This window comes from Oxalobacteraceae bacterium OTU3CINTB1, assembly GCA_024123955.1.
Lineage (GTDB): Bacteria > Pseudomonadota > Gammaproteobacteria > Burkholderiales > Burkholderiaceae_D > Rugamonas.
Genome location: CP099652.1, coordinates 1 through 57,671 on the forward strand (window position 1 = coordinate 1; position 57,671 = coordinate 57,671).

Here is a 57,671-nt window from a genome sequence, read left to right on the forward strand (position 1 = left end):
ATGGAAAATTTCTGGCAGACCTGCTCCGCACAGTTGGAGTTGGAACTGACGCCGCAACAATTTAGCGCGTGGATAAAACCGCTCATCCCACTCGATTACGAGGCGGGCAAGTTGCGTGTGGCCGCACCGAACCGCTTCAAGCTGGACTGGGTCAAGTCGCAGTTCGCCAGCCGCATCACGGCGCTGGCCAGCCAGTACTGGGAAGCGCCGACCGAAGTGCAGTTCGTGCTCGACCCGCGCCTGTCGATGCCGCGCAAGCCGGCCACCGTGGTGCCGGCGCCGGACTACAACGACGGCAACCCGAACAACCACCCGCGCAATTCCGATCCGGTGCCGTCGGTGCCCGAGCTGCCGGCGTCGGCCGCGCCGCGCCGCGAGCAAAGCCGCATCAACACCGATCTGACGTTCGACAGCTTCGTCACCGGTAAGGCCAACCAGCTGGCGCGCGCCGCCGCCATCCAGGTCGCCAACAACCCGGGCGTGTCGTACAACCCGCTGTTCTTCTACGGCGGCGTCGGCCTGGGTAAGACCCACTTGATCCACGCCATCGGCAACCAGGTGATGGCCGACCAGCCGGGCGCCAAGATCCGCTACATCCACGCCGAGCAGTACGTGCGCGACGTGGTGACCGCCTATCAGCGCAAGGGCTTCGACGACTTCAAGCATTACTATCACTCGCTCGACATGCTGCTGATCGATGATATTCAGTTCTTCGGGGGCAAAAGCCGCACGCAGGAAGAATTCTTCTACGCGTTTGAAGCGCTGATCGCCGCCAAGAAACAGATCATCATCACCTCGGACACGTATCCGAAGGAAATCACCGGCATGGACGACCGCCTGATCTCGCGCTTCGACTCGGGCCTCACGGTTGCGATCGAACCGCCGGAGCTGGAAATGCGGGTCGCCATTCTGTTGAAGAAGGCCAAGCAGGAAGGCGTCACGTTCTCGGACGACGTCGCCTTCTTCGTCGCCAAGCACCTGCGCTCGAACGTGCGCGAGCTCGAAGGCGCGCTGCGCAAGATCCTGGCGTACTCGCGCTTCCACGGCAAGGACATCACGATCGACATCGTCAAGGAAGCGCTGAAGGACTTGCTGTCGGTGCAGAACCGCCAGATTTCCGTGGAAAACATCCAGAAGACCGTGGCCGACTTCTTCAACATCAAGGTCGCCGACATGTACTCCAAGCGCCGTCCGGCCAACATCGCCCGGCCGCGCCAGATCGCCATGTACCTGGCCAAGGAACTGACGCAAAAGAGCTTGCCGGAGATCGGCGAACTGTTCGGCGGGCGCGATCACACGACCGTTTTGCATGCCGTCCGCAAGATCGCTTTGGACCGCACCAAGAACCCGGAATGCAACCACGAACTGCACGTGCTGGAACAAACGCTGAAGGGCTAGCGGGACGCTAGTTTTGCCATTATGATTGGTCGAACTGCAGAGCTGCACACAAGTTAATATTGAAATATCGTTAATCTTTACTACTGAGGATAATCTATGCAATTGGTCAAAACCACCCGAGATACCCTTCTCCGGCCACTGCAGATCGTGAGTGGTATTGTCGAGCGTCGGCACACTATGCCGATTCTGGCCAATATCCTCATCCGCAAAGACGGCGAAAACGTATCCTTCCTGTCGACCGACACCGAAGTGCAGATCACCACGAACGCCCAGATCGGCTCCGGCGCCGAAGTGGCTGGCACCACCGTCGCCGCCCGCAAGCTGCTCGACATCCTGCGCGCGCTGCCGGAATCGGGCGACGTCACGATGACCCTGCTGAACAAGCGCCTGACCGTGCAAACGGGCAAATCGCGCTTCGCGCTGCAAACCCTGGCCGCCGAGGAATTCCCGACCGTCCAGCAAGCCGACAGCTACAGCGCCAGCGTGACCCTGCCGCAAAAGACGTTGAAGCACCTGTTCAACATGGTGCACTTCTCGATGGCGCAGCAGGACATCCGCTACTACCTGAACGGCCTGCTGCTGGTCCTGGACGGCAACAACGTCATCGCCGTGGCCACCGACGGCCACCGCCTGGCGTTCTGCCAGGTGGAGACCGAGCAAACGTTCGAGCGCCAGGAAGTGATCATCCCGCGCAAGACCATCATCGAACTGCAGCGCCTGCTGGAAGAAAACGACGAGACCGTTCAACTGGACATCGCCGCCAACCAGGTCAAGCTCACCTTCGCCGACATCGAGCTGATCTCGAAATTGGTCGAGGGCAAGTTCCCCGACTACACGCGCGTGATACCGAAGGGCTACAAGAACGAATTCACGATCGGCCGCGATGAGCTGCTGCGTTCGCTGCAACGCGCCGCCATCATGACCAGCGACAAGTTCAAAGGCGTGCGCTGCATCATCACGCCGGGCAGCATGAAGATCAGCTCGACCAACGCCGACCAGGAAGAAGCGGTCGAGGAACTGGAGATCGACTACGGCGGCGACAGCGTCGACATCGGCTTCAACGTCACCTATTTGCTCGACGTGCTCAACAACCTCAAGTGCGACCAGATCAACGTCGCCCTGGGCGATTCGAACTCGTCGGCGCTGATCTCGATCCCGGATAACACCGACTTCAAGTACGTCGTTATGCCGATGCGGATCTAAGAGGTGGCGGATTACGCCTGACGGCTAATCCGCCCTACGTGTTTCCGGATCACGCCGCCGTACCAAGCCGCCAGATGTCGCAAGGCATGCGGGGAATACTCCGGCCGAGCGACCTGGGATCCACGTAGGGCGGATTAGCGCAAAGCGCGTAATCCGCCAAACCAGCAGGCCCCAATCAACACCAGCAACAGATAAACAGAGAAAGCAGTCCATGTCCGCCATCCCAGCAGAGAATCCAGCCCCAGTGGTACCGACCGAAGAATACGGCGCAGCATCGATCCAGATCCTCGAAGGTCTGGAAGCAGTACGCAAACGTCCCGGCATGTACATCGGCGACACCTCGGACGGCACGGGCCTGCACCACCTGGTGTTCGAAGTGCTGGACAACTCGATCGACGAATCGCTGGCCGGGCACTGCACGGAAATCCACGTCACCATCCACTCGGACAACTCGATCTCGATCACCGACAACGGCCGCGGCGTGCCGACCGGCCTGAAGATGGACGACAAGCACGAGCCGAAGCGCTCGGCCGCCGAAATCGTCATGACCGAACTGCACGCCGGCGGCAAGTTCGACCAGAACTCGTACAAGGTCTCCGGCGGTTTGCACGGCGTGGGCGTCTCGTGCGTCAACGCGCTGTCGAAGCTGCTCAAGCTGACCATCCGCCGCAACGGCAAAGTGCACTACATGGAATTCGTCCGCGGCGTGCCGCAAAACCGCGAACTGGAAATGGTGGACGGCGTGGCCGTCTCGCCGATCAAGGTCATCGGCGACACCGACAAGCGCGGCACCGACGTCCACTTCTGGGCCGACGAAACCATCTTCAACCACGTTGAGTTCCACTACGAAATCCTGGCCAAGCGCATCCGCGAGCTGTCGTTCCTGAATAACGGCGTCAACATCAAGCTCACCGACCAGCGCAACGGCAAGGAAGAAATCTTCGCCTTCGAAGGTGGCACGCGCGGCTTCGTCGAATACATCAACAAAGCCAAGACGGTGCTGCACCCGACCGTGTTCCAGGCCACCGGCGAACGCATGTCGGACCAGAACACCAACATCTCGGTCGACGTCTCGATGCAATGGAACGACGCCTACAACGAGCAGGTGCTGTGCTTCACCAACAACATCCCGCAGCGCGACGGCGGCACCCACCTGACCGGCCTGCGCGCGGCGATGACCCGCGTCATCAACAAATACATCGACGAGCAGGAATTCGCCAAGAAAGCCAAGGTTGAAATCACCGGCGACGACATGCGCGAAGGCCTGACCTGCGTGCTGTCGGTCAAGGTGCCCGAGCCGAAATTCTCGTCGCAGACCAAGGACAAGCTGGTGTCGTCGGAAGTGCGCGGCCCGGTCGAAGAGATCGTCGCCAAAACGCTGGCCGACTACCTGCAGGAAAAACCGAACGACGCCAAAATCATCTGCGGCAAGATCGTCGAAGCGGCGCGCGCGCGCGAAGCGGCCCGCAAGGCCCGCGACCTGACCCGCCGCAAAGGCATCATGGACGGCCTGGGCCTGTCGGCCAAGCTGGCCGACTGCCAAGAAAAAGACCCGGCCCTGTGCGAACTGTACATCGTCGAGGGTGACTCCGCAGGCGGCTCCGCCAAGCAGGGCCGCGACCGTAAGTTCCAAGCGATTCTGCCGCTGCGCGGTAAGGTCTTGAACGTGGAAAAGGCGCGCTTTGAAAAGATGCTGTCGTCGGAGCAGATCACCACGCTGATCGCCACGCTCGGCACCTCGATCGGCCCGGACGAATTCAACGTCGAAAAGCTGCGCTACCACCGCATCATCATCATGACCGATGCGGACGTCGACGGCGCCCACATCCGCACGCTGCTGCTGACCCTGTTCTACCGCCAGATGCCGCAACTGGTCGAACGCGGCCACATCTACATCGCGCAACCGCCGCTGTACAAGGTCAAGGCCGGCCGCGACGAGCGTTATCTGAAGGATGACGCCGAGGAAGCGACCTACATGATGAACGTCGCGCTCAACACCGCCGTGCTGACGCCGCGCGAGGGTGCGGACCCGATCGTCGGCGAACCGCTGGCCGAGCTGGTGCGCCAGTTCAACCTGGCCAACGTCATCATGATGCGCCTGACGCGCGTGATCGACCGCGCCGCGCTGACCGCCATCATGACCGGCGTGACCCTGGATCTGAGCACGCAGGAGCTGGCCGAAGTGTCGGCGGCCGCGCTGTCGAAGGAGATCAACGATATCGCCGTCAAGGTCACGGTGATTTCGGATGAGCTGTCGGAGAAGCACGCTCTGCGCATCGAGCGTATGCATCACGGTAACGTGAAGGTCAGCTCGATCGACGCCGACTTCGTGCAGGGCGCGGACTACAACGTGCTGGCCAGCGCGGCGGCCACGTTCAAGGGCTTGATCGGCGAAGGCGCGATCGTCAGCCGTGGCGAAGGCGAGCGGACCAAGGAATCGGCCGTGGTCGACTTCCATCACGCGATGCAGTGGCTGCGCGACGAGGCGGAACGGGTGGTGTCGAAGCAGCGCTACAAAGGTCTGGGTGAGATGAATCCGGACCAGCTGTGGGAGACCACCATGGACCCGACCGTGCGGCGCTTGCTGAAGGTGCAGATCGAGGACGCGATCGCTGCGGATCAGATCTTCACTACGCTGATGGGGGATGATGTTGAGCCGCGCCGGGCATTTATTGAGAATAATGCGCTGCGGGCGGGGAATATTGACGTTTAACTGCTGTAGCTGAACGCCCTCTCAAAGCCAGCCTTTCTAGGCTGGCTTTTTTATTGCGCCATTCTCACCCGCATCTAGTCGCCTTTGCCATAGCAGCGATGGTGCTATAAATCACTCACGGCGATGCCGCTGATCACATTCTGTGCCCCTTTGGCCGCTGGACACTACGGACTACTTCTTACGTCAGTCCAAAGTCTGCGTGCTTCCCGCGCAATATCACAGACTGGCGTTGGCAACCTGGGCCTAAATCGATGCAGGATCATCATCCGCCTCCGCCACATCTCCGTAGAGAGTCAGGCCCGGAACCGTTCCGACAAGGGCTTCCGCGGTAGCATAAAAAACGTTTCCTAATGATCGTAAGCAGGGGGGTATTTCGACGATCGGACCCGTCCTATATGCCCCAGCTGATGCGCAATTGGCTCGCCCGACCAGTGCGCCCATCTCGGTCTGATGTTCGTGCAAATACAATTCAGTCATCGAACCGCCCTCTTGCACGTAAACATACGATGGCGCTGATTTTCCGTCCAACAATGCGGTACCGTTTTGATCAATCGTGATTCGCAATTGCCCACCTGGCAAGCGCTCGTATTGGATGCCCGCTTTCGACGTTATGAGATGGAGAGCAACTGCAACCACATCTTCGTGACTTAAAAACAACTTCGAGATATAGGTTTGGGGCATCGATTGCTCCGTATGTGACTGGGCGAGCAAGGTATATGTCGGGCAGCCACAGGGGCAACTTTCGCTAAGGTGCTCACTAGCGCCGACGCAGTCGAGAGACATTAGTGCTTTTTTACCTTGCAGAGCAAAATGAGTTAGACCGCCGTTCGACTAGAAATATCTTGTGCATCCCAAAAAAAAGACTTACTAAGCTGCCGAAATACCGCCGCTTCACTCGGGCGAGAGACCGGAAGACCTGGTGATTGTTGCCGTGCGGCCGATAAACACCTGGGTGGGCGCCGATGTGAACACAGCCAGCTAGCCCTCAGCGGTCTAAGAATCCAACCTTATCCAATGACGCCTCTTCTATTGTCGGGCTCGCTTAAATCTTAAGCAGGCTCAACAATAGATGTTAGAGTGATGCCTAGAATCAATTGACAACTAGGCATCGCACTCGGGAGTTATATGGAGTTTTATTGGGTAAATATCGGCACCACACACAAGACCGTAATCGATCAACATTTTTTGTGGGCTCCTAAAAGCTCACGAAACAAGGCAGGGAGCGAGGTAACCCGGCTCTACTGGGACAACGTCGGAAAGGTTCAGCAAGGAGACATAATTTTCTGTTGCTACAACCAAAGAATCAGCTTCTTAGCAATCGCAGACGGAAATTCATATACCGAGGCCCGCCCTATTAGCCGTTCATTCGGTGAGTGGGACGCTGTCGGGAACCGCGTAGACGTCCAGATTGTTGAAATAGACCGCAAGGTCCATCGCGATGAAATTTCATCCGAATTCATTGCGAGGTTTAATAACCGAAGCGCTCCATCTTTATTCAGTAATCAAGCTACCCTCAACCAAATTTACATGGCGCATCTGCCTGCAGATGCCGGGATGTACCTTTTTGAGGCTGTCAACCAGACAGCGAGGTCAGAGGAAGCTTTCATTAACGCCGGGACTAGCGAGCCTGCGAAAATATCCGCGACAACGCGAGAGGCACTCGTGATGGCTCGCGTTGGGCAAGGTAAATTTAGAGCTGATCTTATAAAACGATGGGGTGGACGATGCGCACTCACTGGTCTGCAAAACGTCAATCTGATGGTGGCGTCGCACATCAATTCGTGGGCGCTGTCCGACAATATCGAAAGGTTAGACGTCGAAAACGGTTTGCTACTAGCCCCGCATGTTGACCGGCTGTTCGACCAAGGCCTCATCTCATTTTCAAATAATGGTCTAGTGCAGATCTCACCATTATTGAGCAGCGAAGACCGAGTTATCTTCGGACTAGATCGATTTACAAAAATAGAGACGCTCAGCGGAAGAAATCAGTCCTATCTGGATCGTCACCGCAAGCGCTTCAATTTCCTTTAACCACGCAAGCATCAGCTTGCCAGTCCTGGTTCATAGGCGGCAGCACGGCGTCTTCCTGGACGAGTGCGACATGTTTCCGCAAGCGGTGCACGCCGTGCGCGAGAGCAGTCCGCGCGCGTTCATCTTCGAACAACAAGCCGGGCGCCGTAAGCGAGTCCCGGATCACGTTCAAGCTGGTGAACGCGGACAACTAGGGCGTGCGTCGAGAAGAAGATCCGGACGCTCATCGACGCCGACTACGGCACCAACCTGCTTGCGTAGAAAACCGTGCGCGACACCATTAGCGACCTGCCCGATCCGGAGCGTCACCGGCAACGCCGTGCCGGTACGGCTGGCGTCGGTGATCGCCGAGAGCGTGTGCGCGCTGCTCAGGAAGTAGGCTCACCGGCCAGCGCCGCGCCAGCCACCTTGAGTTCGACGCCCAAACGCCCACCGGCGTGGAGGAGCGCTCCAGGTTCAGTTGGTGCATGTCTTCAATGAAGCGCTTGAAGATCTGGTGGGTGTCGGCGTAAGACCGATGCGTCGCCAGGTGGGCGCCTATCTGTTCGATGTTCGTCCCCAATAGCTTTGATGAGTCACCGTCGCCCCGCCCCACTCGAGGCAGAGATCGGTATCCAATCAAGATCATACTTGCATAGAAAAGCAAACTACTATCTCAAATATATTTTTATATTATGCTCTGCTTCAAAATTGCCTACCAAATATATCCACAAAAAAATAGCCTGCGGAGATTTTCCCCGCAATATAAATTGCCAAAGGTATGGTTAAGATTGCTATCACGCCAAAAAAACCGACATTGCCGCCGTAGGCAACTATTAATCTCTGGAGAGGGTAGCCTAAAAATATAATGGGTGAAATCATTCTCAAAATCTCTCCCCGGCTAAACCTCGCGTCTCTGTGACCACAACCAAGCATCTCAGCGCAATACGGGTAAAAAAAACCAATCGACATTTTTATTCTTATGTTTTTTCTTAGGTAATCGTTTTTATTTTCAATATCAATTATTTTTCTCGCCTGAAATACGCAGCATAGGCACGTCAATAATACATACGTGAGCCAAATAATTACTTTCACATCAAGCTCAACATCGGCGGCCTCCATCATAAGAAATATGGGAACCGTAAAAAATATAAATCCTGGCAATGCAACGAAAAATCCCAAAATAAGAATTACAATCCTCAATCTTTCGACCCTAAAAAAAGCGCCTAAAAAATAAAGAAGAACAGAAATTCCAACAACAGTCAGCCACGTCGGACCGGTGAAATTTTGTGGCTTTCCAACCACATCAAAAACCATCCAAGTAAAAAAGATCGTCAAGGAGTTAAATATGAAAAAGATCACAGCGCATCTAGTCCATGGATTGATTGGTGGATTGCTTTGGAAAATCATTATTCTGTGCTCCATAGTTTTGCATCTTAGACTCATTGGACATCGAAAGCATTCATGCCCGACCGCAACGGCAGACTGCACTGGACGTCGATCATTTCATGGGTTTGCGATGGACTTATTGAGTTGCAGCAATGTGCCAGTCTTATCACTGGATTCGCAACGTCCGGCATTCATCGTTCCCCTCTACTTGTTCCAGTTTGCGAAGTCTTAAGGTCTGCACAGCCCTCGTAAGCGCGACGACCCGGCCAGAGGTGCTAGAGGCGATCGGGGCTAGGCTCATTTTTTACCGGTGCGGGGGGCTTCGTCGGCATCGGAGGTGCCACATGCGGTGAGCACGTGGAGTTCCGGAGTGGGTCTGTGTATGTAGCTGTTCTTTTGTTCGGCGCCGTCTGGAGACCTGCGCTTCGTCATCTGGCTCGACGGAGTCCAGAGGTCGGTCAGCGGGGAATTGCTGACCTCTCTCGGGATATGACTACTTGTTGCTTGAGCGACAAGTTGTGTTCAGAATCAGGCTTTCGGCTATATGGATGAGATCAGCGTTGCGCCGCACGCGGTTTTGTCTCCGTGATACGCAACTGCCTTCCCATGGTGCTTGCGATCGCTCGACGGCACTTGAATGGCAAAAGTCCCCTTGCATTGCGGGCAAGTGGCTTTATCACCGTGAAGGGCAATAGCTTTTCCAAGCGCTTTAAAATCCGCCGCCGCCGATATGACTTTTCCTCCGTGCGATGTCGAGTCCCCCAATCGAACTACGCCAAGCCCCTTGCTGTTTTTCATATTGATCCTTCTTACAAAACTGGACAACGTCGATGTAACGTGGCTTGCGAAGCTTTACAATCTAATTTCGCTCATCAGCCGCCATCCAGCTCTGAGCGTTCACGATCGGGTCAGCCTCGCCCGTCCAATCCCCGCTATTGCAACGTGGGGCTAAGGGATAGCGGCCCGCGACCCGTGCTCGTGCAGTTTCGGCCCACCCTACAGGTGTACTGCCATGTGGCTGGACGTGGGCGTCTGCCTTCCGGACGCTACTGACATCCGAAACTCCGGCGGGCCAAATTGGATCGCGGCAAGTCCACATTGACACTACGCGGTGACTGGTTAAGAACGCGGCAAAAGGGCTGAATATGGCGCGAATGGCAGGGCCGAGATTGAAGCCAAGTTCATACAGACAATATAAGAAGCTCTCGCCGATATCTTCGTGTTCAGCCAGATAAAGCAGCGGCGGCGGCAAACCTTCCGGCCCTTTGTTCATGTAAGCGCACCAGTAATTCCATTGCGCCAGGAGGTCACGCATGCCGTCAATTCCCTGCCACTCCCGTCCAATTGCAAACGCACGAATGACGTTGTCTTTCTCATCGAGCTGGTAGCAGCGAATGTGGAACTGCTCACCCAAATCAAGTTTCGCTGGTCCTCTATGAACGCAAAATACAGAGCGCTCACCCCACGGGATTTCCCAGCAAATATCGCCGTCAGCGGCTGCATTTCGATAGCGTCGATGACGAATAGCATAAATTTTTTGCGTCTCACGATTGAACCGAATAGGACGACGTGTTAGCCAGAAAAATTCATCTCGACCGAAACGTATGGCTACCCCAAAAAGGAACAACGGGCTTAGCACGAATACTGTTATTGCAAAGATCGCTCCTGCGTCCATGTATCTGGGTGGGTGCGTGAACAAGACAGCTACGGTTCCCCACGAAAAAAGTAGGCCCATAAAGCACGCTGCCAACGTTCCTCCCGCGTACCACTGTCTCATCATATGGGGTTGATCGCTAACATCCATATAAGTGGAGTTGACTCTGAAGACAGTGCCGCTATCGGCTACTTCGGGGCCTACTGCTCCGGTAAGCGGGAGCCTATGTTCAGCCTCCCATGGAGGGATCGGGCATCCGACTTTGGGGCGGAAAACTCGTTCATCCATTGCGATCTCCTATCAGCTCTCTAAGAAGGTTTCGAGCGACGAGATAAGCGTCGCGCCACAAGATGTTTTGTCGCCGTCATAGGCGACGGCTTTCCCATTGATCGAGTGTGTTGCACTACCGCTTGCGACAGTGCAGTTTTGATGGCCGTTGATAGGGCACATGCATTTGTCGCCCACGACGACAACGGGCTTACCGCTGACAACGAAGTGAGCAACGCTACTGTCGAGAACCTTTCCTCCATGAGAGGTTTCATCACCTATGCGTATCACGTTAGGCATTCGGAAAATCCCTCCGATCTAAATTTGCTTTACTTCACGGGCCGCACACGAATCGAACTGGTCAACCGGTCCCAGATCGCGACAGCTTCTTCATCGGTTACGCTCGGCTTGATCCCACCGATTTCATTACCTTTGATCCCAGTGTGAAATTCAAGGTCCAGCAAAGGCAGGATGGGATTTTTCGGCTCGCCTTGGCTAACGAACAAAAATTCGTGGGACTCACCCTCATGCTCTTGAGCGGGCTTACGCGCGAGCATCTCGAAGCCTCGCCACTTACCGATGACACGAGGTCCACGACGAAAGACCTTAATGCGGCTGAACCAGCCTTCGCTGCCCGCGCGCCTCGCGATATCCTCAGCCTGTCTCAAGCGAGGCTCGAGCGCATCCGACTCAACGAATCTGCTTTTTTTGGTGACAGAAATCGAGAGTTGAACATCTGGGAATTCTGCCAATCGAATTCCCAAGCTGTGTGATTCGAAGCTGTCAATTTTGGGGCCAGCTATGAATCCGGCCTCTATGCATGCACCAGGCTCATCAGGTATTTCGAGAGCGCCACGTGATCTCAGTGACGAAGCGATGGTGTTCATGCCCGCTACCGCTGCGTCCCGCTCCTCAGCGGTTGGGTCAGCTTGTTGGATAAATAAGTCGTCATTTTTGCGGACAAAGGAGTCGATTCTATAAATGCGACTACTAACTTTACTGACGCCGAAGACCATTTTTTGTCCAGGTACAACCCCAGCAAGAACGCTCCCCACCAAGGAATCTTTATCAAGCAAGCGACCACTAGCCGATATTTTCTCTTCCTCTACTTCAGCTAATCGCTCAGCAATGATAGCGTCCAGTTGGTCACCTTTGCCCGGATGAGAGCTGACAGGCCATGGTAGGTCGGTGGGGCCGAATATGACATCTGCTTGCGCTGGGACATCAATCAGGAATCGTCCAAAACAAATTGTTTTGGTCTCAACAAAAAGTCCATCAATCCGAGGCGAGGGCATATCTGCTCCATGTGAGGGCCACGCGTAATAGGCAACAAGGCCAAACAATCCCAATACGATAGCGACAGTTGAGACTGACAGTCTGAATACACTCCGGAATTTATACATCGCGGTTTCTACCTCAAGCTGCCAATGATCCGGCTTAAGCTGTACAAGGTCGAATCACTAGCGTGTTTATCCCCGTAGCTGGCCTGATGTTCATAGCCAACTTGTCGAAAAACACCCTTAAATTTTCCACTTAAAAACTGATGTTCAGCGGAACGCAAAGGAACGGTTTGATCGCCCAAGCCGAAACTCTTACCTAACGAGACAACGACGACACCGGGCGTATACAAGGGAGACGACTCTATGCCATCAATCGAGTACCCAACGTTCGAGTCATCCACTTCACCGGATTTGGATAGTTCCAGCCGGCCGTGCCCACTATCTGCCGCGATCTTCAACGCCTGCCAATTTCCCGCTTTCTGTCGCTGATCCAATTCCCATACAACACCTTCCCATGACGGCCGGGACGGATCAGCGCCGTAGTGTGCATACGAGAGCTGGTGGTACGTGTTTTCGATTGTTGAGTGAAACTGGTCCGCACCGTTTAGCAGCTCACAGGTCCTCTGGAAAGTACAGTCAATCAGGTCGGCAGGATTTATCCAGGCTTCCCTAAGAAGGCCAAACCATTTATCACGCAATTTGTAAATTTCGTTGTACGGATCCGCACTTTTAGGAAGGCTATGAAGAAGTATTCCTTTTTGTCGGATCTCTAGCCAGCCATTCCCATAGGCTCGACTCGGCAACAGCTCTAGTCCTCCCTGAGCGTTTGCGAGAACTGCGGTGACTTCCGAGCCAAAATTGCCCAGTACCTTAGGAGCCGGGTCGAGGCCACCGTACGCCTCCTCGAAGCCGCAACGCATGCGCTTGTAAGCTGCTGGCGCGCCGGTTGCAGGCATTGCCCCATGAACGATGCCTAGAACTTCAGAGACTAGTCCACCATATTTTGGATGGATCAGCGCGCGAGCGACCAACCCTCCCATCGAGTGGGTCATTAAAATCACTTGGTCGCATTCATAACCTTGATCTTTGTATTTTTTTATCAGCGCGCGAATCCGCACACTCATCTTCTTTGCCGAATCGGCGTTGGATTCCAGCCAGTTGTAGCCCATCGCGTGGACCGGAAACCAGTAGCCACTTACAGCAGCAATATGCTCCTTCTCCAATAGGGCCTTCAAACCTAACTCAGTTGGGGAGCCCCATTCGGTAGGCTTGGTCTTAAACACCCTTCCCCACTGCGCCAGCAGCCAACCGTGATTAAACGCTAGCTCACATCTTTCTAGAATCGCACGATAGCTACCGAAATAAACCTCCCCCCAGCCGCGCTCCCGAGCTTTCATCTCCTTGGTTTTAGGGTTTTGTACTCCGACCGGATCGTCGGTTAGAAGCGGACTATCAATGCCAGGATTTAACAGTACCCTGATAGTTCCAATGTCATGCCGAGCGGCTGCGGTCTCCGATTTATCCCCCGTCGGATTGCTATCAGGCTGATAGATATCTACTTCGGTTGTCCTCGGGTCCAACTGGAGCTGCCGTCTTGCCGCAGAAGCATTTACCAATGCTAATGCCTCGCCTGTTCGGTCAGGCCGCCATGCGATGTTGTTCTTCTTTTTCAACTGTGCTTGGCGTGGTGCGCTTAGACGCAGGTTCGATCCCATGATGCCTGGTATAAACACGATAGGAAGCACTTTTTTTGGCGGAACACTCACCTTCTGAGGTTGCTTATCTTCCTTCGGTGTGCAGCAACCATCAGCTTTAACGACGTCATGAGTGGCACGGACAGGTATTTGATTTGCCATGTTGAGTCCTAATCCAAAAGTTCGATCACATATTTTGCAAAGGATGTTTTGGAGGTAAATTTCTCCGTCAGGCCTTGTTCATTTGTCTTACCTTCAAAAACCTGGCCGTCTTCTAGCGTAATGCGATAACGTTTCGCCGCCAGCGGCTCATCGGTTATGAGATCGGTGACAAGAACATGCTGATCGTGTTCGACATCCATCTTGGGCAGACTCAGGTTCACCGGAGAGCCGCTTCCACCACTTTCATGGCTAAATTTCGATGACTTGATCGTGTGGGCGCCGCTGCTCTGCTGGGTGATTGAACCGCCACCGAAGTCAACTTGACAGCCTTGCGCCACAAACTTTACTGCCGGTGATTGCAATTCAATCCCTTCGTTGGCAATCAGTTTGATGCGCTTTAACGAAGTGATCTCGATGTCGCCATCCTGGGCTTGGATGCGAATGTTTCCACTTGCCGCAATCAACTTGATGCCGAGCTTAAAGGCAAACACGCTCACGCCTTGAGTCGCGCGAAGCATCAGATTGGCGCCAGTTGAAAGTCTCGCATTTTCGGCGCTTGTTATATCTACAGACGACTTTCCCGACAGCCCTAGCGCTTTTTCGCTTCCGATGAAAGTTCCATCAGTCGAACATATGGCAACGAGGGGTTTGCCTCCTTGTGCCATAGCTTGGTTCCCTTTAGAAGGGTGGCCGCTATCCCAACCGCCGATGTTATCCACTAGCGCTGTAAACTCTGAACCCCCAGCAGAATCTTCGGCGAGCTTTTCAGCAAGGCTTGCAAGTTGCCCGGACACTTGCCGCGCCATCTCCGCATTGCTGATGAGTTCTTCCCTGCTTAACAGCCGCCCCCCTGCGTCTGTCCGCTGACTCGCATTGATCAGAACTCCTTTGACTGCGCGAATCGAGATAGCTTTCTCGCTGCGCAACTCTGCTCCCTCTCCCCGTGGCTCACCGACACTATTTGCTCTAGGTTGGGTGAGGTAACCTAGGTTCAGTTGTGTATTGCCGTGTTCGCTGGCCAGTTGCGCGCTGATTTGCCCGCTCGTATCATCGAAAAGCAACTGGTTAGAACGCGCGCCTTGCACTTCGCGGCTCTTGATTCCAGAAAGGTAGCGATTGCCAGGCAGATCTCCAATATTGCTCAACGCAGGCGGCTGCGCCTGCTGGTTGTAGAGCTGCCCCACGATCACCGGCTTGTCAGGATCGCCGCCAAGAAAATTAACCAGCACCTCCGTCCCCACACGCGGCAGGCCAATAGTTCCGCACTGCGCCACGCTGCCCGGCCCATTCCCCGCCCAATTCGACGCCACGCGCACCCAGGCCGAGTCGCTGTCGTCATTCGATACCCCCGAACCATCTGCATGCACATGATCCGCCGCCCGCGTACCCGGGAACCGAATCTTCACCCTCCCCATCTGATCGCAATACACCTCCTCGCCCTTCGGGCCGACGACGATCGCGCTTTGCATCAGCGCCTGCGGCAGGTCGGTGCGCGCGTCGTACGCCGGCACGATCTTCACGCCGCGCCGCACCGCCGTGAACTGGACATGCATGCGCAGCGCGCCGGACGCCATCCTGTCCGCTATCTCCTTCTGCGTCTGCGGCTCCTGCGCGCTCTGCGTCCAGCGGCTGCGCGAGAACAGGCGCTCCACGCGTTCGGCCAGCGCCTTGGGCAGGTTGTTCTGCGCGTTTACCTGCAAGGCCGTGACGACGAAGTCGCGTTCCTCGCGCGGGTGCTGGTCCACCTCCGGATGCCCGCTCAGGGTGAAGTACTCGCCTGCGCACAGATCCCGCACGCTGCCTTCGCCGTGGAAGCACTTCGATTCGAGATCGTGGCGCGTCATGTGCAGCCTGCCAAGGCGGCACAAGTCGTCGACGTCGTCGCCGGCGTGCGGCATCATCACCTGGTAGTCATCCAGGCTGGCGGCCAGCTCATTGCCGCTGACGCCCTGATCGACGCCGCTGCTGGTCTGGGCCATCATGTAATCCGATCCTTGCGGGTGGCGGTAGTCCCAGCTGTGCCGCGTCACCACGCCCGGTTGCAGGGTGCGCACCGCGCCCCACGAGGTGATCGTGTCGCGCTGCTCGGTGCCGGCGTCGCGGTGGTAGCGGATGGTGCCGGCGACGTTCTGGCGAAGGCTGTCGGCGCTGTTGAACAGCACCAGCGTGTGCGTCGGCACCTGGCCATTGGCCTCGGCGCGCACGTACCAGCCGATGCCGCTGCGCTTGAGCAGGCGGCGGATGAAGGCGGCGTCCGATTCGTTGTGCTGCATGGTGAATTCGCGCTTGGGGTATTGCTGCAGATGGAAAGCCTCGTCCACTTCGTCCATGAAGCAGACACCGAGCGTGGAGCTTTTTTGCCGCCATTCCTGGAGAATCTGCCGCACGATCTCCACTTCATCCATCTGGCGGAACACGCGCGTGTTGATGCGCTTTTCCAGGATCGCCAAGGCGTCGCGCAGCACCAGCTGGTAGCTGGCCAGGCCGCCGTCGCTGTCGCCGGAACTGGCTTCGGTGACGATGCCGCAGACGCTGCGCAAATCTCCCTGGTCGGTGACGAATTGCAGTGCGGCCGGCACGGCGATCAGCTGCTTCAATGGCAGCGTGGCGTTGGACGATACGCACAGCACGCGGTAGTCGATGCCGCCACACAGCGTCTCGGTGCCGAACACGCGCTGCGGCAGCAGCATGTCGTCGTTGACGCCGCCCGGCAGATCGAGCTTGAGCCGGATCGGCCGGTTGAAGGTGACCAGTTCCTTGGGCATGCTCATGAAGCTGAAAAAGTCTTTATCGCGTTCCACGGTTGCTCCTCTGGTTTGCGGCGGATGTGGCGGAAGGTCAGGCCAGCGGCAAGGCGCCGCTGCGCGGTGCGCATCGCAGCACTTCCTTGCCGCTGGCTTGGGAGACGATCACCAGCTGGGTGTAGCTGTTCAAGTGGACGGTCAGGCTAAACAGGTGGTCCAGCACCTGGGCGAAGACGTGGACGCCGGTGTCGGCGTACGCCGCTTCGTCCAGGGTGGCCGTCACTTCGATCCCGCGCAGGTAGGCGCTGTCGCTGGCCGTCCGCATCCAGGCCGAGGACGGACGGTGCGACAGGCCGGCGATGCCTTCGATCTGACGCTGGGCGATGGCGTTGTCGCGCTGCGCGTACAGCCGCAGCGTCGCGGCCAGCGCGGGCAGGCCTTCCTGCGTGAGCGTGCGGTGGTTCGGCGCCAAATGGGCGATCAGCCCCCATAGCCTGTTGTCGTGCGATGCCTGCGGATGCGACATGGTCGGGCGGAGCAGCATGCGGATCGGGAAGTTACCGGTGGATTTGACGGCGCGCAGGTCGCCGTCGGTCCGTCCGCACTGGAGGTTTTGCGGCAGGTTGCGGTTGGTGCAGGTGACTTGTACCGATGCCGTGCCGTCTTCCATCCGCAGTGGCGCCAGTTCCTGGTCGACCAGCGTCAGCGAGACACCGTGGTCGGTACCGCCGCCAAGATCGTCACGCTGCTCGAGCCAGTAGTGGCCTTTCCCGCTGGACGCCCCCTGGCGCAGTGAGTAGTACGGCGAGAAGTCCTGGATGCTGCTGCCCTGCTGCAGTTTCCTCACCAGCTGCACCGCGTCGACGCTGTAAATCTCGCAGTCGCCGGGCGGTACCGCGTCCAGCACCACCGGGTAGCTGCGGCGCGCGGCGACAGCGCGGATTAACATGGGCCTGGCCGCCTTGTCGAACAGGTTGACGATCGGTGTGCAGCCGAGCACCAGATTCGCTTCGGTCAGTGTGCGCAGCACGCGCGCGGCTTGTGTGGCGGGACCGACGCCGGCCAGCGCCAGGCGCAGTGTCAGCCGGGTGCAGTCGATGGGGATGGCGGTGGTCAGGGCGCCAAGGTCGATGTCGAAGAAGTCGAATTTTTCGGGGAAGGCGAAGTACTCGCTAAGCAGCCGATACGCGCCGTGTTCGGACGGTGCGGCCGGCAGCAACGCTTCGTCGTCGGCAAAGCCCACCGGTGCGATGGGCGGCTTGGCCAGCATGCGCCATTGGCTGGCGGCCTCCACGCAGGCGCAGGCGGTACGCATGAACAGCGCGTCGCGCAAGGCGGCGCGCAGCGTGGCATCGGCGTCGATGAAGACGCGCATGGTGCTCAGGCCCTCCAGCGCCAGGCCGCGCGCGACGCCCGTGCTGTCGATCGTGATGCAGATGGCGGCGCCGGCGTCGGGCGGCAGCGCCATCGTCGACGGTACCTGGATGTGCGGTTCGAACCATGCCGCGCCGATGGCGACCGGGGCGACCGTGGCGTCGTAAACGGTGCGAAAGCCGCAGCTGACGGCGCTGGGCGCCAGCGATTTCATGGCGGCGCCGCGCGGCAGCACGGCGACGCTGCTGACCGAGTTTTTCGGCGCGCCGCTGTAGTCGATGCGGGCGATCGAGCACGATGGCATCGGCCGAAGGTGGTGCGGGTACAGCATGCCGAGCAGTGCTTCGGTGAAGCCGGAGTGGCCGTCGTCCAGCCGCTTGGCGACGCTGGCGTTGAGGAAGGCGGAGGACTGGATCAGGCGTTCCACCTGGGGATCGGCACAGGTCTCGCCGCGTATCTGCAGGCTGCCGGCCAGCTGGGGATACCGGCCGGCGAACTCGGCGCCGGCGCGGCGCAGCTGGCTCAGTTCCCGTTCGAAGTACGGCAGTAGTTTTTCCATCGCGGCATCCATCGCAAAGTGGGTAGCTTCAATGCCTGAAGGCAACGAGCGGACTGCACAGGATGTCGATCATGTCATGGCGCCGAGGGGGAGTTTTTGAGGTGCCGCAATGTGCCGGAGTCAACGACGGAAACGCAACACGCCAGTGTCGAGGCACAGCTGAGCACGATTCAAATCACTCTTGTAAATATGCAAATTCTAGGGTGTAATCTTGTTTGGATTGCATCACGTCAGTCGCTTTTCCCCAGCGCCATGCATCGGAGTGTGAGTCACATGTCAGAACCGATTCCATCACAGTCAGGCGAGTCCGACCCGCTCGCTTTGCTCGCCGGTTTTTCGCAGGGCACGCGGCTGCTCAAGCTCACCACGCCGCTCGGCGGCGACGTGCTGCTGGCCGAATGCGTGCGCGGCGAGGAAGGCATCGGCACGGGCTTCAGCTTCAAGATCGCCGCGCTGTCGACCGACGCCGCCATTTCGCTCAAGTCGCTGATCGGCCAGCCGGTGCTGCTGGAGTTGATGACCGCCGCCAGCCGCGACCAGCTGCGGCCGTTCCACGGCCATGTCACCGCCATCGACATGGCCGGCGCCAACGGCGGCTTCGCCCGCTACAACCTCACCGTCGAACCCTGGACCGCCTTCCTCGCGCGCGGACGCGACAGCCGCATCTTCCAGGACATGACGGTGTTCGACATCCTCGATACCGTCTTTAACGCCTACCAGGGCCAGGGCAAGCTGGTGCCGGCCTGGCGCTTCGACATCCTCGACAGCGCCGTCTATCCCAAGCGCAGCATCACCACCCAGTACCAGGAAAGCGACCTCGCCTTCGCCCGGCGGCTTATGCACGAGGAAGGCCTGTTCCATTACTTCGAGCACAGCGGCGACGCCGCCAGTCCCGGCCTGGGCAGCCACACGATGGTCATTGCCGACCACAATGGCAGCTTCAAGCCCAACGCGCAGGCCAGCATCGCGTTCAGCCAGCCCGGCGCGACCATGAAACAGGACACGCTGGACCGTTGGCGCACCGAGCTGCGCCTGCAAACCAACGCCGTCGAACTGAGCAGCTGGGACTACCGCTCGCTCGACACGCGCGCCGTCAGCGCAGCCAGCGCGGACGGCGGCGACGGCGCGCCGCTGGTCAGCCGCGACGCGCCCGGGGCCTACGCCTACCAGTCGCGCGAACAAGGCCAGCGCATCGCCGACAATCAGTTGCAGGCCTTCGAGGCCAGCAAGGAGATCCATGTCGGCGCCGGCACTGTGCGCACGCTCGCGCCCGGCACCACGTTCGCCCTCACCGGCCAGGCCCAGTTCGATCTGGCCGGCAGCGACGACGAGCGCAGCTTCCTGGTGGTGCGCACCGTGCACCTGATGCACAACAATCTCAGCGCGGAGCTGAAGTCGACCCTGATGCAGCGGCTTGGCGAAGGCGCACTCGACGCGCTGATTGGCAAGGAGGAGAAGACCAGTCTGCACGCGGTCGGCAAAGCGATGGGCGAGCGCCCGTTGTACCGGGTCCGCATCGATGCGATCCGCAGCAATATTCCATACCGCTCCAGCGGCACGGACGCGCACGGCCAGCTGCTCCATCCGCGCCCGACCATTCACGGCCAGCAGACCGCCATCGTGGTTGGCCCGCCCGGCGCGCCGATTCACACCGACCGCGACCACCGCGTGAAAGTGCAGTTCCACTGGCAGCGCGGCGCGCAAAGCCACAGCCGCTTGGCGCATCCGATGCCCGACGGTCACACCGGCGCGCCCGGTGACGACCAGGCCGGCACGTGGGTGCGCGTGGCCACGCCGATGGCGCCGGTGGCCGGCGCCAACTGGGGCAGCAGCGCCCTGCCCCGCATCGGCCAGGAAGTGCTGATCGATTTCCTGGAGGGGAACATCGACCGGCCGGTGGTGCTCGGCACCGTCTACAACGGACGCGGCCAGGCGGATGCGCAGCACAATCAGGTGGCCGGCGGCGCCGGCGTGGCGACCGGCAACGCGCCCGCCTGGTTCCCCGGCGAGGCCGGCGGACACGCACACCCGGCGGCACTGTCGGGCATGAAGACGCAGGCGATCCAGTCCAGTCAGGGCGGCAGCGGCGCCTATAACCAGTTGGTGTTCGACGACAGCCCGGGGCAGTCACGTCTTGGTCTACAGAGACATGCGACAGCGCACCAGGGCACGGCTGAGTTGAATCTCGGCCACCTCCTGCATCAAAGCGACAACCAGCGGCTGAACGCGGCCGGCTTCGGCGCCGAGCTTAAGACCGAGCACAGCATTGCCGTGCGGGCCGGCAAAGGTGTTCTGCTATCGACCGACGCGCGCGGAAGCGCCACCGGCAGCCAGATGGATTCGAAAGAGGCCATCACGCAGCTGGAGGAAAGCGTGCAGCTGCAAACCGATCTCGACGAGATGGCGCAGAAGCACAGCACGTTGACGGTCGGCGGCAAGGCCCCCGCAACCGGGCAGGCAACGCCGCTGCCCGCCATCGCCCAGCTCAAACGCAGCATGGACGTGCTGGGCGCGGTGGAATCGGACGTGCCGGCCTACAGCGAGCCGCATCTGCAATTGAGTTCGCCGGCGGGTCTCGCAGCCAACACGCCGGCCAACGCGGTGCTAGGCGCAGCAGGCAGCAGTTTGACCGCCGGCTACGATATCAATTTGGCGTCCCAGCGCAACAACTACGCGAGCGTGAAGGAAGGCATCAAGTTCTTCACCTACGGCAAGGCGACCAATGCGCAGAAGCCCAACCAGGAGGTGGGCATCCGCGTGCACGCGGCCAGCGGCAAGGTCAGCAGCCAGAGCCAGGCCGACGAGACCAGGCTGACGGCCGACAAGGCGCTCACCGTCGCCAGCACGGCCAAGGGCATCACCGTGGCCGGCAAAGAGCATGTGCGGCTGACCGCGCAAGGCGCGCATCTCAAGCTTGAGGGCGGCAACATCGAGCTGCACGGGCCGGGCAAGATCGAGTTCAAGGCCAGCATGAAGGAGTTGGCGGGGCCGATGAGCGCGACACCGTCGCTGCCGGCCTTGCCGCAGGCGGCCGATCTCGATAACTCGATCGAGATCCTGTTCCATTACGACGATCTGGCGCCCATCCCCGGCGCCGCCTACAAGGTCACGTTCGAGAATGGCACCGTGCGCGAAGGCAAGCTCGATGACAAAGGGCACGCCTTGCTGACCGGTACGCCGCCGGGCGAGTATGTGGTGGAGTATGGCGACGATCCGCGTCCGTGGAAGCCGCCTGAGGAAGAAACGCCGGAGTATAAAAAGCCGGACTTCAAGGCCGCGATGGACGCGGAGATGGAACGCGAGCGCAAATTGCGCGAGCAAAGTCAGGGGTGGGTATGAGTCTCGTCGACGATTGCATGAAATTCCTCGAAGACCTGATCATGGGCGACTTCAACGAGGACCAGATGGTATCGGCCCAGATCATCGGCGGCCTGATCTCGTTGATCCCCGTGGTCGACCAGGTGATGGACGTGCGCGATGTTTCAGGCAGCCTGTACCGGATCAACAAGCAAGGCGGCTTTGCCAAGGCGACCATCGATCAAAAGATTTATCTGGGCTTCGCCGCCTTTGGCGTGGTGCCGGAGGTGGGCAGCGCGTTCAAGACCGTGTTCAAGCCGCTGTACAAGGAACGCAAGGCGCTCAAGGGCGCGGTCAACAGCGGCGTGGCGATGATCGAACGCATGCTGTCGAAGAAAAAAGGCGGCGCGCTGGCGTGGGTCAAGGCGCTCGACTGGGCCGGCAACACCCAGGCGGCGATCGTGCAGGCGAACATGGCGCTGGAGAGCTGCATCGCGCTGCTCGACTACATTGGCCAGGGGCATTGGTGGTGCCCGGACCACCTGGAGCAATTGGCGCGCGACGTTTCGCCGGGTATCAAGAAAATGCGCGGGCAGTTGGCTGCGCCGATACGGGAGGCATCGGGGTACATCAAGGCGTTCATCACCGATCTGTTGGGGGAGCATGCGGCGGCGGTGGTGATGACGGTGGCGAGCAATGCAGGGAGCATTCCGCGTGGTGGGCATCATGGGGCGGGGGCGAGGGGGGCAAGCGCCAATAGTCATTTGCGGGTGGCCGATAAGCCGCGACTGAACGGGCGTACCACTACCGGTAAAATCGCCAACGTGGTGCAGCGCACGGCTTTTCAGGCTTACAAGGGATTGGAGAACGCTGCTAAGGGCTTGCTGGGCGAGCACATCGTCGACCACCATGTTATCGAGCACAAAGGCTGGGGACTTAGCTGGAACCGGCATGACATGATTGGCGGCCCTGGCAAAAAGACCGCCGGTTGGCAAAGCGAGTTTAAAAAGCTTAACGACGACGAGATTCCACTTTACCTTTGCACGCCGAGCGTACATGTACTGACTCACGGCATAGACTCTCTATGGCTGACAAATCGCCCGCCCCCCCACCAATTTGCCGTTGTTGAGGCAAAGGCCAGCATGAGCCCAGCCGCGAAATTATTGCCTATGCTGGGTGAAGCAAAGGCTGCCGGTGGTGCCCCCACAGGCGCGACAGGTCGACGGCAAAAAAAAGGTTCAGGACCGCGGACGACAGGCCAAGGCGGTGCTTCTAAGCCGGGTCTGGTCATGCAGATGAGTCGGATATGGATTCATGATCGTATCCAGAAAGACTTTTCGAAATATCGCGTACGCATGCTAAAAAATGGTACCAACTACTCGAGGCATGTGTTTTTGGTTTCGCCCCTTCAAGCCAGCGAACACATTATCGCTATGGAAAAGATTATCAGTGAGGGATTAATTAGCAAACCGGTGGCAGCGCAGAAGTATGCCGCCGATCATAGTCGTCACGACGTTCAGCGCGAATTCGGCGAAAGCGATCTGGATGGGGCCGAAGCGGAGTATAAAATCAGTGGCAAGCCGCCTCGTTCAGGACCAGGAAAAAAACGTAAAAAATAGGTACCGAAATATCATGGAAAAATCCAATTTCATTAGTAGAAGGCGTCAAAGTTATCTTGACGAAGAAAGCTACATCAATACAGTCAAGCAAATTGAGACCGAGAATGCGATTCCAACCGTCCCAGGCCTCTCGCAAGAAGATTTATGCACCAATTTTTCTTTAAATGCACAAGACCACTGGATAATTTTCCAGCTAAAATTTACTGCCGGCGAAAGCCTCACAGAGCTGGCGAGCTCTCTGGATGAAATTGTTCTCGCATATGAACAGTACGTCGAAGCCATTGATGAACTACCAGATGACAAATATCATCCGCCCTTCATGATGAACGACATGATTGACACCTATGTCGATTATTTAAATCTTCTTTGTGCCGCAATTTTATTGCGTCGTGAGGACTTGATAGCAAGAATATGCGCGCTTAACGAAGGAACCGACTTCGATCAATCCGATGCGGTGTTGGAGGAATTATTCAAATTTTTCCTTGCGGACCGCCCGAACTTGGATTATTGGCTATGGGACAAACCATATCGAAAGCTGCTTGATGCTATCGACAGCGATACGGTGCCCGAGATGGAGCAGGCGATGAAGATCTACGTTAAGAGGTGGTACGCCGACATGAAAGGGCTCGCCCATTTCTGGAATAAGCATGAAAAGATCAAACCTGATTTCACACCGTACTATGGCTATTGGGCAATGTGCGCGGCTGCCTTTACCTATCTCTACAATCTTGACGACTCGTCATACCGTAACGAAACCGTGTATCCCAAAGACCTCGTTGATTACGCACGTAGCATCCCACGCTACGATGAAAACCAACAGACCATTGCGAAGCCGTTACGGGTAGCGGGTGGGGAGCCGTGTCCAAAGTCCGGCCTTTGGTTTACGCCGGCAAAAACGGACAGCGAAGGACGTTTTTCCGCCGGCGTCACAATGCCAGACTTCCCGGATGCGCAGTACGGTCTTACTATTTGGCAGTGGCTGTCCAATTAAAGGCGGGCACTAAACTTTTTGAGGAAGGCACGTCCTGCCCCGAAACAAGGCTCCGCCAATGAAAAATTCAGAATTCAGAAATAGGCGGCGCCAAGGCTTTCTAGATCAAGATAGCTGCGGCAGCACGATTGCCCAGCTCGAGGTTGAAACCGGTCGGCCCTTAGGTCCCAGCCTATCCCAAGAGGATCTATGTAGAAATCTGCGAGCAAGGGCATTTGACAGTTGGGTCATCTTCAAGCTGAAATATACCGCCGGCGAAAGCCTCACGGAATTGGCAAACTCGCTTGACCATGTCGTCGCTTCCTACGAACTCTACGTCGAAGCGTTGGACGAGCTGCCGGACAGCCAATACCATCCGCCGTTCATCATGAACGATCTGATAGACACATATGTTCGGTACTTGAACATCGTTTCTGTCGCCATCCTATTGCGGCGTGAGGACTTGATAGAAAGAATCTGTGCGCTAAATGAAGGAACAGATTTTGACGGAGTCGATGCAGTGCTAGAGGAACTATTCAAGTTTTTCCTGCCAGATCGTCCTGAATTGGATCACTGGCTATGGGATAAGCCCTACCGCAAACTGCTCGACGCTATCGACAGCGATACGCCAGAAGAGATGCGAACCGAAATGAAGCGCTACGTGAAAAACTGGTATGCCGATATGAAGGGGCAGGCCCACTTCTGGGGGCAGCATGAGAAAATCAAGCCAGAGTTCACTCCCTACGACGGCTACTGGGCGATGTGCGCGGCGGCATTCACCTACCTCTACGACATCGACGACTCGGCCTACCGTAACGGGACAGTGTATCCCAAAGACCTGCTCGATTACGCACGCAGCATCCCACGCTACGATGCTCAAGAGACGATGACCAAGCCGTTGCGCGTAGCAGGTGGGGAACTCTGTCCGAAGTCCGGCCTATGGTTCACGCCGGCAAAAACGGACAGCCAAGCGCACTTCGCCGCAGGAACGGTCATGCCAGACTTACCGGATGCACAATACGGCCTGACGATTTGGCAGTGGCTGCGAGGCCAATAAATTTTTGGGGACTTGCAAATGCCGACACCAATCGAGTTCGACAATCGTCGACGCCAAATTTACCTCGACGAAGAAAGCTATCGAAATACTGTTGCCCAGCTAGAGGCCGAGAATGCTATCGAGTCCCCACAAAATCTACCTCTGGTCGACAGGTGTAGGGATCTGCAAATGGCGGCCTTGGATAGCTGGATAATTTTTCAGCTGCGCTATACGGCTGGCGAAAGCCTAGCGGATCTAGCGAATTCCCTGGACAGCATCGTCATCGCTTATGAGCGCTGGATTGCGTGCCTGGATGAGGTTCCAGACGACGACTACTACCCTCCATTCATCATGAACGACATGATCGACACGTATGTCGGCTATCTGAACATGGTAGCCGTCGCAATCCTGTTGCGCCGGGAAGATTTGGTGCCAAGAATTTGCGCTTTTAACGAAGGTACGGATTTTGATCGCGTTGACGCCGTGCTAGAAGAACTTTTTAAGCTTTTCCTCCCGGACCGCCCATGGCTTGATTATCTCCTCTGGAAAAAACAGTATAAGAAGCTGCTGGACGTCGTGGATAGCGATACCCCGGAAGAGATGGCCGCAGAAATGCGCCAACACGTAAAAAAATGGTACACCAATATGAAGGGGAAAGCTCACTTTTGGGGGAAGCACGAAAAGATCAAGCCGGAGTTCACTCCGTATTTCGGATACTGGGCCATGTGTTCGGGCGCCTTCACCTACCTCTACGACATCGATGACTCCAGCTACCGTGACGAGTTGGTATATCCCAAAGACCTGGTCGATTACGCACGCAGCATCCCGCGCAAAACAGACGTCCTGTAACGAAATCAACTATGAAGAATTTGCCATTTCATGAACGTCGCCGTCAGCAGTTTCTTAACGAAGATCTTTATGAGAAAACACGTGCGAATCAGATATTGCTGATTGAAGGCCAACTTAAAAACAAGCAATTTCCAGAAACGGCCGAGGACCAGTCCATCGCTCATCGCTTTCTCTACTTGGAAGCTTTCTGGATCTGGATGATCGACTACACAGCAGGCGTTCCGGTTGCGGAATTAGCGCCACGGATAGCTTGCATAGTCGACGCGTTTGAGGAATGGAACGATATCGAACAAGCGTTCCAAAAAGAGGCCACGCTGGAGTTCCCGGAATACGGACCGTACAAATACCGCGCCGCACCGGACTTTTCAATCCTGTTTGATTATGAGGACACCCTTCAGCTAGTGAGCATCGCCATATTGCTGCGTGATCTCCACTCGGTCAAACGCATCATTCACATACTGCGAAGCCACCGAGGCGAAGATGGGCTCTTTGAACAATTAATTGGCGGATACATCGAAGATGGCATGGCGCTGTCGTCGTGCGTGCTTGAGGACCCGTACAATATCCTGCTGCAAGTCTTCTATGAAGAGGACGAACAGAAAACGCTCGACCTTGTTCAGCAGTATCTCAAGGAATGGTATCCCTCCATGAAGGATCATCCGCGCTGGTATGACGAGCACCTGAATGTCAGCAAGGAGGGCTACGCCGGCTATTACGGCTACTGGGCATTCGAGGCGGCTGCGGCGGTCTACCTCCTGGACTTGGACGACAGCCAGATCAACCACTTGGTCTATCCAAAAGACCTGCTGGACTATGGCCGTAAATTGCGGAGAGAGGAACTCTACACCAGCCAGGATGCTGCATCTTAGTCCGCCCCTATCGCGGGACGTGCAAACGAGGGAGCTATAATGGGCTATCAACCTTCCGATATCACCTGAACAATCGTCTCGCCGAACGCAGCCGTGACTTTTTCTCCGCGTTCGCGCGTCTCGAGGAAACGCTGGCTCAACCTGAAGATTCGTTTCTGCGCGACGCGTCCATCCAACAGTTTGAATTCACGTATGAGCTTGCGTGGAAGGCGATTAATCTTTGGCTGGAAACCCAAGACATCGTCGTGCTCAGTGCCAAAGAAACGTTACAGGCGGCGCTCGAACCGGGGCTGCTGGTGGACGGAAACGGTTGGAGCCAGTTATATCGCATGCGCAATCTGACCAGCCATACCTATGACGAAGCCCAGGCGCTGCTTGTCTATAGGTTCGTCAAAGTCGATGGCGTGCGACTTTTCTCCGAGCTCGCTGCGAGGGTACGGACATGGGCACAGTAGCGGACAAAACATTTCCTTTCGGGCTGAGTGAACCGATCCGCGAGTCGCTGCAGCGGATCGGGCGTCAACCCTAATCCGCCAAGCGCCGCCAATAACACTTACTTCGTCACACGATCCCAACCGGCCCGCACCGCCTCCTTGAACTTTTCCCAGTTCGACTGCGGATAGGTGTTCTCCCAGGTCGTGCGCAGCTCGGGCTCGGCGTGCTCCCACGGCTTGTCTTGATACGCCGGGCTGCCGGCCATCGACTCGCCATACTGATACGCCGGGTTGTATTCCTGGTACGTGCCGCCGGTATAAGTCTTCTCCCAGTGCGAGCGGAAATACTCATCGCCGTCGCTGTCGCCACGCAGGATGTTCAAACTATCCTGGTTCGCCCCGCTATCAAGCTCATCCACACGCTCGCCGCGCAGGATATTCAGGCTGTCCTCGTTGGCGCCGGCGGCGACATCGCGCGGATAGATGCGCATGCCGCTGCGCTGCACCGTACGCTGCCCCTCGGCCAGCGGATCGCCGGCGAACGGGCCGTCCGGCGAGATCATCTCGCCGCGCTGCAGCGAGCCCTGCGTCAGCATGCCCTGCTCGGAGCGGACGAACTCGACCGCCTCCTCGCGCGGACGGATGCCGTGCGGCTCGGGTGCGCTTTGCAGCGCCGGCTCGGGCGTGCTTTGCAGCGCGCCCATCGAGGTTTGCTGCATGCCGGTGCCGCTGCGCAGGATTTCAGCGCCGGTCCAGCCGCTGGCGCGCCACATCGTTTCATGCTCGTCGATGTCGATCGGGTTGAAATCTTCGACGATGTCGGCGGCCAGGTCGGCCTTGGCCAGGTCCTCGGATTCGACGGTCAGCACGGTGTGTCCGCGATTCAGCGCTTCCGCGTAGACGTGGCGGTCGGCGTGCTCGCGGCCGATCAGCTCGCTGAACATCTGCTTGACGTTGCCAAGGATCGACGCGTCGTCGTCGATGCGGGCGCGCCCGGCGGCACTGCTGGAATCGCTGATCTGGATGCTGCCGCGATCGAAGCCATTCAAGATCAGTTCTTCCTGAGCCTGGGTGGCCTCGGCGCGGGTTTCAAAGACGGCTGCCAGTGTGTGGGTCATGATGGGCTCCTTCGGTTAAACGGATGGGGTCGATACGAAAAATTAGTCTACGTGGTAAGCAGCAAACTCAGCGCCCGCTTGCCTGTAGGAAAACCAATCGTCCTTTTTCTAGCGGGCAAACGGGCGCTCACCCGCGCGGCGCGGACGTAGACTGGCTATCCCGTTGCTAGCGCCGGCGCACCTCCAAATGGCCACCGAATCCGACATTCCACCGCAGCAAGCCGCCGAAGGCGAGACGGTCACGCTGCCCGTGCTCCAGGAGCAGCTGCACGTGGACACGCGTCTGGCCGACACCGGCCGTGGCGTGCGCGTGCACAAGCTGGTGCGCAGCCATCGGCAGCAAGTCGATCAGACCTTGTGGCATGACGAAATCGACGTCCGGCATGTGCCGGTCGACCGCGTCGTCAGCGCGCCTCCCGCCGCGCGCTATGAGGGCGACACCTTCATCGTTCCGGTCCTGGAAGAAGTGCTGGTGGTGGAAAAGCGCTACCGGATCAAGGAGGAACTGCACATCACGCGGCTGCGCCACGCCAGCCAGCACCAGGAAACGGTGCCACTGCGCGCGGAGCACGTGACGGTCGAGCGTTTCGACGACGGGGACGGCGGGCAACCCTTAACCACACTCACCAAGGAAGCAACCATGGCACACACACTGGCGGCAGTATTCGAACAACGCGGCGATGCCGACCGCGCCAAGGCAGAGCTGCTCAACGCAGGTTTTAGCAGCAGCGCAGTACGGCTGGCCTCGGGCACCGGCACGCTTACACAAGAGAGCACACAATCGGGCAACGCAGCGGGCAGCGCAGCGGGCACCGACGACAGCATCGGCGGCAGCATCATGCATTTCTTCAGCAGCATATTCGGCAACGACGAGCACGCCGATAAACAGGCCTACAGCAGCGCCATCAACCGGGGCCACACCGTGCTGACGGTGGACGCCGGCACCGAAGGCGACATCGAACGCGCCGCCGACATCATCGAAGGCTTCGGCCCGCTCGACATCGACGAGCAGCAGGGCTTGTCGGGACAAGTGCCGCCGCAAGCCTACCAGGGCGCGCAGCAGGGCGGCATGGCGAGCGCCTCCAGCTCGATGCAGGACGCGCAGGCGGCCATCCCCGGTTCGATGCAAGGCGCGCCGTCGGCAACCACCGCCACCATGCAAGGCGCCATGGGCGGCATGCAAGGCGGCGCCACGTCGGCCGAGGCCGGCTCGATGCAGCGCACCACCACGGAGGAGCAGGCGATCCCCGTCATCCAGGAGGAGCTCAAGGTGGGCAAGCGCACCGTGCAGCGCGGCGGCGTGCGCGTCTACCAGCGCGTGATCGAAACGCCGGTGCGGGAAGACGTCACCCTGCGCGAGGAGCACGTGACGATCGAGCGTCATCCGGTGGACCAGGCCATCGCGCCGGACCAGGTGCCGGCGTTCCAGGAAAAATCCTTCGAACTGCGCGAAAGCGCCGAGGAGGCGGTGGTGCAAAAGACCGCGCGCGTGGTCGAGGAGGTCGTCGTCGGCAAGGAGGTGTCGCAGCGGCAGGAGCAGATCAGCGACACCGTGCGCAGCACCGACGTCGAGGTCGAACAAATCGCGCCCGACCTCGACACCCACTTCCGCACGCACTGGCAAAGCAACTACGCCAGCGGCGGCGGCAGCTACGAGGACTACGATCCGGCCTACCGCTATGGTTCGTCGATGGCGTCCCACGACTCCTACCGGGGCCGGCAGTGGAACGACGTCGAACCCGAGCTGCGCAGCAACTGGGAAAGCAGCTATCCGCAATCGGGATGGGAGAAGTTCAAGGCGGCCGTCCGCGAAGGCTGGGATCGCATGACGTCCTGAGGCGGCCTCGTCCGCCTTATAATGGGGGAATACCCTCCTTCAGGATAACCGGACATGCTGAAAACCGCCCTGCGCATAGCGGCCACGTTGCTGACGATCTTGCCGCTATGCGCCTCGACCACCGCGCACGCCGCGCCGGGGGAATACATCATGATCGCGCCGCTGGACCAGGCCATGCCGATCGTGCGCTTCGAGAACGGCATCCTGACGGGCGGCATCCTCAAGGACCTGGGCGACGCCATGGCCAGGCGACTGGGGCGGCGCGCGGTCTATATCAGCGTCGACGTGCCGGACGTCAAGCAGGTGCTGACCAGCGGCCGCGCCGACGGCATGTGCTATGTGATGCCGTTCTGGATCGATGGCGACTACAACTGGAGCACGCCGCTGCTGCCGGACACCGAAATGGTGGTCGCGCGCGGCGACGCGCCGCAGGTCGGCTCGTTGCGGGGCTTGCGCAACAAGCCGGTGGGCACGGTGGCGGGGTACCGCTATCCGCGTCTCGAGCAGGTGCTGGGCAAGGGATTCGCGCGTGTCGATGCGCTCACGATCGATCAAAATGTCCAGCAGATTTTGGCCGGCAAGACGCAGTATGCGGTGATCGGCGAGACCACGATGTCCTACCTGCAGCGCCAATATCCGGCGCTGCATTTACGTCCCGAGCTGGTTTTTATCAATTTCAAGGCGCAGTGCGCGTTCTCGCGCAAATCGCAAGTGCCTTTCGAGCAGGTCAATAGTGTCATAGAGACCATGCTCAAGGATGGCAGCGTCGAGCAGATTTTGGCGCGGTACCGGTAAGCGATCACGCGCCCAGGGTATCGGCCCAGATGTTGCGCGCCCAGTTCATCGCATATTCGCCCTCCAGCGCGCTCGGTCCCGTCGATACGCCTCCCGAGCCTGACACGACCAACAACGTCTTCTGCTCCGCGTTGTACGCGTGAACGGAAGCGACATGAATCACATCCTTGTCCGACACAAAGCTGTAGCAGGTATTGGTCAGCATCGGATGCGGATCGGGCGCGCGGCCGTTGAGCAAATCCACCACCGCCGCCGCGCACACCTTGGCATGCTGGTTGGCCATGTGCGCCGACTTGGGCATCAACGGCGACACCTGAATCGCATCTCCCAGCACGTGGATATTCTTCGCCTGCGTCGATTCAAAACCGAGGAAGTCCACGCCACACCATCGGCCGTTGGCATTGGCCAAACCACTCTGCACCGCGATCGCCCCGGCCCGCTGCGGCGGAATCACATTGAGCACATCCGCCCGCACCCGATCCCCCAGTTCCGACACTGCCGTACGTGATGCCGCATCGATATCGGCGGTTCTGAAGGACGGCCGGTATTCGATAATGCCGCCATAACGCTCCTTCCACACCTTCTTGAACAGCGGCCCCTTGGACACCACATCGTCATTGGCGTCCAGGATCAGCACCTTCGATTTCGGCTTGTGGCGGCTGAAGTAGAAGGCGATCTGCGACGCGCGCTCATACGGTCCCGGAGGGCAGCGATACGGCGCCGGCGGAATGGTCATCGCGAACACGCCGCCGTCGGGCATCGCCTCCAACTGCGCCCGCAGCGCGACAGTCTGCGCGCCGGCCTTCCACGCATGCAGCACCGTCTCGCGCGCGCCCGGCTTCAGCATGCCGGGCAGCTGGTCCCACATGAACTCCACGCCCGGCGACACGATCAAGCGGTCGTAGGACAGCGTTTGCCCGCCGGCCAGCGCCAGCGTGCGTTTGCCGGCGTCGATGGCCGTCACGGTATCGCGCAGGATGCGCACGCCGTGTTTGCCGGACAGCGCGTCATATGACAGCGACAAATCGGCGATGCCGCGCGACCCGCCCAGCACCAGGTTCGATAGCGGGCAAGAGATGAAACCGGCATCCGGCTCGATCAGCGTGACATCGATCGCGCCTTCGCTCCACATGCGCACATAGCGGGCGGCGGTGGCGCCGCCGTAGCCGCCGCCGACCACCACCACCTGCGGCCTGGCCTTGCCGCCGATGCCGGCGCAACCGGCCGCCGATGCCAGCAAGGCGCCTGCGCCGGCGGCCTGGATGAATTGACGGCGCTTCATGGCGTCGCCTTCTTCTGCGCGGCGAAGAAGGCCGCCAGCAGTTCGATCTGTTCGTCGGTGTAGCCCTTGGCGATTTGCGTCATGATGGTCGACGGGCGGGCGCCGGATTTAAAGGCCCGCAGGCTGGCGGCCAGATTTTCGCGGGGCTGCCCGGCCAGACCGGGCAGGGTTGCGAAATTCGGCGCGTTTTTGGTGTCGCCATTGGTGCCGTGGCACGCGGCGCAGTTGGCGGCGAGGCGCGCACCGGGGGAAATGGTTGTCGCGCCGGCACCGGCGGCAACCAGCGACAGCCCCGCCATAGCTAGAATCTTCAATAACATCAGCACTCCCCCAAAAAATAAACCGACAACGGAGACACGTAGGGCGGATTAGCGTAGCGTAATCCGCCAATGCATGCTCCGTCGACGGCTCACAGATGGCGGATTACGCGCTGCGCGCTAATCCGCCCTACGTGCATCCACGATCTTCATGCGTCATCGTGCGCCTACGGCCTTACCCCTGGCGTCTCCATCTTCATACCCTTGTCGCGCACGGCCAGCCAGGCTTCCAGATCCACCAGCTCCTGCGCGCCGAACGCCGGCACCTCGGCGCGCACGCCGCTCATGCAGTTGCGCAGCCGACGCTGTAAAGATCCCATCGCCTGCCACTCCAGCCGGTAGATCGGATACGCGGCGGCATGCGCCTGCGGTATCGTGCTGCCGGCCAAACGTCCGCCCGCTCGCTGATCGTGACACTGCGCGCACGACAAATTCAACTGCCCGATGCGCTGCACATACAGCTCCTTGCCGCGCGCGGCCGACGCCTTGGTCCCCGCATCCTGCGGCGGCTCCACCGGCATGCCGCGCGACTGCATCGCCACATATGCCTCCAGCCCAAGCAGCTCCTCGCTCTCGGCGCGCAGCGCCGGCGCCTGCTGCTTCTCCTGGCGGCACGCATTGATGCGCTGACCGAGATTGATCGTCATCTTGCTCCCGGCGTGAAAAGCCGGGTAGCGGGCCGCCACGCCGCGCATGCTCTGATTCGCCTCGCCATGGCAGCTGGCGCAGGACTTGCCGCTCTTGCCGGCCGCGGCGCCCCACTGCGCCTCGCCACCACTGATCCACAACATCGCCGGATTGAGCGTGTCGTCGCGCTGCATCGCCTGCGTGGAAGCGCTCATGAACTCACTGCCGGAGCGGCGCGCATCCTCTGCGCTGACAGCGCCCAACATCAACGCCCCGGCGAGGCAGCACAACGCGCCGCCCAAGCTGCGGCTCATGCCGGTGCCACCGTCAAATTCATCTTCTCCGTCTGGGCGAAGCCGTTATCGCCCTCCCACGTGAACTCCAGTGTCCCAGTCTCCATGGCGACCGTGAAGAAGCTGATATACGGATTGGCGGACACCGCCTGATGCAGCTCGGCGCCGAAGACCTGTTCACCGTTGTAGCGGCATGCAAACTTGCGGATGATGTCGCGCGGGATAAGCTTGCCGTCGGCGCCGGGGCGGTAACCGGTCTCCATCGGATGTCCGATCAGCGCGCGGATCTCGATCACTTCGCCGCGCCTGGCCGTTGCCGGCATATGGATCAACGCGCGCGCCATCAGGGAGCCTCCCCTTCGATGCAGGCCGCCAGCGCCACGATCACGCTCACGGATTTGGACCGGTAACTGCCGTCGCTCATGCGCGCCACCGCCGTCAGCTTCTGCGAGGTCGCCAGCCGAATGCGCGTCGACACCTGCGCCTTGCCGGCGCGCGGGCCAAGCGTGAACACCACCACGTCGGTCTGTGGATTGCGCTCGTTGAAAATGGCGATCGCGCTGACATGGTCGGCGGCGGTCATCGCACTGTCGACGGCGATCGTCACCGGCACCGCGTTGCCGTTATCGATCAGCTGCGCGATCTCGAACGTCACCTTGCCCTCCGTCGGCTTGGCGCCGCCGGTGAAGGTATCGATCGCCGCCGCCATCTCCTCGGTGGTGGCGAAGGCCGGGCGCACCAGCGCCAGCATCGCCAGCCCGGTTCCTGCGGCGGCCAGCATATCGCGACGCTTCATGGTGTTTGCTCCTTCAGCGTCAGCAGCCAGGCCACGACGTCCTCGATCTGCTGCGCGGTCAATATCGTCTTGTCCCGGAAGGCCGGCGCCACGCGGTTCAGGCCATCGGTTTTGTAATAGGAAGGCATGATCGTCTCGGGGTTGAAATGGCTGGCATCCACGATGCGCAAGCGAAGCTGTGCCGCGCTCCACCGCCGACCCGCGCCTTGCAGGTCGGGCGCCAGATTGCCCTGGAAGCGTTCTTCGGGAATCGGACCGGTATGGCACAACAGACAAAGGCTGGCCTGCCGGCTGGCCACCAGCGCGCGGCCGCGCACCGCATCGCCGGCGACAGCGCCGGCCAGCGGCGCGGCGATGCCGTCGCCGGAGATCACGTAACCGGGATCGGCGGCGGCAGGCGGCGCGACGGCAACCGCCACCAAGGCGATGGAGGCCGCCAGCGCCAACCACGCCGCCATTCTTCCTACGCCTTCTTCAAGCTATGGTTCTTCAGCGGCAGGTCGCGTATCCGCTTGCCGGTGGCGGCGAAGATCGCGTTCAGCACGGCCGGCGCGGCCACCGCGATGGTCGGCTCGCCCACGCCGCCCCAGAATCCACCGGACGGCATGATGATGGACTCCACCTTCGGCATCTCGTCGAGCTTGAGCACCTGGTAGGTATCGAAGTTGGACTGCTCGATCTGCCCATCCTTCAAGGTGCACTCGCCGTACAACGACGCCGACAACCCATACACGAACGAGCCTTCGATCTGCGCCTCGATCTGCTGCGGATTGACCGCGTAGCCCGGATCGGTCGCCGCGACGATGCGCAAAATCCTGACCTTGCCGGTTTTGGCATCGACCGACACCTCGGCACATGCGGCAACGTAGCTGCCGAAGCCCATCGTCTGCGCCAGGCCGCGATACACGCCCTTCTTCGCCGGCTTGCCCCAGCCGGCCTTCTCGGCCACCGCGTTCAGCACCGCCAAGTGCTTGGGATGCTCGGCCATCAGCTTGCGGCGCAGCGCCAGCGGGTCCTGCTTGGTGGCGAAGGCTATCTCGTCGAGGAAGCATTCCAGGTAAATCGTATTCTGGTTCAGGTTCACGCCGCGCCAGAAGCCCGCAGGCACCGGCGGATTGCGCATCGCGTGATCGATCAGCAGATTCGGGAACGAATAGCCGATCGACGCCTCCGGCCCCGGCGCGTTAAGCCCCTGGAACACCACAGGGTCCTTGCCATCCTTGATGGCCATACCCAGCGAAGCGAGGATCGACTGGCCGGCGATGCGCATGTGCAGGCCGGTGATATTGCCCTTGGCATCCAGGCCGGCGGTCAGCTTGCACTGCGTGATCGGATGGTAGCGGCCATGCAGCATGTCCTCTTCGCGCGTCCAGATCAGCTTCACCGGTACGCCCGGCATCTCCCTGGCGATCTTCACCGCCTGCGTCACCCAGTCGTGCGAGGCGCCGCGCCGTCCGAAGCCGCCGCCCAGGTGCATCTTGTAGACGTCGCACTTGGCCGCCGGCAGACCCGCCGCCTCGGACGTCGCGGCCAGCGCGGCCTCGCCGTTTTGCGTCGGCGTCCACACTTCGCAACGCTCCGGCGTCCAGAGCGCGGTTGCGTTCATGGTCTCCATCGTCGCATGGTTCTGCCACGGGTACGAATACACCGCCTCGATGGTGCGCGCGGCCGACTTGATCGCCGCCCTGGCGTCGCCGTTCGAATTGCCGACCACGGCGTCGGGCGCGTCCAACGCCGCCTTCAACGTCGCCGCCACGTCCTTGCTCGACAAATTCGCGTTCGGCCCCTTGTCCCATTCGATGGGCAAGGCATCCAAAGCCGACTTGGCGCGCCACCAGGTGTCGGCCACCACCGCCACCGCGCTGTCGCCGACCTTGAACACCTTCTTCACGCCGGGACGCTTTTCGATCGCGCTCGCGTCGAAGCTCTTGACGGTGCCGCCGAACACCGGACAATCCTTGATGGCCGCGTTGAGCAGGCCGGGCATCTTGATGTCCATGCCATAGATTTGCGCGCCGGTGGTCTTGTCCACCGTGTCCAGGCGCGCCAGGCGCTTGCCGACCAGCTTCCAGTCCTTCGGATCCTTCAGCATCACCTCCGCCGGAGGGCTCAGCTTCGACGCCGCCTCCGCCACCTTGCCGTAGCTGATGGAGCGTCCGCTCGCCTCGTGCGTGATCACGCTGACGGCCGCCACGCATTCGGACGAGGGCACCTTCCACGCATCGGCGGCGGCCTGCACCAACAAGGTGCGCGCGGTGGCGCCGCCCTTGCGTACCAGGTCGTGCGATTCGCGGATGCCACGGCTGCCGCCGGTGGAGAAGCTGCCCCAGACGCGTTTGCGCGCCAGGTTCTGCCCCGGGGTCGGATATTCGGTGGTGACTTTGCTCCAGTCGGCGTCCAGCTCCTCCGCCACCAGCTGCGCCAGGCCGGTCAGCGTGCCCTGGCCCATCTCGGAGCGGGCGATGCGGATCACGATGGTGTCGTCCGGCTTGACGACCACCCAGGCATTCACCTCCGGCGTGCCCTTGGAGGCCGGCGCGCCCTGCGCCACCGCCTCGAACGGAATATGAAACGCCACCACCAGGCTGCCGGCGGCCGCGCCCTTGAGGAAGCCGCGACGCGAGACCGAACTTACAGGTGCGCCGCTCATACCTTGCCTCCTTCCACGTGCTGGATATTCAGGCCGGCGCTTTTCGGATCGCCGCCCTTGACCACCACATGGATCGCCGCCCTCACCCGGTTGTAAGTGCCGCATCGGCAGATATTGGTCATCGCCATATCGATGTCGGCGTCGGTGGCCTTCGGCTTGTCGCGTATCAGCGCGGCGGCGGCCATGATCATGCCGGACTGGCAGAAGCCGCACTGCGGCACGTCCAGCGCGGCCCAGGCCTTCTGGATCGCGTGCGAACCGTCCTTGGACAAGCCCTCGATGGTGGTGATCTTTTGTTCGGCGGTGACGGTGGACACCGGCCGCACGCAGCTGCGCGTCGGTTCGCCGTCGATATGTACGGTGCAGGCGCCGCATTGCGCCACGCCGCAGCCGTACTTGGTGCCGGTCAGCCCCAGTTGTTCGCGTATGACCCACAACAACGGCGTGTCATCCTCCGCCTCGAATTCGCGCACCGCGCCGTTGACGTTCAATTTAGCCATGCACTTCTCCTGGATTCTGGTTGCCGATTACACCGCTGGTGATACTACACCCACTACATTAACTCTGCAGCATGTATGAAATATTTCCATTCTTGACTTGGATCAAAGTTTTTCGTGCTTCACATCAATAGACTTTGAATCGTTACCGAGTGACTAAACCAAGACGACATCAAAGAGGAAGTGAAATGAGCAAGACCAAAGCAATCGCAGCAGCAGTAATGGCCACCCTGAGCCTGACGGGTGCCGCAATCGATACCGCCGTGGCGCAGGAGTCGCCAAAAGCGCCATGGCTGGTGCGCGTGCGCGCGGTGAACCTGAACACGGCCGACAAGTCGGCCCCGGTCGCCGGCGTCGGCGCGTCGGACCGCATCACCGTCAGCGACAAGACCATCCCCGAATTCGACGTCTCCTACTTCTTCACCGCCAACCTGGCGGCGGAGCTGGTGCTGACCTATCCGCAAAAGCATAACGTCTATCTCGACGGGACCAACATCGGCACCTTCAAGCATCTGCCGCCGTCGCTGCTGTTGCAGTACCACTTCACGCCGGACGCGCCGCTCAAACCCTATCTCGGCGCGGGCGTCAACTACACCACCTTGTCCAAGGTGCGCCTGCTTAACGGCCAGGCCAGCCTGGAACACGACAGCGTCGGACTGGTGGTGCAGGCGGGCGTCGACTACGCCATCGACAACCAATGGTCGCTCAACTTCGACGTCAAGAAAGCGCAGATCCGCAGCGACGTCATGATCGGTGGCGCCAAGGCCAGTCGCGTCAAGGTCGATCCGCTGATGATCGGCGTGGGTGTCGGCTATCGGTTTTAAAACACGATTCTAAACCGCCGAATAGCGTTCCGCCATTTTCTGTTCGCGGAACGCTTCCGTCATAAAATCCACGAATGCCCGCGTCTTCGCGGGCATCAGTTTTTGGCTGGTGAAGTATAGCGAGATCGCGCCGATATCAAGATACCAGTCGGGCAGCACGCGTTGCAGTTCGCCGCTGTCCAGATGCGTCCCCAGATCGGTCATCGCCAGCATCGCCACGCCCATGCCCAGCAAGGCAGCGGTGCGGATCGCATCGGGATCGTTCAGGAACACGCGCGGCCGCAGCACCGCCGACATGCCGTCTCCCGCGCGATCGCGCATCTCCCACGACTTGGCCCTGCCGCTCTGCGGCGAACGCATGACGATCGCGTCGAGGTCCGCCAGGTCCGTCGGCGTCACCGGCGGCTTGCATCCCTTCAGATACGCGGGCGATGCCACCAGCACGCCGTGCACCGGCATCAGCTCGCGCGCCACCACACCCGGCGCCAGCTGGAAGCCGCCGCCGATCGCCGCATCGAAGCCGCCGGCTACCAGATCGACGCGCCGGTTTTCCACATGGACGTCCAGGGTCAGCGCCGGATAGCGCGCCATAAACGCCGGCATCAGCGGCAACACGTGACGGCACCCGAAGCCCGGCGCCATGCTCAGTTTCAGCACGCCGGCCGGCTCGCCCGCCTTGGCCGTGACCTCCGCGATCGCGCCCTGGATGCCGTCCAGCCCCGCGCCGACGGAATTGAGGAACCGCTCGCCGGCCTCGGTCAGGGTCAGCCCGCGCGTGGTGCGCTGGAACAGCCGCACGCCGAGGTTGCGCTCCAGCTGCGCCACATTGCGGCTGACGGCGGCCGGCGTCAGCGCCAGGCGACGCGCCGCCGCCGAAAAGCTGGACGACTCCGCGCTGCGGACGAAGGATTCAAGGTTGGACAGGGTTTCCAATGCGATGCTTTCAACGTTTGCTTGAAGCTGATACTACCAAGCTACGACTACCCGTAGCAAGTGACGGCGGCCATACTGAACTCATCGACACCCAATCAACGAAAGGAAACACATCATGAACATCTCCATTATCGGCGCAGGCGCCATCGGTTCCGCCATTGCACGCAACCTGTCCAAAGCCGGCATCGCCGCCACCATCGCCAACAGCCGCGGCCCGGAATCGCTGGCCGCCCTGCAGGCGGAGCTGCCGAACATCCGCCCCGTCACCATCGAGCAGGCGGCCAAGGCCGACGTGGTCTTCCTCGCCGTGCAGTGGAGCCGCATCCCGGAGGCGGTGCGCAATCTGCCCGCCTGGAACGGCCGCATCGTCGTCGACGCCAACAACGCGATCGAAGCGCCGTCGTTCAAAGCGGTGGACCTGGGCGGCCGCGCATCGAGCCTGGTGATCGCCGACCTGCTGCCCGGCGCCCGCGTCGTCAAGGCCTTCAACCATCTGGGCGCCGCGCTGCTGCAAAGCGATCCGCAATCGGAGGGCGGGCGCCGCGTGCTGTTCTACTCGGGCGACGACGCCGACGCCAAAAAAACCGTCGGCCAGTTGATCGACCAACTGGGATTCGCCGGCGTCGATCTGGGCACCCTCGATGGCGGTGGACGTCTGGCGCAGTTCCCCGGCGGCCCGCTGCCGGTGCTGAACCTGGTCAAATTCGGCTAACGTTGCGGCACCACGACAGCGCATTCCTTTAAACGGCACGGACGGGTATATTGAGATACTTGCCTAAGTGAATTAAAGGAATGCCGCCATGACCCTTGACCACGTAAAAATTGGAACGCGCCTCGGCGCCGGTTTCGCCATCGTTCTGGCGCTCCTGGTGGCCGTTCTGGTGCTGGGGCTGAGCTCAATGAGCCGCATTGGCAGCAGCACGCAAGACATCATCGAAGACAAGAACGTCAAGATGGAAGCGGCCAACCACATGGTCGACAGCGTCCGCGACATCACGCTGCATCTCACCAATATCGTGGTCGTCCCGAGCACGCCGGAAGTCAACGCCGAGCTGCAGAAAATCGCCGACGCGCGCCAGAAGTACGGCGTCTCGAAAAAAATCCTGTCCGACCGCGCCACCGATGAAAAGGAAAAGGCCATGCTGGCCAGGCTGGACGCGCTGATCGCCGACGGCGCGGCAAAAAACAACAAGGTCATCGAGCTACGCAAGGAAGGCGAGATCCAGGACGCCACCGCCTATCTGACGCAGACGGCCGGTCCAAGCCTGCAAGCCGTGCTCAAAATACTGAACGACATCGTCGCCCACGAAAGCGCGGAGGCCAAACAGGCCGGCGAAGAAGTGGCGGCAGTGCTGCGCTCATCGAAGCTGCTGCTGGTGGGCCTGGGCGTGCTGGCCGTGGCGCTGGGCGCGGCGGTGGCCTGGTTCATCACGCGCTCGATCACGGTGCCGCTCAACGCCGCCGTCGACCTGGCCGAGACAGTGGCCGCCGGCGACCTGTCGACCCGTATCGAAGTCACCGCCACCGACGAAACGGGCCGCCTGCTTAACGCGCTCAAGGCCATGAACGACAGCCTGCTCAACGTCGTCGGCCAGGTACGGCAAGGCACGGACACCATCACCGTCGCCTCCAACGAAATCGCCGCCGGTAACATGGACCTGTCCTCGCGCACCGAGCAGCAAGCCAGCTCGCTGGAGGAAACCGCGTCGTCGATGGAGGAGCTCACCTCCACCGTCAAGCAGAACGCCGACAACGCGCGCCAGGCCAACACCCTGGCGCGCAGCGCGTCGGAGGTGGCCAGCAAGGGTGGCGCCATCGTCGCGCAGGTGGTCGACACCATGGGCTCCATCAACGCCTCGTCGCGCAAGATCGTCGACATCATCTCGGTCATCGACGGCATCGCCTTCCAGACCAACATCCTCGCGCTGAACGCGGCGGTGGAGGCGGCGCGCGCCGGCGAGCAGGGTCGCGGCTTCGCGGTCGTGGCGTCGGAGGTGCGCAACCTGGCGCAACGCTCGGCGGCGGCGGCCAGGGAAATCAAGGAATTGATCTCGGCCTCGGTGGCCAACGTCGACGACGGCTCCAAGCTGGTCAACGAAGCCGGGCAAACCATGGGCGACATCGTCGACAGCATCCAGCGCGTGACCGACATCATGGGCGAGATCACCTCGGCCAGCCAGGAGCAGACGATGGGTATCGAACAAATCAACGTCGCCATCACGCAGATGGACGAGGTCACGCAGCAGAACGCCGCGCTGGTCGAGCAGGCGGCGGCCGCGTCGCAGAGCATGCAGGAGCAGGCGGAGGCGCTGGCCAGGGTGGTCGGTTTCTTCAAAACGGGCGCGGCGGCGCCGGCCATGCGCGTGGTGGCGCCGGGGACGGCTATAATGTTGCAAACCCGATAGCACCGACCGGAAGCCCGCCCATGCGCAAGATACCGATAGTACTGATGTCCCTGATGCTGACGGCGTGTGTCGACGATAGCGCCTCGTACTACCCGCAGAGCGGTAACAGCGAGCACGTGATCACCGTGCACCGGACGCAGAAGTATTTCTGGAGCAGCGACAGCAGCGTGGAATTGATCATGCAGCATCTGCCGCAGTGTCTGCGCAGGATCGAGCTGTCGGACATGCCGGCCGACGATGTCGAAATCGAGCTGCTGTCGGGCGGGGATAATGTGTGGACTTTGCGCGCCGGCAGTGAGATGTGGCAGATCGAAACGCAAACCTGCACCCGGTATCCGGATGTCAAAGGCGATGGCGGGGAATTGATCGGCGTGTTCCGCGTGGACGGGGACAAGCTGGTGTTTGAAGAAGCCGTGCTGGAACCGGCGAAATAAGAATATCAACGGATCCACGTAGGGCGGATTAGGCGGAACGCCGTAATCCGCCATCGACGAGCCGCCCCCGGCGCATGCAGTGGCGGATTACGCTTCGCTAATCCGCCCTACGTATCTCCCCGGGGGATTAACGTGTCTGTCCCGGGGGATGAAACACGTATCTCCCTGAGCCGATCTCAGCGTGACAGCGCCATCCGGCGCGGCGCCGGCCTGGCCGCCGGACGCGGCTGATGGCTGGCCACGCTCTGCGGTTGATCGCCGCTCAACTTGAACCGGCTCACCAGCTCGGCCAGATTGCCGGCCTGCTCCTGCATGCTGCCCGCCGCGGCGGCCGCCTGCTCCACCAGCGCCGCGTTCTGCTGCGTGACCGAATCCATCTCCGTGATCGCCGTGTTCACATGGCCGATCCCCGTGCTCTGCTCGCTCGACGCGGCCGTGATCGCCGACATGATCTGCGTCACGCGCGAGACGCTGGCCACCACCTGGTCCATCGTCGTGCCGGCTTCGGCCACCAGCGCGCTGCCGGCGCTGATGCTGTCGACCGAAGCGTTGATCAGCTCCTTGATCTCCTTGGCCGCGCCGGCCGAACGCTGCGCCAGGTTGCGCACCTCGGACGCCACCACCGCGAAGCCGCGGCCCTGCTCGCCCGCGCGCGCCGCTTCGACCGCCGCGTTCAACGCCAGGATGTTGGTCTGGAACGCGATGCCGTCGATCACGCTGATGATGTCGACGATCCGCGTCGCCGAGGCGTTGATCGTGTCCATCGTCTGCACCACCTGCGAGACCACCTTGCCGCCTTTTTCCGCGACCGCCGAGGCCGACATGACCAGCTGGTTGGCCTGCACCGCGTTGTCGGCGTTCTGGGTCACGGTCGAGGTCAATTCCTCCATCGACGCGGCCGTCTCCTCCAGCGAGCTGGCCTGCGATTCGGTGCGGGCCGACAAATCCATATTGCCAGAGGCGATCTCGCCCGACGCGGTGGCGATGGTGTCGGCGCTGCGGCGGATCTCGCCGATGGTCTCGGCCAGCCGCTCCTGCATCGACTTCATCGCGAACAGGATGCTGGCGTCGTCGGTGGCATGGGTCTTGATCGGCGAGCTCAGGTCGCCGCCGGCGATCTGCAGCGCCACCTTGCTGACGTAGTCGGGGTCGCCGCCGATGGTGTGGCGCAGGCTCTTGTTGACCAGGCTGACGATGGTCCAGAGTAACAGGCATACGCCGGCCAGCAAGCCGGCCGATTTGAGCAGCGAGGCGCGGAAGGCGGCGTCGACGTCATCAATGTAGACGCCGGTGGTCAGGTCCCAGTTCCACGGCGCGTAGTGCACTACGCGGCTCAGCTTGGGCACCGGCGTGGTGGTGTTCGGCCGTATCCACCAGTAGCGCACGAAGCCCGCGCCGTCCGGCGAGGCGCCGGCGGCCTGGATGTCGCGGTACAGATAGGTACCGTTCGGGTCCTTGAAATCGACCATGTCCTTGCCGTCGTTTTCCGCCTTGAACGGATTCATCAGGGACACGGTGCCGCTGGTGATGGTGATGTAGCCGTCCTTGCCGTAGCGCAGGCCCTTGATTAGCGCCATCGCTTGCTTTTGCGCCTCTTCCTTGGTCATGCTGCCGTTGGCGGCCTTGTCGCCGAACTGCTTGACGATGCTCAGGCCGGCGTCGTCGATGTGGCGCAATTCGTTGCTGCGTTCTTCGATGCGCAGCGTGCGCGCCTGGATCGTCTCATACAGGAAAATCGCGGTGATGCAGAGCAGGCTGCAAATGAGCGGCACCCAAAGCTTCTGCTGGAAAGACAATTTGTTCATGGAGGTCTCCTGTTTACTACAGGAAACTATACCGAAAAATGTTAAATGCCGGGTGTGATAACGCTACCCTGTTGTTTATTTGGGAATGGGCAATAGTAAGCTCGACAATAAAAAAAACGGGCGCGGCGATCTTTATCGCCGCGCCCGTTGGCTGACTGATGGTGCCGGCGGCCGGTGGCCGGACCGACACGTTATGGAGCGGGTGCTTATTGCGTGGTGCCGCCTTTGACGGTTTTCGCAGCCATTTGCGCCTTTACGTTGGCGTTTTTGGCGCGCGGCGCCATATAGGCGGCGTCGTCATAAGCCTCGTTGCGGTCCAGCTCACCGGCGTTGCGGGCGGCAAGGGTCTGGGCTTTCACTTCTTCCCTGGTCAGCGTGCTGGCCGGTGCGTTGAACAGCGCGGCGTTCAGGGTGGCTTCGTTCTGGTCCAGCTGGCCGGCGGCGCGGGCGGCGACGGTCTCGGCGATGACCTGTTCGCGGGTCAGCTGGCCCGATGGTCCTTGGGCGAAGGCGGCGCCGGCGGCAACCAGCAGGGAAACCGATGCGATGATGGATTTGACGTTCATTTTATTGCTCCTTATCTGATTAGCGTAATGCTCCGGAGAGCGGCTTATCGGCTGGTGCTGCGTTGTTTGTCGATAAGTCATCTTAGTATTAAAAATTCAGATAAAAAAGTTCAATTTTCCGGTCAAATCCATCCGATTATCCGATCTCGACGCCGGAATCAGCGCTTTTCGCTGTCTAGCGCAACGGACGCATGGGCGTTGTAGCGGTCGCCGGCGGCCGCATCGGCGGGCACCGCCTGGGCCAGCCGGGCCAAGTCGGCCGGCGACAGCCGCACCGCGTTGGCGCCCAGCGCCTCCGTCAGGCGGGCGCGGGTGCGGGCGCCCACCAGCGGCACGATGTCCTCGCCCTGCGCCGCCACCCACGCGATCGCCACCTGCGCCACCGACACGCCCAGCTCGTCGGCGATGGCGCGCACTTTCTCCACCAGCCCCAGGTTGTGGTCCAGGTTCTCGCCCTGGAAGCGCGGGCTGGCCAGGCCACGGAAATCGGCCTCCCCGGCGCGCTGCTTGCTCCAGTGCCCGCTGATCAGGCCGCGCGACAACACGCCATAGGCGGTGATGCCGATGCCCAGTTCGCGGCAGGTTTGCAGGATGCCGTCCTCGAGGCCGCGCGAGATCATCGAATATTCGATTTGCAGATCGCTGATCGGATGGACGGCGTGGGCGCGGCGCAGGGTCTCGCTGCCGACTTCGGACAGGCCGATGTGGCGCACGTGGCCCGCTTTGACCAGCTCGGCGATGGCGCCGACGGTGTCCTCGATCGGCACCGCCGGGTCCAGCCGCGCCGGCCGGTAAATGTCGATGTGCGCCACACCCAGCCGCTTGAGGCTGTAGGCGGCGAAGCTCTTCACGGCCGCCGGCCGCGCGTCGTAGCCGATCCAGTTGCCGGCCGGATCGCGCATCGCGCCGAATTTGACGCTGATGTTGACGTTGTCGCGGCCGCCGGCTTGCAGCGCCTCGCTCAGCAGCAACTCGTTGTGGCCCATGCCGTAGAAATCGCCGGTGTCGAGCAGGGTGACCCCGGCGTCCAGCGCGGCGTGGATGGTGGCCAGGCTTTCGGCGCGGTCGGCCGGGCCGTACAGATCGGACATGCCCATCAGTCCCAGGCCCAGTTGCGAGACTTGCGGGCCGGTGCGGCCAAGTTTGCGTGTTTGCATGATGAAGCTCCAGAGGGAGTAAGCGGAGAAATCATTATGCTATTATCGATCGCAGTAATAAATATGCGCAAATCCATTACTTCATTCGAAAAACGATAACAATCATGGATCAGTTCAAGGTGATGCAGATCTTCCGGGCGGTGGCCGACTGCAAAAGCTTCACGCAGGCGGCCGAGCGGCTCAACCTGCCCAAGCCCACCGTCACCAACGCCGTGCAGGCCATCGAACAGCAGCTGGGCGTGCGACTGCTCCAGCGCACCACGCGCAAGGTCAGCCTCACGGCCGAGGGCGCGCAATATCTGGAGCGCTGCACCGCCCTGCTCAACGACCTGGAGGACATGAACGGCCTGTTCGCCGGCGACGGCCGCCTGCTCAGCGGCACGGTGCGGGTCGAACTGCCGGAACGGTTGGCGCACCTGATCGTCATTCCCGCGCTGCCGGATTTCCTCCAGCGCCACCCGGGCATCCAGGTGCGGCTCGGCTCCGGCGACCGCTTTGCCGATCTGGTCGGCGAAGGCATCGATTGCGCCGTGCGCGGCGGCACCTTGCGCGACTCCACCCTGGTGGCGCGGCGCATCGGCAATTTGCAACAGGTCAACCTGGCCTCCCCGGCCTATCTGCAACGCCACGGCCGCCCGCAAACACTGGACGATTTACAACACCACTACGCGGTTAATTTCTTCTCCAGCCAGACCGGCCGCGACATGGACTGGGAATACGTCGATGCGGAGGGCGCCGGGCGCACGCTGGCGATGCGCAGCCAGGTCTCCGTCAGCGGTACCGAGGCGTATATCGCCGCCTGTGTCGCCGGCCTGGGCCTGATCCAGCTGCCAAGCCAGACCATCATCCCGCTGCTCGCGTCGGGTGCGCTGGAGGAAGTGCTGCCGGCGTGGCGGCCCGCGCCGATGCCCATCAACATCGTCTATTCGCACAATCGCCACCTGTCGCCCAGGGTGCGGATGTTTGTAGACTGGTTAATTAGTGTCATTGAGCAACAAAATGTGTCAGAATGAGGCCATCGTCCCTTAACAAAAGTTATTTTCATGAAACTGCTCCTGTCGACGGCGCTGCTGGCTGCCTACTCGTGCGCCAGCGTTGCGGCCGCGCCCCAAGCGCCCGGCACGGCCACGGCCAAGATGCTGCACAGCGCCCAGCAGCGGATCGACGCCGCCAGCTGGCTCGAGCACGTCACCACGCTCTCGTCGGACGACTTCGAGGGGCGCGCGCCGGGCACGCGCGGCGAGCAGCTCACCATCGACTATTTGCAACAGCAGTTCAGGAAGCTGGGCCTGGAGCCTGGCAATCCGGACGGCACGTATTTGCAGCAGGTGCCGACGGTCGGCATCTCCAGCCACCCGACGATGAGCTACGTGGCCAAGGACGGACCGGCCACCCAGCTGATCTTCGGCGACGACTACGTCGCCTGGTCGGCGCGCGCCGAACGGCAAATCGACGTCACCGACTCCGAGCTGGTGTTCGTCGGCTACGGCGTACAGGCGCCGGAATATCGCTGGGACGACTACAAGGGCGCGGACCTGAAAGGCAAGACCCTGGTCATGCTGATCAACGACCCGCCGCTGCCGGACCCCAAGCAACCCAAGCGGCTGGACCCGGCCGTGTTCGGCGGCGCCGCGATGACCTACTACGGCCGCTGGGCCTACAAATATGAAATGGCCGCGAAGATGGGCGCGGCCGGCGCGCTGATCGTGCACGAAGCCAAGGCCGCCGCCTATCCGTACGAAGTCGTGCGCAACAGCTGGAGCCGGGAAAACTTCGCCATCTTCGACAAGGCGCCGGACCCGGACTTTCCGGCCGTGCCCGGATGGCTGCAGATCGACCGCGCGCGCGACGTCTTCAAGGCCGGCGGCTTCGATTTCGAGGCGCTGAAAAAGCAGGCGCTCTCGCGCGAATTCAAGCCGGTGCCGCTGGGTGTCAAAATCAGTGTGAGCGAACTCAACGCCTGGCGCGAGATCGCCTCGCACAATGTCGTGGCGAAGATCGCCGGCTCCGACCCGCAGCTGAAGGACGAAGTCATCGTCTACAGCGCGCACTGGGACCATTTCGGCATCGATGAAACCTTGCCCGGTCCGCGCACGCAGCAGATCTTCCATGGCGCGCTCGACAACGCCGCCGGCGTCGCCACCTTGCTGGAGATCGCCAAGGCCTATAAGGCGTTGCCGGTCGCGCCCAAGCGCACCATCGTGTTCCTGGCGACCACGGGCAAGGAGCGCGGCCAGCTGGGCGCCAAATACTACACGCGCAACCCGCTGTATCCGATCGACAAAACGCTGGTCAACATCAACCTGCAGGGCATGAACGTCTGGGGGCGCACGCGCACCGTGGAATTGCGCGGCATGGGCCAGTCGACGGCCGATGATGTGGTGGTGAAAGTGGCGCGCGGCCAGGGCCGCACGGTGCGTCCGGACAGCAACGGCGAGTACGGCAATTTCTATCGCGGCGACCAGATCGAATTTGCCAAGGCCGGCGTGCCGGTGGTGTATCTCAGCGACAGCCTCGACTTCATCGGCAAGCCGGCCGGCTACGGCCGCGAAAAGCTGATGCGCTACAGCGCGCAGCAATACCACACGGTCAACGACGTGGTCGATCCCAAGTGGGACACGCGCGGCGCGGTGGAGGACATCGCGCTGTTGTTCCAGACCGGCTACCACATCGCGCAAAACAAGGACGTGCCGCAATGGAAGCCGAATGCCGAGTTCCGGCGCAAACAAGGCTCCCGTTAAAACCTAGCGGGTTATGACACTTCGTACTTGAACCTCTATACAAATTTTTGTATATTAGTGGGATGAGCGATCTAAAGCCTGTGGAGTTTCGAGGAAGTTCCCTAGACGATCTGCGTGCGTTTCCTGTCGATGCGCGGCGCGAAGCGGGCCACCAGATAGATCGAGTTCAACAGGGACATGATCCAAACGACTGGAAGCCCATGGCGAGCATAGGTCCAGGCGTGAAAGAAATTCGGATTCGGGATGCCGCAGGCGCGTTCCGCGTCATTTATGTGGCGAAGTTCGCGGAGGCCATCTACGTGTTGCATTGCTTTCAGAAAAAAACACAGCAAATACGCAAACAGGATATCGATCTGGCGGCGCAACGCTACCGCGAACTCAAAACGGAGTTGGGAAGATGACCAAGCAACAATTTGCTAGCGTTTGGGACGCCATTGAGGACACTCCTGTTGAGGCCGAGAACATGAAATTGCGCTCACACCTCATTGTCCAACTTCAAGACTATATCGCGCGTGCCGATCTCAATCAAACCGAAGCAGCTAAGCTCTTCAACGTCACCCAGCCGCGTGTCTCCGATCTGATGCGCGGCAAAATCAACCTGTTCGCCATCGATGCGTTGGTGAATATGGCGGCTGCGGCTGGTCTAAAGGTTGAAATTCAGTTGCGCGACGCTGCCTGATTAAATTCGGCACCCAGCTTTTGTAGCTGCGCGTGGTTGCGCTGCTCGAAGGCGTCGGCGCCGGCCGCGGCGATATCCGCCCGCAGGCCTTGCCTGGCTTGACCGATGCGCGCGGTGTCCTGCGGCGACAACTCCATCAAACTGTTCAGATACGTCACGCCCCACTGCAATCGCGTCGCCGATCCGGCCGCCGCGTTCCACGCCTTTTCATACCAGTCGAGCGCGCCCGCCATGTCGCCGCGCCGCTTCGCGCCTGTCGCCAGGCTCAGCATGAAATAGTAGGGCGAATGCGAGCGCGGCAACTCCGCCAGCAACACCTGCTCCGCCTGCGCCGACAACCCGGCGTCGTTCAACGCGCTGACCGCGGTGTTGGCCAGCGTATGCCGCTCATACGGATCGGTCGATTCGGCCAGCGCCGCTTCCACGCGGTCCCGCACCTCCTGCTGCAAGCCCTGCGTCGACGTGAGCAAGCGCGTCAGCCGCATCTGCAGCCGCACCGCCGCCAGGCGGTCCGGCGCGCCCAGCCAGAAATCGTCGGCCCATTGCGCGGCCGCGCCGCTGAGCACGGCGGCCAACTCCTCGCGGCGGCCGGCGAACTTGATCAGATTGACGCCGCTATTGCTCAGGATATCCATGTTGGCGCGCGCCAGGCGCGCATCCGAAAAAATCGCCATCAACACTTCGGCGTTGGCCGCAGCGTCGGCGCCCTTGCCGGCAGTGGCCAGCTGCGCATGCAGGCCCAGGCGCGCGGCCGCGTCGGCATCGTCGCAAAGGCGCACCAGCGCCAGCAAGGTGGCTGCCAGATCGCGCCCGCCCAGCAAACGCCCCTCGTCGGTATCCCAGGAATAATGACTCAGCAACGACCACTCGTCCGCGCCGGGCTTGCGCGCGCCGTCCGGCTCCAGCGCCGCCGCCAGCGCAATCGCGGCGCTGGAACCGGATGCATGCACTGCCAGCGCCGTGTCGAAGGCGGCAACGAACAGTTCGCCATCGAGCTCGCAAGGCAGGCGCGTGATCTCGCCGCCGTCGGGCGCGAACAGCACCAGGGTTGGATAGCTGCGCAGCCCGTAACGCGCGGCCAGCGCCTGGGCGCCGGGCGTGTCGCCATCGAGGTGGCAACACAACACCGACGCCGAGCGCCGCACAAATTCATCGCGCGCAAAGATTTCGGCTTTAACGCGATTGCACGGCGGACACCACACCGCGCCCCAGTACAGGAACAACGAACGTTGTTGCGAGCGCGCCAGCGCGAAGGCGGCCTCCAGTTCGCCGGCGTGCCGGACTTCATTCCATGCGATGGTCATGCTTTAGGACGGTAGGTATTCAATAATTTGGCCGCGATCGACACGGTCACCGGCGAATCGGGCCACACATCATCCGGCCCGAACCAGCGGGCGTCGGAGATCTCCGTTTGATCGACGCGGATCTCGCCGTCCAGATACTCGGCGGTGTAGGCGATCATCAGCGAGTGCGGGAACGGCCACGACTGGCTGCCGAAGTACTGCAGGTTGTGCACGCGCAGCCCGACCTCCTCGAACACCTCGCGGTGGATGGCCTCCTCGATCGATTCTCCCGCCTCCAGGAAGCCGGCCAGTGCCGTGTAACGCTTGGCCGGCGAATTGGTGTGCATCGCCAGCAGCACCGAGTCGCCCTTGCGGATCAGCACCATCATCGCCGGCGAGATGCGCGGATACGCGGTCATGCCGCAGTTCAGGCACTTGTAGCAGCGCTCGCCCGTGAGCCGTTGCATCGGCGTGCCGCAGGCGCCGCAAAAGCGATGCGTGCGCGCCCATTCGGCCAGCTGGAACGCCCTGCCAGCCAGCCCCAGGAAGCCATCGTCGACCGCGCCGAACAGCGAGCGCAGCCCGTGATAACCGTGCTCCGCATCCACCGGCAGCGGCTGGTCCAGCCATGCCAGTTGATAGTAACGCCCCTCCCACGTTCCCAGCGAGTGGATGCGTTCGGCCGGCAGATCGAGCGCCGCGACCTTGTCGGGCTCCGGCAAGCCCAAGGTGGCGTTGCGCAATAGCAACTCACCGCGGTGGAACACGAAAGTGAGCGCACGGTCGTGCTGTTCGGGATTAATCAGGGGAATAAATGTGGCGGGCGTGAGCAGCATAGAGTGAACGAGAAAGGTTACGCGCGAACCCTTATCTTACAGTGTTTCTTATTTGCTTCTTTTGCCTGGCACGCCGTCTTGACAAGGTGATGACACAAGCAACACCAAGCGATTGTTTTTAGACCAAGATTTACGCTGCTTTTAGGCGTCTTCTCACTCAATCAGACTAATTGCCGGTAAGATATATTTCCGTCAGGAGATAAATTATGCCATCGATAGTACCTGGATTCACCACCGACCAAATCATCAGCCTGCAACCCAGCCAGATTGCACTGCTGACGACGGCGGACGTCGCCGCGCTGACGACTACGCACATGAGTGTGCTGTCGAGCGCGCAGTTGGCCGCGATCGGCACCAGCCAGTTACGGGCGCTATCGACGCAAAATCTGCGCGTGCTCAGCACCGACCAGATCGGCCAGGGCTTGACCACCAAGCAAATCCAGGCGCTGACCACCGGACAAATGATCAGCCTGACGAATGATCAATTGGTCCACGGCTTGACCACCGACCAGTTCGCCGCGCTGGCAACGGTGCAGGTCGCCGCGCTGACCACCGCGCAGATCGCGCTGGTCGAGGCCGACGACATCGCCGCGCTGCAAACCCGCCAGGTGGCCGCGCTGAACACGGCGCAACTGCGCGCGCTCAGCACCGCCCAGATCGTCGCATTGACTTCCAGCCAGACCGCCGCCCTGCAGACCCGCCAGCTGGCCGCGCTGACCACCACCCAGTTGGCCAGCATCGACACCGACGACATCGGCGCCATGACCACGCAACAGCTGGTCTCGCTCGGCACCGCCGCGCTCGGCGCGCTGAGCACCGACCAGATCGCCGCGCTGCGCACCGCGCAAAGCAGCAGCCTGTCGACCGCGCAAATCGGCGCCCTCGCCAGCGAACAGCTGGCCGCGCTCGGCACCGCCGGCTTCGCCGCGCTCAAAACCGCGCAGATCGCCGCGCTGACCACCAAACAGTTCGCCGCGCTCAGCACCGACCAGATCGTCGCGCTGACGACCGCGCAGACGGCCGCGCTGACCACGCTGCAACTGGGCCAGATGAGCTCCGCCCAATTGGCCGCGCTGGAAACCCAGGATTTCGCCGCGCTCAGGAGCCTGCAACTGGCCGCGCTCGGCACGGCCACCTTCAGCGTCCTCAGCACCGACCAGATCGCCGCCTTGACGACCGCCCAGGTGGCGGCGCTGCGCAGCGCCCAGTTGCGCGGCCTGAGCACCGACCAGATCGTCGCGCTGGGTACCCAGCAAGTGGCCGCCCTGACCACCGCGCAAGTCGCCGTGCTGACCCCGGACCAGGTCGCCGCGATCGAAACGCGCGACATCGCCGCGATGAAAACGGCGCAGGTCGCCGCCTTCACCACCGCGCAGCTGAACGCGCTGAGCGCCGACCAGCTGGCCGCGCTGACCACCGCGCAAGCGGCCGGCCTGACCACGGCGCAGATGGCGTCGCTGGGCACCGCGCTGCTTGCCGCGCTGGAAACCCAGGACCTGGCCGCGCTGCGCACCCAACAGATCGCCGCGATCTCCAGCCAGGGCATCGCCGCGCTGGGCACCGGCCAGGTGGCCGCGATGACGACGGCGCAGATCGCCGCACTGAAAACCGCACAACTGGCGGCGCTGGACACGGCGCAGTTCGCCGCGCTGGGCACCGCCCAGGCCAACGGACTGAGCACGCAAAACGTGGCCGCATTGTCGACCTTGCAGTTGAGCGCGCTCAGCACGGCCAACCTGGCCTCGCTCAAAACCCAGCAGATCGCCGCGATGGGCACGGCCCTGATCGCCGCGCTCGACACCGACCAGATCGTCGCGCTGAAAACCGCGCAAGCCCAGGCCCTGAGCTCGCTCCAGCTGTCGGCCTTGTCGAGCGATCAGCTGAACGCCATGGAAACCCAGGACCTGGCCGCGCTGCGCACGCAGCAGCTCGCCGGCCTGGGCACCGCCAATATCGCCGCGCTGGCCCCCGCCCTGGCCGAGGCGCTGACCACCGCCCAGGTCGCGGCCTTGTCGACCCGCCACATCGCCGCCCTCGGCACGGCCCAGATCGCCGGCCTGACCAGCGGCCAGGCCGCCGCGCTGACCAGCCGCCAGATCGGCGCGCTCAGCAGCGATCAGATCGCAGCCATCGAAACGCGCGACCTGGCCGTCATGAAAACCAGCCAGCTCGCCGCCATCGGCACCGGGCAGTTCGGCGCGCTGACCACGGAACAGGTCGCAGGCCTGACCTCGCTGCAGACGGCATCGCTGCTGACGCAGCAAGTGGCGGCGCTCAGCACCGCCCAGGTCGTCGCGATGGAAACCCAGGACCTGGTGGCGCTCAAGTCGCAACAAGCGGCCGCGCTGTCGAGCGACGCCGTCGCCGCCCTGACGACCACCCAGTTCGCCGCGCTGGCCAGCACCCAGCTGAGCAATTTCACCAACAGCCAGCTCGCCGCGCTGACGACGGACCAGATCGTCGCACTGACCACCGCCCAGGCCGCCGCGCTGAGCACCCGCGCCATCGCCACCCTGTCGACCGACCAGCTCAACGCGCTGCAAACGGCCGATTTCGCCGCACTGAAAACCGTGCAGATCGCCGCCCTGACCCCGTCCCAGGTGGCCGCGCTCAACACCGACCTGATCGTCGCAATGACGACCCAGCAGGCCGCCGCCTTGACCGGCCTGCAGCTGCAGGCGCTCACCACCGACCAGCTCGGAGCGATGGAAATACAGGACTTTGCCGCGCTCAAAACCAGCCAGCTGCTCAGCCTGGGCACCAAGGCCATCGCCACCTTGACCCCCACCCAGGTCGCCGGGCTGCAAACCGCGCAAATCGCCCAGCTGACTTCGGGCCAGATCCAGATCATGAACTCGGCCCAGCTGGGCGCGCTGACCACGGCGCAAGTGAACGCCTTCAGCACCGTCCAGATCGGCTACCTGCTGACCGCGCAAATCGCCGTGCTGACCACCGCCGACTGGGCCGCGCTGAAATCGTCGCAGCTCAACGCCTTGAGCGCGACCCAGCTAGCCGCCGTCACCACCGACCAGATCGTCGCATTGACCACGGCGCAGACCGGCGCGCTGTCCACCCAACAACTGGCGCTGCTGTCGACCGACCAGCTGGTGGCGATGGAAACCCGCGACCTGATCGCCCTCAGAACGCAACAAATCGCCGGCCTCGACACCTCCCATGTCGCCGCGCTGACCACCGCCCAGCTGCAAGCGCTGAAAACCCAGCAGATCGCCGCCTTGACCAGCAAGCAGCTGGCGGCGCTGACCACCGACCAGATCGTCGCGCTGACCACCGCGCAAGCGGCCAACCTGGGCACCGCGCAGATGGTCGCCTTGTCGAGCGACCAGTTGCTCGCGCTCGAGACCGCCGACCTGGCCGCGCTGAAGACGGCACAACTGGCCGCGCTGGGCACCGAGCAAATCAGCCTGCTGAGCACCGACCAGATCGTCGCGCTGACCACCCAGCAGGTCAACAACCTGGGCGCGCGCCAGCTGCAGGCGTTGACCAGCGACCAGATCGCCGCGATGGAAACGCGCGACCTGGCCGCGCTGAGGACCGTGCAGGTGGCCGCCCTGGGCACCGCCAACCTGAACGCGCTGAGCGCCGACCAGATCCGGGCGCTGAGCGGTCCCCAATTGAACGGCCTGGGCAGCGCCCAGCTGCAATCGCTGAACACCACGCAAATCGCCGCCCTCAGCACGGCGCAGGTGGCCAGCCTGTCCACCGTGCAAGTCGCCTTGCTGAGCAGCGAGCAATTGCTGGCCCTCGGCACGGACGCGCTGGCGCGGATGAAAACGGCGCAAATCGCCGCCATCAAAACCGCCCAGATCGCCGCCCTGGACAGCGACCAGCTGATAGCGCTGACCACCGCGCAAGTGAGCGGCCTGTCCACGCAGCAAATCGCCGCCCTCGGCAGCGACCAGTTGAACGCGCTGGAAAGCCAGGACTTCGCCGCCCTCAGAACGGTGCAGATCGCCGCGCTGGGCACCGCCATGATCGCCAGCCTGAGCACCGCGCAGGCCGCCGCGCTGACCAGCGTCCAGGTCGCCGGCCTGGGCACGGCCCAGCTCGTCGCGCTCGGCACCGACCAGTTGCAAGCCTTCGCCACCGGCGACGTCGCCGCGCTGAGAACCGTGCAGATCGTGGCGCTGACCACCGACCAGGTCGCCGCGTTGACCAGCGACCAGTTCCGTTCGCTGACCGCCGCCCAGATGGCGGCGCTCACCAGCGACCAGTTCCGCGCGCTCGGCAACGACCAGATCGCCGCGCTGAGCATGCTGCAAGCGGGCAACCTGACCACCGTCCAGGTGCGCGCGCTGAGCGCCGGGCAGCTGGCCGCGCTGGAAACGCAAGACCTCGCCGCGCTCAAGACCCAGCAAGTGGCGGCGCTGAGCACCGACCAGTTCGTGCTGCTCAACAGCGACCAGATCGCCGGCCTGACCGTCACCCAAGTGGCCAACCTGACCAGCCAGCACCTCGCCGCGCTGGTCACCGACCAAATCGTCGCGCTGGAAACGCGCGACCTGGCCGCGTTGCGGACCGCCCAATTGCAGACGTTTAGCAGCGACCAACTCGGCGCGATCACCACCGACCAGCTGCAAGGCATGACCGCCGCCCAGCTGGCGTCGCTGAGCACCTCGCAATTCCAGAGCCTGCTAACCGCGCAGATCACCTCGCTGACCACGCAGCAGGTCGCCGCGCTGGCCACCGGCCAGATCGCCAGCCTGACCAACGATCAACTGGCCGCGCTCAACACCGATGAGATCGTGGCGCTCAAGGCCGCCCAGATCGCCGCGTTCAACACCGGCCACATCGCGCTGCTGAGCACCGACCAGGTCACCGCGCTGACCAGCCCGCAGGTCGCCTCGATGTCGACCGGCCAGCTGTCGTCGCTGAACTCGGACCAGATCCACGCGCTGAGCTCGGAAGACTTCGCCGCCCTGAGCGCCGCCCAATTGACCGCGCTCGGCGGCCTGACCAACCTCGGCACCGACCAGATCCAGGCACTGACCCAGAACCAGATCGGCGGCCTGAGCACGGCGCAAGTGGCCGCGCTCACCACCGACCAGATCGTCGCGCTGACCACGCGCCAGATCGGCAGCCTCGGCACCGCCGGCATCGCCGCCTTGAGCAGCGACCAGTTGCGCGCGATCGAGCTGGAAGACGTGGCCCAGTTGAAAGTGCCGCAGCTCGCCGCGCTGAGCACCGAGCAGGTCACCCAGCTGACCAACGACCAGATCATGTCGCTCACCACCGCGCAGCTCGGCAGCCTGGCGACCGCCCAGATCGCCGCGCTGACCACCGCGCAAGTGCAGGCGCTGACCACCGCCGAAGTGCTGTCGCTCAAAACCGCGCAGATCGCCGCGCTCGGCAGCGACCAGCTCAACGCCCTCGTCATCGACCAGGTGCAGGTGCTCAGCTCCGGCCAGCTCAACGCCCTCGGCAGCGCGCAGCTGCGCGCGCTGACCGCCGATCAGATCATCCAGCTCACCACGCAACAATACGCGCAGCTGGCCACGGCGCAAGTGGCCGCCCTCAGCACGGACCAGCTGGGCGCCATCGAACTGGAAGACCTGGCCGCGCTCAAGACCGCGCAAATCGCCGCGCTCGGCACCGACCAGATCCAGTCGCTGACGGTCGATCGCATCGCCGCGCTGACTACCGCGCAGACCCAGGCGCTCAGCAGCAATCAATTGCTGGCCCTGACCACGACGCAAATCCAGGCGCTGACCACCGACGAATTGCTCGCCCTCAAGAGCTCGCAGATCGCCGCGCTGGCCACCGACCAGCTCAACGCGCTGCTGGCCGACCAGTGGCAGAGCCTGGGCTCGGCGCAACTGAACGCGCTGACGCCGGCCCAGTTCCAGTCGCTCAGCAACGACCAGATCATCCAGTTGACGACGCTGCAATTCTCGCAACTGGCGACCGCCCAGATCGCCGCGCTGGGCACCGCCCAGCTGAACGCGATGGAACTGGAAGACCTGGCCGCGCTGATGGGCAACCAGATCGCCGCGCTGGGCACCTTGCAAGTCAGCCTACTCGGCCTGACCCAGATCGACAACCTGACCACTGCGCAAGTGGCCGCGCTGACCAGCAACCAGCTGGTCGCGCTCGGCACCGACCAGCTGCGGGCGATCGCCACCGACGACCTGCAAGCGCTCAAAACGTCGCAGGTGCAGGCGCTGACCACGGTGCAGCTGACCGCGCTGACCATCGACCAGCTGCAAAACCTGACCACCGCCCAGCTCGACGCATTGACGTCGGCGCAGGCGGCCTCG

At 61.4% G+C, this 57,671-nt stretch carries 46 protein-coding genes (1 of these 46 running past the window's edge); 22 read left to right on the top strand and 24 right to left on the bottom strand.

Annotation, left to right across the window (positions count from 1 at the left end):
• The 3 genes from dnaA to gyrB all read left to right on the top strand — a co-directional run bounded on the left by dnaA (position 1) and on the right by gyrB (position 5,314).
• The gene (dnaA, locus tag NHH73_00005; protein USX26716.1) at positions 1-1,398 is read left to right on the top strand and encodes a chromosomal replication initiator protein DnaA; all 1,398 of its coding nucleotides are present in this window, start codon (positions 1-3) and stop codon (positions 1,396-1,398) included.
• A gap of 96 nt (positions 1,399-1,494) precedes the next feature.
• On the top strand, positions 1,495-2,601 hold the full coding sequence (gene dnaN, locus NHH73_00010; GenBank protein ID USX26717.1) for a DNA polymerase III subunit beta: 1,107 nt from the start codon (positions 1,495-1,497) through the stop codon (positions 2,599-2,601).
• A gap of 211 nt (positions 2,602-2,812) precedes the next feature.
• Positions 2,813-5,314, top strand: coding sequence for a DNA topoisomerase (ATP-hydrolyzing) subunit B (gene gyrB, locus NHH73_00015; GenBank protein USX26718.1), 2,502 nt, complete (start codon positions 2,813-2,815; stop codon positions 5,312-5,314).
• Between the two features lie 243 nt (positions 5,315-5,557).
• On the opposite strand, the gene NHH73_00020 is transcribed toward gyrB, so the two are convergent.
• Positions 5,558-5,995 carry a hypothetical protein gene (locus tag NHH73_00020; GenBank protein ID USX26719.1) on the bottom strand — a complete coding sequence of 146 codons (438 nt, stop codon included), beginning with the start codon at positions 5,993-5,995 and terminating at the stop codon, positions 5,558-5,560.
• A gap of 444 nt (positions 5,996-6,439) precedes the next feature.
• Between NHH73_00020 and NHH73_00025 the strand changes: the two genes are divergently transcribed.
• Positions 6,440-7,345 (top strand): HNH endonuclease, encoded by a 906-nt coding sequence (locus NHH73_00025; protein USX26720.1) that lies wholly within the window; start codon positions 6,440-6,442, stop codon positions 7,343-7,345.
• 684 nt (positions 7,346-8,029) lie between these two features.
• On the opposite strand, the gene NHH73_00030 is transcribed toward NHH73_00025, so the two are convergent.
• The 8 genes from NHH73_00030 to tssF all read right to left on the bottom strand — a co-directional run bounded on the left by NHH73_00030 (position 8,030) and on the right by tssF (position 18,447).
• The gene (locus tag NHH73_00030) at positions 8,030-8,734 is read right to left on the bottom strand and encodes a hypothetical protein (protein USX26721.1); all 705 of its coding nucleotides are present in this window, start codon (positions 8,732-8,734) and stop codon (positions 8,030-8,032) included.
• A 519-nt stretch (positions 8,735-9,253) separates the two neighbouring features.
• The gene (locus NHH73_00035) at positions 9,254-9,511 is read right to left on the bottom strand and encodes a PAAR domain-containing protein (protein USX26722.1); all 258 of its coding nucleotides are present in this window, start codon (positions 9,509-9,511) and stop codon (positions 9,254-9,256) included.
• 61 nt (positions 9,512-9,572) lie between these two features.
• Entirely contained in the window at positions 9,573-10,388 is an 816-nt protein-coding gene (locus NHH73_00040; protein ID USX26723.1) for a hypothetical protein, read from the bottom strand.
• A 279-nt stretch (positions 10,389-10,667) separates the two neighbouring features.
• Positions 10,668-10,934: a PAAR domain-containing protein gene (locus NHH73_00045; protein ID USX26724.1), complete on the bottom strand. Its 267-nt coding sequence runs from the start codon at positions 10,932-10,934 to the stop codon at positions 10,668-10,670.
• Between the two features lie 29 nt (positions 10,935-10,963).
• The gene (locus NHH73_00050; GenBank protein ID USX26725.1) at positions 10,964-11,929 is read right to left on the bottom strand and encodes a T6SS immunity protein Tli4 family protein; all 966 of its coding nucleotides are present in this window, start codon (positions 11,927-11,929) and stop codon (positions 10,964-10,966) included.
• A 116-nt stretch (positions 11,930-12,045) separates the two neighbouring features.
• Positions 12,046-13,770, bottom strand: coding sequence for a GPI inositol-deacylase (locus NHH73_00055; protein USX26726.1), 1,725 nt, complete (start codon positions 13,768-13,770; stop codon positions 12,046-12,048).
• Between the two features lie 8 nt (positions 13,771-13,778).
• The gene (locus NHH73_00060; GenBank protein USX26727.1) at positions 13,779-16,571 is read right to left on the bottom strand and encodes a type VI secretion system tip protein VgrG; all 2,793 of its coding nucleotides are present in this window, start codon (positions 16,569-16,571) and stop codon (positions 13,779-13,781) included.
• A gap of 37 nt (positions 16,572-16,608) precedes the next feature.
• On the bottom strand, positions 16,609-18,447 hold the full coding sequence (gene tssF / locus NHH73_00065; GenBank protein USX26728.1) for a type VI secretion system baseplate subunit TssF: 1,839 nt from the start codon (positions 18,445-18,447) through the stop codon (positions 16,609-16,611).
• A 273-nt stretch (positions 18,448-18,720) separates the two neighbouring features.
• Between tssF and vgrG the strand changes: the two genes are divergently transcribed.
• The 7 genes from vgrG to NHH73_00100 all read left to right on the top strand — a co-directional run bounded on the left by vgrG (position 18,721) and on the right by NHH73_00100 (position 27,542).
• Positions 18,721-21,786, top strand: a complete 3,066-nt coding sequence (vgrG, locus tag NHH73_00070) for a type VI secretion system tip protein VgrG (GenBank protein ID USX26729.1) — start codon at positions 18,721-18,723, stop codon at positions 21,784-21,786.
• Positions 21,783-23,363, top strand: coding sequence for a hypothetical protein (locus NHH73_00075; GenBank protein ID USX26730.1), 1,581 nt, complete (start codon positions 21,783-21,785; stop codon positions 23,361-23,363). Before vgrG ends, NHH73_00075 begins: the two co-directional genes overlap by 4 nt.
• Before the next feature lie 13 nt (positions 23,364-23,376).
• Complete coding sequence (locus NHH73_00080; protein USX26731.1) at positions 23,377-24,354, top strand: DUF1911 domain-containing protein; 978 nt, start codon at positions 23,377-23,379, stop codon at positions 24,352-24,354.
• 58 nt (positions 24,355-24,412) lie between these two features.
• On the top strand, positions 24,413-25,390 hold the full coding sequence (locus NHH73_00085; GenBank protein ID USX26732.1) for a DUF1911 domain-containing protein: 978 nt from the start codon (positions 24,413-24,415) through the stop codon (positions 25,388-25,390).
• Between the two features lie 18 nt (positions 25,391-25,408).
• Positions 25,409-26,218 (top strand): DUF1911 domain-containing protein, encoded by an 810-nt coding sequence (locus NHH73_00090; protein USX26733.1) that lies wholly within the window; start codon positions 25,409-25,411, stop codon positions 26,216-26,218.
• Between the two features lie 11 nt (positions 26,219-26,229).
• On the top strand, positions 26,230-27,087 hold the full coding sequence (locus NHH73_00095; protein ID USX26734.1) for a DUF1911 domain-containing protein: 858 nt from the start codon (positions 26,230-26,232) through the stop codon (positions 27,085-27,087).
• 131 nt (positions 27,088-27,218) lie between these two features.
• Positions 27,219-27,542 (top strand): nucleotidyltransferase substrate binding protein, encoded by a 324-nt coding sequence (locus tag NHH73_00100; GenBank protein ID USX29753.1) that lies wholly within the window; start codon positions 27,219-27,221, stop codon positions 27,540-27,542.
• A 98-nt stretch (positions 27,543-27,640) separates the two neighbouring features.
• Here NHH73_00100 and NHH73_00105 read toward each other — a convergent pair whose 3' ends face one another.
• Entirely contained in the window at positions 27,641-28,639 is a 999-nt protein-coding gene (locus NHH73_00105; protein USX26735.1) for a hypothetical protein, read from the bottom strand.
• Between the two features lie 187 nt (positions 28,640-28,826).
• On the opposite strand from NHH73_00105, the gene NHH73_00110 reads away from it, so the two are divergent.
• Both NHH73_00110 and NHH73_00115 read left to right on the top strand, forming a co-directional pair.
• The gene (locus NHH73_00110) at positions 28,827-30,476 is read left to right on the top strand and encodes a YsnF/AvaK domain-containing protein (GenBank protein ID USX26736.1); all 1,650 of its coding nucleotides are present in this window, start codon (positions 28,827-28,829) and stop codon (positions 30,474-30,476) included.
• A 54-nt stretch (positions 30,477-30,530) separates the two neighbouring features.
• Positions 30,531-31,271: a transporter substrate-binding domain-containing protein gene (locus tag NHH73_00115; GenBank protein ID USX26737.1), complete on the top strand. Its 741-nt coding sequence runs from the start codon at positions 30,531-30,533 to the stop codon at positions 31,269-31,271.
• 4 nt (positions 31,272-31,275) lie between these two features.
• Here the strand turns inward: NHH73_00115 and NHH73_00120 are convergent, their stop codons facing one another.
• From NHH73_00120 to NHH73_00155, 8 genes are all read right to left on the bottom strand, one after another.
• Positions 31,276-32,553 (bottom strand): NAD(P)/FAD-dependent oxidoreductase, encoded by a 1,278-nt coding sequence (locus NHH73_00120; protein ID USX26738.1) that lies wholly within the window; start codon positions 32,551-32,553, stop codon positions 31,276-31,278.
• A complete protein-coding gene (locus tag NHH73_00125) occupies positions 32,550-32,873 on the bottom strand; it encodes a c-type cytochrome (protein USX26739.1) in 324 nt (107 codons plus the stop codon). Before NHH73_00125 ends, NHH73_00120 begins: the two co-directional genes overlap by 4 nt.
• Positions 32,874-33,037: 164 nt before the next feature.
• A complete protein-coding gene (soxA, locus tag NHH73_00130; GenBank protein ID USX26740.1) occupies positions 33,038-33,811 on the bottom strand; it encodes a sulfur oxidation c-type cytochrome SoxA in 774 nt (257 codons plus the stop codon).
• Positions 33,808-34,134, bottom strand: coding sequence for a thiosulfate oxidation carrier complex protein SoxZ (gene soxZ, locus NHH73_00135; protein ID USX26741.1), 327 nt, complete (start codon positions 34,132-34,134; stop codon positions 33,808-33,810). The genes soxA and soxZ overlap by 4 nt, the downstream gene beginning before the upstream one ends.
• Positions 34,134-34,586 (bottom strand): SoxY-related AACIE arm protein, encoded by a 453-nt coding sequence (locus tag NHH73_00140; GenBank protein ID USX26742.1) that lies wholly within the window; start codon positions 34,584-34,586, stop codon positions 34,134-34,136. The genes soxZ and NHH73_00140 overlap by 1 nt, the downstream gene beginning before the upstream one ends.
• The gene (gene soxX / locus NHH73_00145) at positions 34,583-35,044 is read right to left on the bottom strand and encodes a sulfur oxidation c-type cytochrome SoxX (protein USX26743.1); all 462 of its coding nucleotides are present in this window, start codon (positions 35,042-35,044) and stop codon (positions 34,583-34,585) included. The genes NHH73_00140 and soxX overlap by 4 nt, the downstream gene beginning before the upstream one ends.
• Positions 35,045-35,049: 5 nt before the next feature.
• Positions 35,050-37,236, bottom strand: coding sequence for a molybdopterin-dependent oxidoreductase (locus NHH73_00150; protein USX26744.1), 2,187 nt, complete (start codon positions 37,234-37,236; stop codon positions 35,050-35,052).
• Positions 37,233-37,736: a (2Fe-2S)-binding protein gene (locus NHH73_00155; protein USX26745.1), complete on the bottom strand. Its 504-nt coding sequence runs from the start codon at positions 37,734-37,736 to the stop codon at positions 37,233-37,235. The genes NHH73_00150 and NHH73_00155 overlap by 4 nt, the downstream gene beginning before the upstream one ends.
• 218 nt (positions 37,737-37,954) lie before the next feature.
• On the opposite strand from NHH73_00155, the gene NHH73_00160 reads away from it, so the two are divergent.
• Positions 37,955-38,557, top strand: a complete 603-nt coding sequence (locus NHH73_00160; protein USX29754.1) for an outer membrane beta-barrel protein — start codon at positions 37,955-37,957, stop codon at positions 38,555-38,557.
• Positions 38,558-38,566: 9 nt separating this feature from the next.
• Here the strand turns inward: NHH73_00160 and NHH73_00165 are convergent, their stop codons facing one another.
• Complete coding sequence (locus tag NHH73_00165; protein ID USX26746.1) at positions 38,567-39,490, bottom strand: LysR family transcriptional regulator; 924 nt, start codon at positions 39,488-39,490, stop codon at positions 38,567-38,569.
• 115 nt (positions 39,491-39,605) lie between these two features.
• On the opposite strand from NHH73_00165, the gene NHH73_00170 reads away from it, so the two are divergent.
• From NHH73_00170 to NHH73_00180, 3 genes are all read left to right on the top strand, one after another.
• Entirely contained in the window at positions 39,606-40,202 is a 597-nt protein-coding gene (locus tag NHH73_00170; GenBank protein USX26747.1) for an NADPH-dependent F420 reductase, read from the top strand.
• 88 nt (positions 40,203-40,290) lie between these two features.
• A complete protein-coding gene (locus NHH73_00175; GenBank protein USX26748.1) occupies positions 40,291-41,895 on the top strand; it encodes a methyl-accepting chemotaxis protein in 1,605 nt (534 codons plus the stop codon).
• Between the two features lie 20 nt (positions 41,896-41,915).
• Complete coding sequence (locus NHH73_00180) at positions 41,916-42,329, top strand: hypothetical protein (GenBank protein ID USX26749.1); 414 nt, start codon at positions 41,916-41,918, stop codon at positions 42,327-42,329.
• Between the two features lie 176 nt (positions 42,330-42,505).
• On the opposite strand, the gene NHH73_00185 is transcribed toward NHH73_00180, so the two are convergent.
• The 3 genes from NHH73_00185 to NHH73_00195 form a co-directional block, all read right to left on the bottom strand.
• Positions 42,506-44,134 (bottom strand): methyl-accepting chemotaxis protein, encoded by a 1,629-nt coding sequence (locus NHH73_00185; GenBank protein USX26750.1) that lies wholly within the window; start codon positions 44,132-44,134, stop codon positions 42,506-42,508.
• A 206-nt stretch (positions 44,135-44,340) separates the two neighbouring features.
• Positions 44,341-44,700 (bottom strand): DUF4148 domain-containing protein, encoded by a 360-nt coding sequence (locus NHH73_00190; GenBank protein USX26751.1) that lies wholly within the window; start codon positions 44,698-44,700, stop codon positions 44,341-44,343.
• Positions 44,701-44,858: 158 nt separating this feature from the next.
• The gene (locus NHH73_00195; protein ID USX26752.1) at positions 44,859-45,857 is read right to left on the bottom strand and encodes an aldo/keto reductase; all 999 of its coding nucleotides are present in this window, start codon (positions 45,855-45,857) and stop codon (positions 44,859-44,861) included.
• A 104-nt stretch (positions 45,858-45,961) separates the two neighbouring features.
• Between NHH73_00195 and NHH73_00200 the strand changes: the two genes are divergently transcribed.
• From NHH73_00200 to NHH73_00215, 4 genes are all read left to right on the top strand, one after another.
• Positions 45,962-46,870: a LysR family transcriptional regulator gene (locus NHH73_00200; protein USX26753.1), complete on the top strand. Its 909-nt coding sequence runs from the start codon at positions 45,962-45,964 to the stop codon at positions 46,868-46,870.
• Between the two features lie 30 nt (positions 46,871-46,900).
• Positions 46,901-48,598, top strand: coding sequence for a M28 family peptidase (locus tag NHH73_00205; protein USX26754.1), 1,698 nt, complete (start codon positions 46,901-46,903; stop codon positions 48,596-48,598).
• Positions 48,599-48,660: 62 nt separating this feature from the next.
• Complete coding sequence (locus tag NHH73_00210; GenBank protein USX26755.1) at positions 48,661-48,999, top strand: type II toxin-antitoxin system RelE/ParE family toxin; 339 nt, start codon at positions 48,661-48,663, stop codon at positions 48,997-48,999.
• Positions 48,996-49,277, top strand: coding sequence for an XRE family transcriptional regulator (locus tag NHH73_00215; protein ID USX26756.1), 282 nt, complete (start codon positions 48,996-48,998; stop codon positions 49,275-49,277). The genes NHH73_00210 and NHH73_00215 overlap by 4 nt, the downstream gene beginning before the upstream one ends.
• Here the strand turns inward: NHH73_00215 and NHH73_00220 are convergent.
• Positions 49,256-50,581, bottom strand: a complete 1,326-nt coding sequence (locus NHH73_00220) for a thioredoxin family protein (GenBank protein USX26757.1) — start codon at positions 50,579-50,581, stop codon at positions 49,256-49,258. The two genes, NHH73_00215 and NHH73_00220, sit on opposite strands and share 22 nt — an antisense overlap.
• Positions 50,578-51,396 (bottom strand): NAD(+) diphosphatase, encoded by an 819-nt coding sequence (gene nudC / locus NHH73_00225; protein USX26758.1) that lies wholly within the window; start codon positions 51,394-51,396, stop codon positions 50,578-50,580. The genes NHH73_00220 and nudC overlap by 4 nt, the downstream gene beginning before the upstream one ends.
• A gap of 206 nt (positions 51,397-51,602) precedes the next feature.
• Here nudC and NHH73_00230 point away from each other — a divergent pair, with 206 nt between their 5' ends.
• Positions 51,603-57,671, top strand: partial view of a hypothetical protein gene (locus NHH73_00230; protein USX26759.1) — the 5' portion only. The gene runs 3,861 nt beyond the window's last position; 6,069 of the gene's 9,930 nt are visible here — the first part of the coding sequence; its start codon is at positions 51,603-51,605; the stop codon falls past the right edge of the window.

What these genes read in the sequence shown, in the direction of transcription:
- dnaA (USX26716.1), top strand. Translation starts at nt 1, where the DNA reads ATGGAAAATTTCTGGCAGACCTGCTCCGCACAGTTGGAGTTGGAACTG.
- dnaN (USX26717.1), top strand. Translation starts at nt 1,495, where the DNA reads ATGCAATTGGTCAAAACCACCCGAGATACCCTTCTCCGGCCACTGCAG.
- gyrB (USX26718.1), top strand. Translation starts at nt 2,813, where the DNA reads ATGTCCGCCATCCCAGCAGAGAATCCAGCCCCAGTGGTACCGACCGAA.
- NHH73_00020 (USX26719.1), bottom strand. Translation starts at nt 5,995, where the DNA reads ATGCCCCAAACCTATATCTCGAAGTTGTTTTTAAGTCACGAAGATGTG.
- NHH73_00025 (USX26720.1), top strand. Translation starts at nt 6,440, where the DNA reads ATGGAGTTTTATTGGGTAAATATCGGCACCACACACAAGACCGTAATC.
- NHH73_00030 (USX26721.1), bottom strand. Translation starts at nt 8,734, where the DNA reads ATGATTTTCCAAAGCAATCCACCAATCAATCCATGGACTAGATGCGCT.
- NHH73_00035 (USX26722.1), bottom strand. Translation starts at nt 9,511, where the DNA reads ATGAAAAACAGCAAGGGGCTTGGCGTAGTTCGATTGGGGGACTCGACA.
- NHH73_00040 (USX26723.1), bottom strand. Translation starts at nt 10,388, where the DNA reads ATGGACGCAGGAGCGATCTTTGCAATAACAGTATTCGTGCTAAGCCCG.
- NHH73_00045 (USX26724.1), bottom strand. Translation starts at nt 10,934, where the DNA reads ATGCCTAACGTGATACGCATAGGTGATGAAACCTCTCATGGAGGAAAG.
- NHH73_00050 (USX26725.1), bottom strand. Translation starts at nt 11,929, where the DNA reads ATGCCCTCGCCTCGGATTGATGGACTTTTTGTTGAGACCAAAACAATT.
- NHH73_00055 (USX26726.1), bottom strand. Translation starts at nt 13,770, where the DNA reads ATGGCAAATCAAATACCTGTCCGTGCCACTCATGACGTCGTTAAAGCT.
- tssF (USX26728.1), bottom strand. Translation starts at nt 18,447, where the DNA reads ATGGAAAAACTACTGCCGTACTTCGAACGGGAACTGAGCCAGCTGCGC.
- vgrG (USX26729.1), top strand. Translation starts at nt 18,721, where the DNA reads ATGTCAGAACCGATTCCATCACAGTCAGGCGAGTCCGACCCGCTCGCT.
- NHH73_00075 (USX26730.1), top strand. Translation starts at nt 21,783, where the DNA reads ATGAGTCTCGTCGACGATTGCATGAAATTCCTCGAAGACCTGATCATG.
- NHH73_00080 (USX26731.1), top strand. Translation starts at nt 23,377, where the DNA reads ATGGAAAAATCCAATTTCATTAGTAGAAGGCGTCAAAGTTATCTTGAC.
- NHH73_00085 (USX26732.1), top strand. Translation starts at nt 24,413, where the DNA reads ATGAAAAATTCAGAATTCAGAAATAGGCGGCGCCAAGGCTTTCTAGAT.
- NHH73_00090 (USX26733.1), top strand. Translation starts at nt 25,409, where the DNA reads ATGCCGACACCAATCGAGTTCGACAATCGTCGACGCCAAATTTACCTC.
- NHH73_00095 (USX26734.1), top strand. Translation starts at nt 26,230, where the DNA reads ATGAAGAATTTGCCATTTCATGAACGTCGCCGTCAGCAGTTTCTTAAC.
- NHH73_00105 (USX26735.1), bottom strand. Translation starts at nt 28,639, where the DNA reads ATGACCCACACACTGGCAGCCGTCTTTGAAACCCGCGCCGAGGCCACC.
- NHH73_00110 (USX26736.1), top strand. Translation starts at nt 28,827, where the DNA reads ATGGCCACCGAATCCGACATTCCACCGCAGCAAGCCGCCGAAGGCGAG.
- NHH73_00115 (USX26737.1), top strand. Translation starts at nt 30,531, where the DNA reads ATGCTGAAAACCGCCCTGCGCATAGCGGCCACGTTGCTGACGATCTTG.
- NHH73_00120 (USX26738.1), bottom strand. Translation starts at nt 32,553, where the DNA reads ATGAAGCGCCGTCAATTCATCCAGGCCGCCGGCGCAGGCGCCTTGCTG.
- NHH73_00125 (USX26739.1), bottom strand. Translation starts at nt 32,873, where the DNA reads ATGTTATTGAAGATTCTAGCTATGGCGGGGCTGTCGCTGGTTGCCGCC.
- soxA (USX26740.1), bottom strand. Translation starts at nt 33,811, where the DNA reads ATGAGCCGCAGCTTGGGCGGCGCGTTGTGCTGCCTCGCCGGGGCGTTG.
- soxZ (USX26741.1), bottom strand. Translation starts at nt 34,134, where the DNA reads ATGGCGCGCGCGTTGATCCATATGCCGGCAACGGCCAGGCGCGGCGAA.
- NHH73_00140 (USX26742.1), bottom strand. Translation starts at nt 34,586, where the DNA reads ATGAAGCGTCGCGATATGCTGGCCGCCGCAGGAACCGGGCTGGCGATG.
- soxX (USX26743.1), bottom strand. Translation starts at nt 35,044, where the DNA reads ATGGCGGCGTGGTTGGCGCTGGCGGCCTCCATCGCCTTGGTGGCGGTT.
- NHH73_00150 (USX26744.1), bottom strand. Translation starts at nt 37,236, where the DNA reads ATGAGCGGCGCACCTGTAAGTTCGGTCTCGCGTCGCGGCTTCCTCAAG.
- NHH73_00155 (USX26745.1), bottom strand. Translation starts at nt 37,736, where the DNA reads ATGGCTAAATTGAACGTCAACGGCGCGGTGCGCGAATTCGAGGCGGAG.
- NHH73_00160 (USX29754.1), top strand. Translation starts at nt 37,955, where the DNA reads ATGGCCACCCTGAGCCTGACGGGTGCCGCAATCGATACCGCCGTGGCG.
- NHH73_00170 (USX26747.1), top strand. Translation starts at nt 39,606, where the DNA reads ATGAACATCTCCATTATCGGCGCAGGCGCCATCGGTTCCGCCATTGCA.
- NHH73_00175 (USX26748.1), top strand. Translation starts at nt 40,291, where the DNA reads ATGACCCTTGACCACGTAAAAATTGGAACGCGCCTCGGCGCCGGTTTC.
- NHH73_00180 (USX26749.1), top strand. Translation starts at nt 41,916, where the DNA reads ATGCGCAAGATACCGATAGTACTGATGTCCCTGATGCTGACGGCGTGT.
- NHH73_00185 (USX26750.1), bottom strand. Translation starts at nt 44,134, where the DNA reads ATGAACAAATTGTCTTTCCAGCAGAAGCTTTGGGTGCCGCTCATTTGC.
- NHH73_00190 (USX26751.1), bottom strand. Translation starts at nt 44,700, where the DNA reads ATGAACGTCAAATCCATCATCGCATCGGTTTCCCTGCTGGTTGCCGCC.
- NHH73_00195 (USX26752.1), bottom strand. Translation starts at nt 45,857, where the DNA reads ATGCAAACACGCAAACTTGGCCGCACCGGCCCGCAAGTCTCGCAACTG.
- NHH73_00200 (USX26753.1), top strand. Translation starts at nt 45,962, where the DNA reads ATGGATCAGTTCAAGGTGATGCAGATCTTCCGGGCGGTGGCCGACTGC.
- NHH73_00205 (USX26754.1), top strand. Translation starts at nt 46,901, where the DNA reads ATGAAACTGCTCCTGTCGACGGCGCTGCTGGCTGCCTACTCGTGCGCC.
- NHH73_00210 (USX26755.1), top strand. Translation starts at nt 48,661, where the DNA reads ATGAGCGATCTAAAGCCTGTGGAGTTTCGAGGAAGTTCCCTAGACGAT.
- NHH73_00215 (USX26756.1), top strand. Translation starts at nt 48,996, where the DNA reads ATGACCAAGCAACAATTTGCTAGCGTTTGGGACGCCATTGAGGACACT.
- NHH73_00220 (USX26757.1), bottom strand. Translation starts at nt 50,581, where the DNA reads ATGACCATCGCATGGAATGAAGTCCGGCACGCCGGCGAACTGGAGGCC.
- nudC (USX26758.1), bottom strand. Translation starts at nt 51,396, where the DNA reads ATGCTGCTCACGCCCGCCACATTTATTCCCCTGATTAATCCCGAACAG.